Here is a 48,257-nt window from a genome sequence, read left to right as displayed (position 1 = left end):
GCGGTTTAGTCACAATCCGAGCTGCGGCGGAATCCGCAGTGCGACCGAATCAAGAACGCTCCGGTTCCTAGGGGGCGTCGTTGCACAAATCGTGCGTGCGTGTCGATGCGACAACCTGTTCGCGCATGGCCGCGGTGTCTCTATAGACCAACCGCGGCTGTGCTGCGCGCGTAGGTCGTTAGCAGGCATACTCCGTATGCCGTCTGCCACTCACACCGGGCAGCAATGGCCAACCGGCTTTCCACCGTTTTTCGAGGTGGATTGCGTCTCATCGCGCCGACGGCACACGGCGTGTGCCTGCTACGTTGGTCGGCGGGAGGCAAAACGGGACGCAGCTCTGTTGTGTTGCGCTATTTGCGCCGCGTGAGCACGGTTGCTTGAATTCGGTCGCCGTCTGAACTATCCGTCTGCCACGCGGCGACGATCGGTCCCATGCCGTTCACCGGCCCCGCGATGACCGGGTCCGATGCGGCGTCGGCAAGTTTCACCGGCGCGTCAGCGTGCGGAGGCAGCAGCATCACGGCGCCCGGCCGCCTTTCGATCCAGATGAAGTAGACGCCGCCAGGACCGCTCGCCGCCCAACCTTGCTGGCCCCGACCCAGCGGCAATTCCATTTTCCCCGGCGTGCAGGAATACAAATCGTGATCGCGACGCCAAATCGTGTGGACCGTGCCGTCGGTGTCGCACGCGATCCCGCCGCCATCCATAGGACAAGCATTGAGCGGCCACGTCCCGCGCCCCAGCTTCTTGGCGCGATCGAAACTGCGGCCGTTGTCTCCAGAGTTGGCTAGATACATGTCGCGGGCGCCGGCCAGATTGTTGCGCCACATCACATGCAGGCCGCCATCGCGATCAAAGGTCGCTTGCGGCTGGCAACATTGACAAACCGGGCCCTCCGGCGAGCGATAGATCATTTTCTCGTCGTGCCACGTTTCGCCGCCGTCGCCGGAGGCCGCCCCATACACCTGGGCGGTCTTCTCACGTAGGTCGAGCCAAACGCAGTAAAACGTCCCGTCGGGCGCGACCGTCAAATGATGTAGTCCCTCGCGCGCCGAACCGGGCACCGTGTTGATTTTCACGGGCCCCGACCAATGGTCGCCACCGCTACTGGAATGCCAAGCCAATAAATCGCCATCGCGGCCGTGCCCTTGCTCGCCGACGACCGCTGTGACGACAACAGACTTCTCGGATGCCGCGATTCGTGGGCCGCGGCGCATGCCGAGTGCCATGACGCCCGATTCGCCGATCTTTTTCGGTGGCTCAAAGCGTGTGCCGCTGGCCGACGAAGTGCAGAAGATTGAGTTTCCCGAACCGAACGCCATGTAGATCGTTCCGCCGGGACTGACCGCCAACTGTGGTTGCTGGGCGCCGGGCAAATCCTTTGCCGGTGCAATTCCAACAACATCCGCGGCGAGCGCCGCAGCAGCGCAGGAACATATAAAGACTGGGGCGCAGAAGCCCAGGCGAATCGCTTTCATCCGTCAATTCCCAACGACCGGTGACTGGAGGGGCGCAGATGCCAAAATGATGACAGGCATGGCGACCGACTTCAAGCGATTGGCGCCGGATAACGGGCCAGGCCGGATAACGGGTCAGAACTATTTGTGACGCAGTGGATCGTCGAAGTCGCTCGGCGCGCCCCATCACGCCACGATTGAGCGGCGGCGGTTTACGTAATCCCACACGACGTAGCGGTCGAGGTCTTTGCCGGCGGTGAAAAAGACGCGGCCGGTTGTCGATTCGGCCAAGCGGTAGGCGAATTGAATGTCTTCCGACGATTGGGCCCAGCTTTGCAGCAGGAAGATATTGATCGTGATCCCCTCGCGTTTGCAAAGCGCGCCTTCGCGGAGCGTGGCTCGCTCGGTTCGCGGATCGGGTGGATAGAGCAGATAGAGCTTCGAACCTTCGAAATGGGCCGTCGGCAGGCCGTCGGTTATCAAAATGATTTGCCGATTGGAGGTGTCTTGGCGGGAGAGGAATTGCCGGCCCATTTGCAGCGCGTGCTGAATGTTCGTGAAGTGGGGCGGGATTTGCATCTCGCTCACCTGCGGGTCGCTCATGTCGGCCCAGAGCTTCACGTACGAATCGAAAATCGTCACCGGCTTCGGCATCAGCGACGGAACATCGGCGGTCGCCACGGGCTTGGCGAACGAAAACATTTCGATGAATTGCAGAAAATCGCCCGGATATTCGCGGCGGATCAGTCCTTCGAGGGCAAGGCCCATTCGCTTGACGTTGATGTATTGGCCGCCGTAGCGCATCGAGCCGCTCATGTCCATCAATACGGCGGTGGCACATTTGGGCGTGTTGCGCGTGCGGTGGATTTCGATGTCTTCCGGCTTCATCCGCACCGGCAGATGCGTGCCGTCGCGGAGCATCGCATTCACCAGCGATGCGGGGATGTCCATCTGCGTGATCGAATCGCCGAATTCATACGGCTTCGTCTGCTGCAATTCAACGGCTCCGTCGCCGACGACGGGGCCATGATGCCGCCCGGAACGCGACGCCATCAGATTGCTGAAAATCTGTTCCAGCAATCGGCCCTGGAACAGGCGAAATGCTTTCGGCGTAAGTTGGTAGCCGCCGCGCTGGCCGCGCTGCAATCCTTGCCGTTCGGCCAACTCGCGGAGGTAGTTTTCCACTTGTTGTTGCAATTCGTTGAGTCGGTCCATATCGCCCGGCTCGGCGAATCGGGCCAGCGCTTCCATGTCGATCAGGCCGATCTGAGCGTTCTTTGCAGCTTCTTCGAGTTGCTTCAGGAGCCGATCGATGGTCTCCAATTCTTCCTTGATTTCGAGCGCCTCGGGCACGGTGAGCGGCGTTTGGCCGGTAAATTCGTAGTTGCCGGCCAATTCGTCGACCTGATATTTGTCGCCCAGCCGGTCGACCAATTGCACGATTTGCCGCGCCAGCGGGGAACGATCGTTGCCGACCTGATACCAGAGGCGTTCGAGGTCGCGAATCTGCTCTTCTTCGAAGGCCCGCTCGAATTGGTTTTGCAGCGGCTTCGGGGGCGAGATGCGCTCGCCCAAATCGCGATACGATTTTTTGGCGGTGTCTTGCGCCGTGTCGGATTCGTAGGTGGCGAGAATTTTTCGCTTCCGCTCCTTAAGCGCCGCCATGAGGGACTCGAGGCTCGGCCCGAGCCCGGTGATTTGGCTTGGATCGAGTTGCACGGCCCGGGCGAGTTCTTCCTCGGTCAGCTCGCGCATGTCGCCGAACATCAGCATGTGTTCGAACGCGGGGGAAAGCAGATCCGGCGGCGGCTCGGTCGGGCTGGGAAACTTTTTGGGATCGTATTTTTGATACGTGTGGATGACGCCGCCGAGCGATCGTCGATTTGGCATGGTGAAAAACCGTGGCTAAGGGGCGACGGGGCGAGCGGCACAAAAACGTGCCGCGGCGCATGCTCTTGCCATTCTATGCGTCGAGCGGCGTGGAAGAAACGCCGCGAAAGCGCCGCGATGCGATTGTGGATGGCGAACGAGTTACGCCGCCGGATCTCGCGGGGCCGCGGATTTGGCCGGCGCGCACGTTGGATCGCCGTTCGCCGCCGCTCGATCGTTGGCCGCCGGCACATTTTCCGCAGCGCCTGCGGCTTCGTCCCCGTCCCATTCGATGGCCAGTGGAGTGTGAAACACCTTTTGGAACATTTTCGAGCGGCGGCGGGCTCCCCACAGGTCGACTTCCGGGTTATCCGGCGCGACGGCCAGCAGCTCGAGCCGATCGGCGCTGCGGCGAATCTGCACATCGCGCACTGCTCCCGAATGGCTGCGGTCGAGGCCGCCGGCCAAACGGAGAATGGCCGACATTTGCCGGACCTTTTCTTGGTCTTCCGAAGGAAGCTGTGCGAAATTCGCGTGCTTCTTCTTCGGCTTGGCGCCGCGATGGTAGCGAGCCACGTTTGCGATCAACTGCAATTCGCGCGGTATAAAGCCGGGCAGGCCGCTGTGCAAAATCAGATGATAACTATGCTTGTGATGCTGATCGTAGTTGATCAGGTAGCCCACGTCTTGCAATCGGGCCGCGGCTTCCAGCAGCGATTGTTCCCCGGGGGCCAGGTTATACAGCTTCACCAACTGGGAATAAATCCGACCCGCCAAGCGGGCCACGTGCCGGCCATGCTCCGGTTCGCCGCCGCAGGCCGTCGCAAATCGCTCGATCGCCGCCTGACGGTCGTGAGGATCGTCATTCTGGGAGGTGTGGCCCTTGTCGATCATCGTGAGAATCAGGCCGTCGCGCACGCCGCGGCTATGCACCTGCAACAGGTTCACATGGAAATGCCGCATTAGCCGGTCGATCACCGTAAGCCCGGCCACGATGATATCGGCCCGATCCGGGCTCAAGCCGGGCACTCCGCGGCGAGCTTTCACCGGCATTTTCTGCAGTCGATCGAGCAGGTGGCTTAGCTCGGCATGGCTGATCGAATAGCCACGCAGCGGCAAATTATTTTGCCCCTTGGTGGCCATGATCATTTCCGCAAGGCTTGTGAACGTGCCCCCGGAACCAATCAACAGATGGGGAGCGAAATACGGCTTGGGGAGCAGCCGACGCAATTGTTGGTCGATGGCCTTCACGAGTTTTTCGTATCGGTCATCGACCGGCGAAGCGCCGTTGCCATACATCTCCGTGAGGCGCACGGCGCCGAGCGGGGTCGTGAATATCGCCTCGATGGCGTTGCCCGAGGCCAGGATCAGCTCGGTGCTGCCGCCGCCGATATCGGCCACGACGACATTTTTCCCGGCCAGATCGAATGCCCGCTCGACGCTGAAAAACGCCAGCCGGGCTTCACGCTCGGCGCTGATGACGTCGATATCGATGCCGAGTTCGGCCTTGGCGCGGAGGCAGAATTCTCGGCCGTTGGTGGCTTCACGAACCGCGCAGGTGGCGATCGTGCGCAGCTCGTCGACCTGAAATCCGTCGGCGATCTGCTTGAAGCGGCGCAGGGCCTCGAGCGTTTGTTCGACGGCTTCTGAAGGGAGCTTGCCGGTCGAGCTGAGCTCGCGGCCAAGCCGGGTCGGCTCGCGTTCTTCGTCGAGGATGCGGTAGTTCCCTCCCCGCAGCGGTTCGGCCACCATCAGCCGGACGCTATTCGAGCCGATGTCGATCGCCGCCAGCCGATGAGCGATTTCCCGCGACAAGATGATCTGCTTGGATTCCATCGGTCGATCCGCAAGGTGCGATTGTGGTATGGCGGTCGCAAACCGTCGCCGGACGACGGTGTATTAAAATAGCATAACAGCGCTACCAAGATTCAGGTATTCGGTTCGGCCACTCGGCCGCTTATGCTTCGGGCTATGCGTGGGCCCTTGTAGCCCGAAGCGTTAGCGAGGAAGGCGCGACCAAAGGGCGTATCGATTCCCCCGGCAAAGCAATGGTTGCAAGCCGCGTTCTCAGCGAACCGTTGATAGAACGGGCGCGAATCCTCATAATACGCGAACATTCCAGCGCATCTTTCCGAGGCAAAGCACACGGCATGGCGCCGCACGGCGTGAAACTGATCCGCAATCTGGCCGAGTTGGCCGACACGTTTCGCGGCGGAGCCGTGGCGATCGGCAATTTCGACGGCGTGCACCTGGGCCATGCCATGCTCGCCGAGCGACTGGTCGGCGCTGCTCGCGGCGCCGGTGGGCCGGCAGTCGTGTTTACATTCGATCCGCATCCGGTGTGGATCCTGCGGCCTGACTCGGCCCCGCCTCCGTTGACCTGGACCGATCGCAAAGCAGAGTTGCTCGGCGAGTTGGGCGTCGACGCCGTGATCGCGTATCCGACCGACACGGCCTTGCTCGAGCTTTCGGCCGAAGATTTTTTTCGCCGGATCGTCGTCGAACGGCTGGCCGCGAAGGACGTGGTCGAAGGAACGAACTTTTATTTCGGCCACGGCCGGGCCGGCACCATCGACGTGCTGCGGCGATTATGCCGGGCAGCGAAGATCGGCCTGGACGTTGTCGAACCGGTGATGATCGGCGGCGAGCCGGTTTCCAGTTCGCGCGTTCGCCGCCTTGTCGCTGCAGGCTCGGTCGACGACGCTCGGCAATTGCTTACGCAACCGTATCGTGTTCGCGGCATGGTGCGGCATGGGGCCGGGCGCGGGGCGAAATTGGGGTTTCCCACGGCCAACGTCGACGCCATCGACACGCTTTTGCCCGGGCCCGGGGTATATGCCGGTCGAGCTGCGGCGGGCGGGGCGCTGTGGCCGGCTGCGATCAATGTCGGCCCGAATCCGACGTTTGGCGAGCAGGCGATGAAGGTCGAAGTGCATTTGATCGGCTTTCAAGGTTCGCTCTACGGCGAGCCCCTGGAGGTTGACTTTCTATCCCGACTGCGAGACATTCAGCGGTTCGACAACGTGGCCGCGCTGTTGGCCCAAGTCGGGACCGACGTGGCCGAAGCCAAACGCCGCGCGGAGCGCGATTGAAGATGCGTTGGAAGCACCGGCGGCTAGCGCCTTGCCGCTAACACCCGAGCGGTCGTCGTTAGCGGCAAGGCGCTAGCCGCCGGTGCGGGCCGCTGAGTTGCGTTCCCAACCTGCCAATCCCTTCCCACCTATTGATTTGCCCCCCATGCCTATCGACTGGCCTCGCTTTGTTGAGATTGTGCGCCGCCACCAGCGGTTCGTTTTGACCAGTCACATCCGCCCCGATTGCGATGCGCTGGGCAGCGAATTGGGAATGGCCGGCGTGCTCGGGGCGATCGGAAAGGATGTGCGCATCGTCAACGGGCAATCGACGCCGCCGAACCTGCTCTTCATCGATCCGACGGGGCGCCTGGAAGCAATCGGCGTCGACGTGCAGCCGGCCGAACTTGCCGACCGGGATGTGCTGATCGTGCTCGACACAAGCGCGTGGACTCAGCTCGGGCCGATGGCCGAAGTGGTCCGCAGCACCCGCGCGAAGAAGATCGTGCTCGATCATCATGTCAGCAGCGACGATCTCGGCGCCGAGATGTTCAAAGACACGGAAGCGGAGGCGACCGGCCGGCTCGTGCTGCAAGCGGCCGATCAACTGGGCGTCGCGATCACGCCGGAAATCGCGATGCCGTTGTTCGCCGCGATCTCGACCGACACCGGTTGGTTTCGTTTCAACTCGACCACCGGCGACACGATGCGCGCCGCAGGCCGATTGCTCGACGCCGGCGCCAAGCCGGGCGAAGTGTATCGCTCGCTCTACGAGCAAGACACTTTGGCACGCCTGCATTTGATCGGGCTGGCGCTGGCCCGAGCGCGAATGGAAATGAACGGCCGAGCGATTCACACCGCGATTCTGCAGGAAGATTTTCGCACCACCGGCGCGGTCGCCAGCGATACCGAAGACATCGTCAATATGACGCTCCAGGTTGGCGGCGTGGAAGTGGCGTTGATGCTGGTCGAACTGGCGAGCGGCGGGGTAAAAGTCAGCTTCCGCAGCCGAAACCCCGCGATCGATTGCAGCACGCTGGCAGAAAAATTCCAAGGAGGCGGACACAAAGCGGCCGCCGGGGCAACGCTCTTCCAGCCAATGCCGATTGCCCAAGCCCAAGTGCTCGAAGCCGTCCGGGCGGCGATGACATACGCGGCAGTGAAATAAGCCTCGAGCGAAAAATAACTTCGGTTTTCAGACTCCTCACTCTGCCCGCTCCCGCAAAGGGAGAGGGGTCGAATCCTAAGCAGAAGCGACATAATTCGGCCGCAAATCCTGCGGATTCGCTACAGAATGCCGTTGGCGGTGGCCGATACCTTAGAAGACCGGCGACAGTTTGCGCGCCGCGAGGGCTATGGTATGGGGCAGTCGCATGTGGTGTAAAAGCTGCCGACGAGATGTGCCAGCACTGGCTGCGGGGGGCCGCCGAGCCCGATGCCCGCAATGTGGCGGCCCAGTGCGGCAGCCCGAGCCCGTCGCCGTGACCGTTCACACCGCGGGATTGGAAGTCGGCAGTGAATCGGATCTTGATTCCAATGAACCGGGCCGCTCGTTTGAGCCCGACAGCGATTTCGACGATTGGGCGCTCGACTTCGAATTGCAACGGCTGCAACGCTTGGTGGCTGCTGGAATCGCCGGCTCGCCGGTGCCGGAATCGAGTGGGCCGGTTTCTGTAGCAGGGCCATTTTCTTGGCAAACGGCCGGAGCCACCGCACCTGGCGGCGCCGCTCATGGAGCGGTCGACGCTGCACCGCCTTCCGCACCGCGGCGAAAGCGGGCCTCGATTGCCGTATGGGCACTATTGTGTGGGGGCACGATGGCGTTCGTCTGCGGCGCGGTCCTATTGGCCTGGTCGCTGATTGCCGGACGGAACGAACTTTGGACACTCGGAATGCCGGCCTGCCTTGCCGGACAACTGGGTCTACTGCTCGGTGTGGTGTTCCAACTCACCCGGATGTGGGACGAAAACCGCCAGACCGCGAATCAATTTGCCACCGTCGACGAACGACTTGCCGAATTGAAGCATGCCGCTGCAATGCTCAGCACTGGCAACGGAACTCCGGCCCAATCCTTTTACGCCCACATGGCCGGGGGAGCGAGCCCTCAAATTCTGTTGGCCGATCTCAAAAGCCAACTCGATCTGCTGACGACACAGATGGCCACAACCCGGCGGTAGAACGCCAGTCGTTCGCGGCGCCATGCCACTGGCGGCCAATGCCACTGGCAAGAGAAGTCTGCCAGTGTAGCGCCCTGCGGTAGTTCTTCACTGGCAGACTTCGCTTGCCAGCGCCACACCTCAGGGAGTTGTCGGAGTGTTGCTGGTCTTCTGCTCGACTTTTTGCGCCCCTTGGTGAAGGTCTTCTTTTGCTTTCTCGACGCCATGCTCCGCCTCTTTGCGGAGTTCGTGCGTGTCGTGCTTGATCTGGCCCTGATTGATAATGATACCGAACCAGCCGCGGAAAAAGCCAATCACAAGCAGCACAGCTACGACGAACACCAAGAACGCGAACAGTCGACGCATACCCATTCCCTTTCATGGCCTTGCTGATGGCTTGAAGAACCGACAGGCTGGTTGCGAACAGTGCAGACGGCATACCATCCCTTGCCGCACGCCAAGTCGTCCTGCATCGGTGAGCGGCAAACGAATTTTTTTGGCGCCTACACAGTATATCAAGTGGGGGGCATGAAACCGAATGCCACTGCCGTGGTGCTGTAAATTCGGATTCGCAACCGATCGGCACGATTCGTGCTGAAGAATCGGTTTCCACCAATCAACTTCCTTGGAGAAGCCACGATGAAAGCGGCCGAACTGGAACAGCGCAAGAAACAATTGCTCGCGCTACGTGACCGCCTGACGGGCACGCTGCGCCACGTCGAACAGGCGGCGCTCGAAGATGTTCAAAAAGGGGGCGAAATCTCCGGCTATCACACGCATTTGGCCGACGCCGACGAGGAAGGCCTCGATAAGGAAATCGCCATCGCCGCAAACGAGGAAGGGATTCTCGAAATGGTCGAAGACGCCCTGCAGCGAATCGAAGAAGGCACCTATGGCACCTGCGAGGAGTGCGGCCAGCCGATCCCAACGGAACGCCTCGAAGCGATTCCCTACACGCCGCACTGCGTGCAGTGTGCTCAATAAGGCTGAAGCCTACAGGCTTGAGGACGTGACGCGTCCGGCATGCTCTCGTATCTCAAGCCTGTCGCCTTCAGCCTCAAGCCTTCATTCCGGCAAAGTCGATTGGTGCGACCACCAGCGGAGCACCGCTCCCCGATCGTTGGCCGACGAAAAGCGATAGTTTTGCAGATGAAGCCGGCTGAGCGGCTCCGACTCGACTTCTTGCAGTCCGAAATCCTGCAGCCTTTGGCCGTGCCGCGTGAGCAGCGCCGCGGCAGCCATCGCGCCCACGTCGCCCGCGTTGCCCGTGTCCAATCGCTCGGTGCGTTGCACGCGTTGCGCAAGCCATGCGTCTTCGCCATGCCAAGGGTCGCGCTCGGCAATTGCGAACGCGGCCACCCAGGCCAATCGAAACGGTCGCGATTCGTCGGGCTCCATGATGCGATGGCCGTCGATCGCTTCCGTCAGCCCGCCGATCGCTTCGTGGGTGCCATGTACGGCCAGCCAAAGACACAGCAGACCATGCCGGCTCGGCGAACCGAACGAACCTAAATAATCGTCGCGCGGACCGTCGCCGACCGCTTGAAAATAGGGCCCCGCAAAGCGTGAAACCGCACCGGCATCCAACAGATCCAAGAGCGCCAGATCGTCGTCGTCCAGCGGCTGATGCTTTTCGAGCATGTGATTCAGCGTTCGCGTGCTGACTTGGACAAGGCGCACGGTATCGGTCTCATTCTCCACCAAGAACTCATAAGCCAGCCGGCGCTGGGTGGTCGGCAGATTCACGAGTTGAAAAAACGCGCCCGGCTGACGCGGATGCAGAAACGCGATCCCCACCGGATAATCGCCCGGCGAAAGCGAATTGCCGCTCACGCAATGGGCCACATGATCGTCGCAATGATCGAAGTGGCTCGGAAACTGCGCCCCCGGCGGCATGCTCGGCACTCCGACGAGCAGATGTTGGATCGCCTGGTTCGTGTGGTTGTCCCAATACTCGGCCACCATCGCCGGCCGGCTCCAATCATCGAGTTCGCGCAACCGGCTCGCCGCGGAAGAATCCAACCGTGGATCGGCCAACCGGGCCTCGAGGGCCCGCACCACGGCCGGGGCCGTGTCAGGCCTCACCAAAAGATCCAACAGCTCGCGCATCGCCGTTTCCTCGTCGAGCGAATGGCCGTCTTGCTCCGCTCTGGTCGGGTTTTCCACCATCTCGATCCAACCGGCAATTTGCTTCTCCGGCACGGGGGCAAAATTCCAACCGGCCGAATCGCTCAACAGCCACGCGCCATGGATTTTCGTCCACAAGGGGTCCAACTGTTGGCGGCTCGACGGCGAAAGGTTCGGATCCGACAATCGTGTCTTGACGCTTTCCACCAGCGAACAAATCATCGCCGGATTGCGGGCGAGCCATTTCAGCCGTTCCCCCGCGCCTGAGCGCACGGCGAACGAGTCGTCGTCGAGCAGTTCCAACAAGTGATCGATCTCGCTAGACGGCAAAGTCGGCGGCGCGGCGGCAGCGGCGGGCAAATGACGCATCAATTCGGCCAATTGCGTGCGCACTTCGAACGACGTCCGTTCGTCGCACAATAGGCGTTGAAACTGATCGGCAAGCCCTGGCGCGTATTCCGCCTCGCGGCCGAGCCGCTCCAATTCCTGGGCAGCCGCCTGCCGGACATCGAACGAAGAATCGTCCAACTGCCGAATCAATTGCGGCGCCGCCGCCGGAATAGGCGATGCGGAATGGACCTCTGCAGCCCCGGCAGATTTGCGGACCAAGGCCGCAGCCATGTCGGCGACCGAACTACCGGCCGCCGTCGCTTCGGCAGATTGTGAAGCGGAGACTGCCGCGGAGCCGGCGTTCGTGGCGGCGGTGCCGGCGGTGGCCGCGGAACCGACCCGCAGGACTGGCTCGGTGGCCTGAAGCTTGGTCGGCTCGGCGGCCTGGAGGCTGGGCGATGGCACGGCAACGGTCGCCGCAACCAACCCCAAAGCCAGCAATCCGCATAGGCCGCGCATGATCGTTTGGTCCAAGACCAAGATCGGGGGCCGATCGGACTCCCTGCTCGGCAACACCCCCGACAATCATACGCATCACCCCCGCCAATCCCAAGATCAATTTTCCCCTGCAATCGGCAACCCAGAGATCGGGGGCCGCGGATCAGAGAAAAGCGCGGCGGTTCGTGTGGCACCGGCTAGTGTTTCGTGTGCCACGGGCAAGCGCAGTCTGCCAGTGGGGTGGCTCGCGAGCGCGTTGCCCAGCGGCAGTTCATCACTGGCAGAATGCGATTGCCAGTGCACGCTGACCACGCACGCCAGTAGCATGCATCACCGATTCATCGCCGAATGGCGGTCGCGATGCCCAGCGAGGGCTCGGTGTGGGGAAAGCGGTCTTGAAGCGCTTGCACCGTCATTTCCTCTTCGCGCAGGGCTTCCATCGCCTTGACGCATGCGTCGGCCGCCGGAAGGGTGGTGATGCAGGGCACGCCATGCGTCACCGACGCCGCCCGAATCCGGCCTTCGTCGGTCCGCGCTCCTTTGCCGCGCGGCGTGTTCATGATCAATTGCACGCGGCCGTCGATCAGATGGTCGATCAGGTTCGGATGCCCCTCCTGCAATTTCTTGACGTGCTCGACCGGAATCCCGGTCGCTTCGATCACGCGCGCAGTGCCTTCGGTGGCCAGCAATTGGAAGCCCATCGCCGCCAAACGCTTCGCCAGCCCGATCATGTGTTCCTTGGCCGAGGGCGACGCGACGCTGATGAAAATTCGCCCCTCTTTGGGCAACAGAATGCCAGCCGCCAATTGGCTCTTGGCAAACGCGATCGAAAACCGCTCGCTCACGCCCATCACTTCGCCCGTCGAGCGCATCTCCGGCCCGAGCACGATGTCGACGCCGGCGAATTTCGAGAACGGAAACACGCTTTCCTTCACCGACACGAACGCCGGAATCGGATCGGAATGATACCCCTGCTCGGCCAGCGACACGCCCGCCATGACCTTCGTCGCCACGCGAGCCACGGGCATGCCCGTCGCTTTGGCCACGAACGGCACGGTGCGGCTCGCACGTGGGTTCACCTCGAGCACATACAGCACCTGCTTGCCGTCTTCTTTCTTGATGGCATATTGCACGTTCATCAAGCCGACGACGCGGAGGTGGCGCGCCATCGCCACTGTGGCTTCGCGAATTTCGGCCAAGATCGGCCCGGCAAGGCTGTAGGGCGGGATCGCGCAGGCCGAATCGCCCGAGTGAACTCCCGCTTCTTCGATGTGTTCCATGATGCCGGCCACGAGCACCTGCTGGCCGTCGCAAATCGCATCGACGTCGACTTCGATCGCCTCTTCGAGAAACCGATCGATGAGCACCGGCTGGCCTTGAGCGACGACAAACGCCTCGGCGACGAACCGCTCGAGTTGCGATTGGTCGTAGCAAATCTCCATTGCCCGGCCGCCGAGCACGAAACTGGGCCGCACCAAGTTCGGATAGCCGATTTTCGTGGCTTGGGCCCTCGCTTCGGTCATCGTGCGAGCGATGCCGTTGGCCGGTTGCCGCAGCCCGAGCCGCTGCAACAGGCGTTGGAATTTTTCGCGGTCTTCGGCGTCTTCGATCGTGTCGACGCTGGTGCCGATGATCGGCACTCCGGCCGTGGCCAGCGCTCGCGAGAGATTGAGCGGCGTTTGTCCGCCGAGCTGCACGATGACGCCGTCGGGCTGCACGCGGTCGCAGATATTCAACACGTCTTCGGTGGTCAGCGGCTCGAAGAAGAGCAGGTCGCTGGTGTCGTAGTCGGTGCTGACGGTTTCGGGATTGCTGTTGACCATGATCGATTCGATGCCCAGTTCACGCAGCGCGAAGCTGGCGTGGCAACAGCAATAGTCGAACTCGATGCCTTGCCCGATGCGATTCGGGCCGCCGCCGAGAATCATGATTCGCCGGCCGCCGCGGGGCTTGGGGGGCGTCTCGTCTTCGTCTTCGTAGGTGGAATAGTAGTACGGCGTGTAGGCCTCGAATTCGGCGGCGCACGTGTCGACGGATTTGAACGTGGCCACGATGCCGAGGCTCTTGCGGAGCGCGCGCACGTCCATTTCCGAGCAGTTCCAGATCGTCGACAGTTGCCGATCGGAAAAGCCGAACCGCTTGGCTCGCCGCAACAGTTCCTCGCTCGCATGGGCCGGCTCGTCGCAAGCCCGCAGTTCGTCTTCGACGGCCACGATTTGGGCGATTTCATCGAGAAACCAGGGATCGATTTGCGTCAGGCCGTGAATCTCCTCGACCGTCATGCCGGCTTTCATTGCGTAGCGAATGAACCACGGGCGCTCGGCATTCGGTATGGCCAACTTCGCGCGGATTTCGTCGATCGTCGGTTGCTGCGGGGTGTACCAAAGATCTTTGCCGTCGCAGCCCAATCCGAAGCTGCCGACTTCCAACCCGCGCAGCGCTTTTTGAAACGATTCCTTGAAGGTCCGCCCGATGGCCATCGTCTCGCCGACGCTTTTCATTTGCGTGGTAAGCCGCGAATCGGCCTCGGGAAACTTTTCGAACGCGAAGCGGGGGATCTTCGTCACCACATAATCGATCGTCGGCTCGAAGCAAGCCATCGTTTCGCGGGTGATGTCGTTGGGCAGTTCGTGCAGCCGATAACCGACGGCCAATTTCGCGGCAATTTTGGCAATCGGGAAACCCGTCGCCTTCGACGCCAGCGCACTCGAACGGCTGACGCGGGGATTCATTTCGATCACGATCATCCGCCCGGTTTTCGGGTTGATCGCGAATTGAATATTCGACCCGCCCGTCTCGACGCCAATCTCGCGGATCACGGCCAGTGAAGCGTCGCGCATCCGCTGGTATTCCTTGTCGCTGAGCGTTTGGGCCGGCGCGACCGTGATCGAGTCGCCCGTGTGAACGCCCATCGGGTCGAAATTCTCGATCGAGCAGATGATGACGCAATTGTCGTCGGCGTCGCGCATCACCTCCATTTCATATTCTTTCCAACCGGCGATCGATTGCTCGATGAGCACTTCGCTGATCGGCGAAGCGTCGAGGCCGCGCGACACCACAGTGTCAAATTCTTCGCGATTGTAGGCGACATTCGACCCGCTGCCGCCCATCGTGAAGCCGGGCCGGATAACGCACGGCAGCCCGATCTCCTTGAGCACTTGCCGCGCGGCCGCCAGGCTGTGCACCGTCCGCCCCTTGCACGTCTCAAGGCTGATCTTTTCCATCGCCTGTTTGAACAGCTCGCGTTCTTCCGCTTTGGCAATCACATCGGCCCGGGCCCCGATCATCTCGACGCCATATTTCTCGAGCACGCCGTTGCGGGCCAGTTCCATCGCCAGATTCAATCCGGTCTGGCCGCCGAGAGTAGGCAGTAGAGCGTCGGGCCGCTCGGCTTCGATCACCCGCGCCACCGCCTCCCAAGTGAGCGGTTCGATATATGTCCGGTCGGCCATGCCGGGGTCGGTCATGATCGTGGCGGGATTCGAGTTGACCAGCACTACTTCGAAGCCCTCTTCGCGCAGGGCCTTGCACGCTTGCGTGCCCGAATAATCGAACTCGCACGCCTGGCCGATAACGATCGGTCCGGAGCCGATGAGGAGAATTTTGTGGAGGTCGGTACGCCGCGGCACGTTGGGTTCCTTCGTTCGGTCGGGTGGAGAGCGCGTGGCAATGCTGCTTGCATCGGCCGGCTGGATGATGGCCCGATCGAAAATGCCAATTTATCGCGCGTGCTGTCTAAAATCTCCCGAGGGTACCATGGCCGACGGCGCGGCTTCAAGGGTCTAGCACACCCCCGAGGAGGCAATCCATGAATTTCGAGATTCAATCCGCCGTTTCATTGTCGGGAGGCAGGACAGTTCGGCCGGCGACGCGATCGTTGACGAACGCCTTCGGATTCGGCTGCAAATGCCACATAAATAAACACTTGTGCCGTCCTGCGACACCGCGCAAGCCGCGGCGCTCACCGCCCACCGGAACGAAACGGACAACGTGCGTGGGCAAACGCTCGCCGTGGCGTTCTGTTCTCCCGCGTTCGCGCGTTCAATAGACCGCCGCCGAAGATTGACGGAGCGGCGAAGCCCGTTTAAAGTAAAGGCTGTCAGCCAAATAAGTTCCGATCAAATTCAACACCCTTATCGAGCGCGATTGTGGCGGCAAAAGCCTGGGGTGGCGTATTCAACGAAGCGACGGATCGCCGCGTCGAGCAGTTCACCGAAAGCATCAGCTTCGATCGTCGCCTCTATGCCCACGACATCCGGGGCTCGGTGGCCCACGCCCAAATGCTTGCACGCGTCGGGCTCTTGACCGCAGACGAGTGCCGTCAGATTGAGCAGGCAATGCAACGGATCAGCCAAGAAATTGAGCAGGGCCTCTTCGAGTTCTCAACTGAGCATGAAGACATTCACCTGCACATTGAACGGGCTTTGATTGCCCGGCTCGGCGACACGGGTCGAAAAATCCATACGGCGCGCAGCCGAAACGATCAGGTGGCCACCGATCTACGGCTTTGGCAGCGCGACGCCATTGGCGAGATCGATCGCCGCATCGTGGCCTTGCAGCAGGCGTTCGTCGGCCGCGCGGATCGCGACCATGATTGCATCCTCCCCGGCTACACCCACATGCAGCGCGCCCAACCCGTGCTCGCGCCGCACTATTGGTTAGCCTATTGCGAGCGATTCGGGCGAGATCGCGGACGCCTGGCGGATTGCTTCGCTCGGACGAATGTTTTGCCGCTCGGCTCGGCGGCGCTGGCCGGCACATCGCTGCCGATCGATCGCGAATTCGTCGCTCGGCAACTCGGATTCGATGCGATCGCCGCAAACAGTCTCGATGCGACGAGCGATCGGGATTTTGTGATCGAGTTTGTCTTCGCACTTTCGCTGATCGCATTGCACCTCAGCGGCTGGGCCGAAGAGTGGATCTTGTGGTGCACGAGCGAATTCAATTTCTTGAAATTGCCGCAGGCGTTTTGCACCGGTTCGTCGATCATGCCGCAAAAGGTCAACCCGGATGTGCTGGAGTTGATCCGCGGCAAGACGGCGCGCGTGGTCGGCGATTTGCAAGCCCTGCTGATGCTGGTCAAGGGTTTGCCGCTGGCTTACAACCGCGACATGCAGGAAGACAAGCCGCGGCTTTTCGACGCGTTCGACACCGTGTCGGCCTGTTTGGAGTTAGCCGCCCCGCTGGTGACCGGTGCGGAACTGAACCGGGCGGCGATTCGGGAACGCCTCGATCGCGGACACCTCGACGCCACGACACTGATGGAAGAACTGATCCGCCGCGGCACCCCGCAGCGGACGGCCCACGAATGGGTCGGCCGACTTGTGCGAAAAGCCCTCGACCGAGGAACGACCCTGGCGGAATTGCCCGCCACCGAATTCCGGGAAATCGATCCCTCGCTCGACGGCAGCCTGCGCGACGTGCTCGGCGTCGACCGCGCGATCGCCCGCTTCCAAAGCTACGGCTCGACCGCGCCCGCGGAGGTGGCGAAGCAAGTGCAGATGTGGAAAGAAAAACTGACGGAAAACGCGGACGGATGATGGCAAGAGACCATTGAGTTAAAGGATGCAGCGCTGGGTACATCGAACGAAACGTTTTCCATTTCAAACACGGGAGAAGGTGAGCTAGCCTCGTTCACGAGGCTGAGCAAAAATACGCGAAGCGGCGCCGCGGATGCCAAAGCGCCGACACAACACAGACGAAAACGAAATATTCCGACGCCGTTACACAACGGTAGCCGAACGCACAATTCCCCCTCGCTCACTCACAACACCCTGACTCACTGATACACGACGTAATCCTTCCACCGACGAACGCAACATGACCTACTCGCGCTTCGAAAAATCCGTGCTGCTGTCCGCCGCCGCGGCGATCGCTCTCATTTTTGCCTTTGTCCGACCGGGCAACGCTCAGGATCAGGCTGCCCCGAAGGCGGCTCCGGCAAAGGCCCCTGTAAAAGCTGCCTCGCCTCAACCGGCCCCACCGCCGTCCGTCGCCCTGCCTGGGCCGACCGATACGGCCGTGCAAACGATTCTCGACGCCAAGCCCACGACGCCGGTCGAATTGATGCAAGCCGCCGTGTCGATTTTGCAACTCGGCCGCCCAGACAGGGCAAAGCCATTGCTGCAACAAATCGTCGCCGCCAAGCCCAACCCCGCCGCCGCGGCCGAATTGATCCATCGCTTTGGCAGCGCCACGTTTTTGCAATTGGCCACGAACCCGAGTTTGCAGCCCGAAGGTTTGATCCTGGCCCGGCAAGTGTTGGGGGCCGCCGCCGCCGCGCGGCGCGATCCGGCCCGATTGGCGTCGGCAGTGAAGCAACTCGGCGCGAAATCGGCCGACGCGCAAAGCGAAGCTTTGGCGACGTTGCACGACGGCGGCGGCTATTCCGTGCCCCCGCTGCTCGCGGCAATCGGCGACCCAGCCCAGGCCTCGATCCATGCATTGGCAGAAGGTGCGATCATCGGCTTGGGCACCGATGCGATTCCCCCGCTAGTGGCAGCCCTCGCCGACAAAGATCCGCGGCGGGTCGCCGAGGCGATCGCGTTGCTGGCCGCGATCGGCGACAAGCAGTCGGCCCTGTATCTTTTGGCCCCGCAATTCGCGCCTGATAGTCCGCCGGATGTGCGCCGCGCCGCCGCTCAAGCCCTCGAACAACTGCTGGGCACCACTGGGAACGAATCCGATGCCATTGCGCTATTGGCGCGCGAAGCCCGCTCGGTTCTTGAAGGCGAAAAGGTGCTTCCGCCGGACGATGGGAGCAATGTCGCGATCTGGAGTTTCGATCCGGCGACGCACCAATTCACGGTCGCCAGTTATCCGCCGACCCGTGCGGCATCGTTCGTCGCGGCGCGGTTGTCGCGCGAGCTGATGCGGCTTGAGCCCGATGCGCTCGAGGCGCGGCGGCTGTATCTCGTCAGCCTATTGGATTCGGCGGTATATCGCGTCGGGCTGGATGCCCCGCTGCCGACCGGCCCTGGCTCGGAATATGCCCGGGCGGCGAAATTCGGCACCGCTGCGATTAGCGATGCGCTCGCTCAGGCCTTGGCGATCGGCCACACCGCGGCTGCGCGGGGGGCTGCGCGCGTGTTGCAAGGCATCGGCAGCGCGGGCATTTTGACTCGCGACGGCCCGACGCCGTGCCCATTGGTCGATGCGCTGCGAAGCAACGAGCGGCGGCTCCGTTTTGCCGCGGCTGCGGCGGTGATGAGCTTCAAGCCGACGGCGCCTTTCGCCGGCTCGAGTTACGTCACCGATGCCGCGGCCGATGTGGCGACCTCGGCCGGCCATCGACGGGCAGTGATCGGCTTTCCCACAACCGGCGTCGCACAGCAGCTTGCCGGGCTTGCAGCCGCGTCTGGCTACGATCCGCAGACGGCCAACAATGGTTTCGGCGTTTTCGCTGCCGCCACGCAATCGGCCGACACCGAAATCGTGTTCATCAGCGGGCGGATCGCGCGGCCGGATGCGTTCGATCTCATTCAGCAACTTCGCGGCGACTTTCGCACGGCGGATTTGCCGGTGTGCGTGATGGGCGAATTGGCCGACTACACGATCCAATCCAAGAAATTCGCGACCGAGCCGAAAGTGTTTGTCGTCTATCGGCCGGAAAAGCCGGCGGAGATGGCAGCCGCGGTTGCCAAGGGAGTGCAACTATCGGGCGAGCATCTCATTCCGCCGCCGCTACGGCTCCAGGAAGCGGCGATCGCACTCGATTGGCTTGCGGAGATGGCCACTTCGCCGCCGGAAGTGTTCGACGTGCGGCGGTATGAAGGCGTCATCGAGCATGGACTGTACCATCCGCTCTTGGCCCCGCATGCGGCAGTGGCGATGGGTAGGCTCGGAACGCATTCGTCGCAAGCGGCGCTCGTGGATCTGGCAAGCCTTGCCGTTCAACCGCTCGAAGTGCGGCAAGCGGCAGCAGCGGCATTTGCCGAAAGCGTAAAACACTTCGGCCTGCGATTGGCGCCGTCGGAAGTGGTCCGGCAATACAATCGCTACAACGCAAGCGCACAGCTCGACAAAGCGACGCAACAATTGCTCGGCGAAATTTTGGACACGATCGAAGCGCCCACGAAACAAGGCAAACACTCGTAACGTAGCAGGCACATTCCATGGGCCGTCAGTGAACCAAAAGACACACTAACCCGAAACGTTAGCGAGGGATGCGAAACGAACCGACGCATCCTCGCTAACGCTTCGGGCTAGTATGGTCGCAACAAATATCAAACCGCAAAATACGGCAGACGGCACACGGAGTGTTCCTGCTACTCTAAGCAACCCCACTCATCGATTCATGTCCTCGCCGCTGCGACCATTCGATCCGCTCTCGCCTAGCCCGCCGATCAAAGGGATCATCGGTTCCGGTCCGGCGATGCAAGAGGTATATCGGATTACGCATCAAGTGGCCCGGTCGAATGCCAGCGTGCTGTTGCTCGGCGAGACGGGCACGGGCAAGGAACTCATCGCCAAGGCCATCCACCAGCTGAGCAATCGATCGGGCGGGCCATTCGTTCGCGTCAATTGCGGAGCGCTGAGCGAAAGTTTGCTCGAGAGCGAGCTGTTCGGCCATGTGCGCGGCTCGTTCACGGGGGCGGTGGCCAATCGCACCGGACGGTTCGAAGCCGCCCACACCGGCACGATCTTTCTCGACGAAATCAACTCCACCACGCCCAAGCTGCAAGTGAAGCTGCTGCGCGTGTTGCAAGAGCGCGAGTTCGAGCGCGTCGGCGATACGCAAACGATCCGCGTCGACACCCGGCTCATCGCCGCCAGCAATCGCGATTTGCTTGAGGAAATCGAGAAGGAGAATTTCCGCGAGGACCTTTACTACCGGCTCAATGTCGTGCCGATCCATCTGCCGCCGCTGCGGATGCGGCCGGAAGACATTCCCGAGCTGGTCAGCCATTTTCTTAACGTCTACAACGAGGAAAACGATCGCTACGTCGTGCATATCGATCGCAAGGCGCTGCAGGCCTTGCAAGAATATCATTGGCCCGGCAATGTGCGCGAATTGCAGAACTACGTCGAGCGGTCCGTCGTGATGGCGACCGGGGATGAGCTGGTGTGCGATCTCTTGCCGCCGGCCGTGCTGGGAGAAAAGCGCCCGCGCAGCGGCCGCCTGCGGGCGGCGGATATGGAAACGCTGACCTACGAACTGGTGCAACAGGGCCTCGCCACCGCCGGCCCGCAGGAGGACGCGTTGCACACGAAGATCGTCAACCGCGTCGAGCGAGAACTGATCGCCCAAGTGTTGGCGGCGTGCGACAACGTGCAAACCAAAGCTGCCAGCCGCCTCGGCATCAACCGCAACACGCTGCACAAAAAGCTAAAGGAATACGGCCTGGAAGGCAGCGAAGCTGAAACGGCGTAAGGGAGGTGCCATGCCCACGGCTTTGCGTGGGCATGTTTCGGCGAAGTGGCTCGCCGCTTCAGATGTTTGGGCAACGTAGTGAGACAACGACATACGAGTGTGCTGCACTCGATTCAGCCTCGTTCACGAGGCTTCCCGCGAAGCGGTCCTAGGCCCGCCGGTTTACGGCGGGTTAACAGGGTCAGGATCACCTCATGAGCCCCGTTTTACGGGGCTTCTCGGTGTAGAGGCTTTAGCCGGTGGAGGGCATGCACGCTAACGATGAAACAGCGAGAAGCCCTGTGAACGGGGCTGGGGCAAAGCCATGTTGGTCCATCCAATAGAACGCGTGTGAACTGGATGCAACCAACGGCCTCTCGGAAATTGGACGATCGATCTCAATCCGCCACTACCGGATCCCATGCCTGCGGCTTTGCGTGCGCACAGTTTGGTCAATGTAGCTCACCACTCCACAAGCCCGCTCAGAGCAGTGAGCACGGCACACCGCACGATTTAGGCGGACTGCTGGCGTCGCGGGGCGTCAGCAGCCGTCAATTCGAGGGCGCGGAATCGGGCGGGCCATCGGAGTCTTTCGGTCCTCGATCGCGAATTTGAGCCAGGGCCTTCTTTTTTGCCGCCAACAGCCGGCCGGTATACGTGTTTGCATCCGGCCGCTCGCCATCGATTCGCGGCGCTGCCGGCTTGCCGGCTTGCGATCCAGCAGCCGGTTCAAGTGGCCGATCGGCCTCGGGCGATGGACTTAAATCCGGCACGCTCGGCGCTTCGAATCGGGCCGCGATCCGACGTTGATCGAGCGAATCGGCCACGACTTGCTTGGTATTGCGCAAGCGGAGCATGGCGGGCGTCGAGACCGATTGCGCCGGCCGGCGACGAAACTTTTGCACCGCCGCCATGACCAGCGGGCTAATCCACGAAACATCCACTCGCACCCGGCGAACAAAAACGTCGGCCAGGAACAGCAACGCCGCCGCCAACGCGGCCAGATGCCACGCGGGGAAGACATGCGTCGCCTTCGGCAAGTCGTGACGAAACGTGTTGAAATCGAGCCATTTCTTGATCTCAGCGGCAGCCTCTGCCTCTGCCGACCGGGTGTCGGGCGAAAAATCGTCGGAGGATGGGCTGTCTTGAACCAGCATACCCGGCTTTCCGCCCGGCGGCGTCAAACTCGCCAACTCGCGGAACATTTCTTCATTGGGTTCGCGATCCAAATACTCGGCCGAGTAGGGAACATCGACGCCGCTCAAAATCGGCGGGTTGCCCGGCCCGGGCGACACCATCAGCATGTAGCTGCCGGCCTGCTTGGCGTCGAACTCGCCGAGATACCGTCCGGGGGCGATTTGTCGGATCGTTGTCTCGAGCGGCTGCATGTCGGGGCCGATCACTCGGGCGGACATATTGAGGAAATTGAGAAAATCGTTGTCTCGGTCGAGGGCGGTGACGATGAGCCGCACCCGGCCGTCTTGGAGATCGGTGGTGAGCGTGAATTTTCCGCGATCGCCGTTGGGCCGCATCGACCAGCGCACGACTTGGCTGAAGAATTTCTCGTAGCCTGGCCAATCGGTCCAAGCGGTGGCCCAGCGCTGGCCGGCATCGCTCGTGAAGGCGACCGCCTTGCCCAGGCCGTAGTTCCAACTGGCGAGCAGCGTATTGTATTTCGCGTCGGTTTCGGGCGCGGAATTGACGAGCGCCTGCTCCACCAGCGGGCTGTCTTTCAGCCGAGTTCGCACGTAACCGGTGAGCGGTGGAAATGCGTCGCCAAGGCCGCGAATCATTTCGTGTGGGAAATTCACGCGCGGCGAAAAACCCGGCTTGTGCTCGTAGACAAGCGGCCGGGCCACGACGCGTGCTTCATCTTGAAAAATGCGAGGCAGAATGCGCGGGCTTTTCGCCGCGTAGAAATGCCCGCCCCCGATTCGCGCCAGTTCATCGAGCAGCTTGAGATCGGCATCGGGGCCGACGCCGACGGTGGATACCGTAATGCCTTCCTTGCGCAACTGTTGGATCAACTCCGGATAGTTGGTTCCCTCGGTCAGGCCATCGGTGAGGATTACGATATGCCGGGTCGCCGCGTCATCGACGCGCATGAGCTGATCGTGGACCATCAAGATGCCGGGCCGCATGTTGGTGCCGCCATCGGCGTCGATCCCGTTGATCCGCGATCTGATCGAGCGCGACGCCCCTTTCTTGACGATCGGGACGATCAGGTGCGGCTCGAAATCGAACGTCGCCACGGTGATATAGTCGGTGTCGGCCAGCACTTCGCTGGCAGCGATTGCCGCCGTTTTGGCCATCGTCAGCTTTTCGCCGGTCATCGAACCCGAACGATCGATCAACAGGGCCAGTGCCCCGACCGGCATCACCTTGGCGTTCTTGATTTGAAAATCGACCGGCATCGCGGATTCGATCGCGGTGTTGGCCCACCCGCCGGCGCCGAAGCTGTTCGGGCCGCCCAGCATCACCAGGCCGGCGCCCAATTGCTCGGTGTTTCCGGCGAGCATTTTCAGCTGCTCTTCGGTGAAATCGTCGCGCGAGACATTGGCCAGCACCACCGTATCGTAGGGCTGTAGATCGGCGAGCGACGCGAACGTTTCGCGCGACGATTGCAGCGTCACTCGAAGATTCTCGTGGCGCAAACGGTCGGCCAAGAAATCGAGGTGGCCCCGGTCGTTCGGGTCTTCGATCACGAGCACTTCGCCTTGCCCACGGACATCGGTGAATGCGGTGGCGCGCTTGTTCTGCGTAATGGGGTCGAGCGCGGCATCGTCCGGGATGAACTCGGCTTGGTAGGTGTAGAAGTCGGGTGCCTCGACTTGTTCGCGACGCACGAAAACCCGTTTCCCCGCCGCGACCGTGATTGGCTCGTCTGCCAAGACGCGCTCTTCGTCGCGCGTCTTGCGGGTAATCTTGAGCCGGCCGGTTCGCGGTTTCTCGTCGGCTCCGGCCGGCGTCGTGTTGTTTAGCACGATCCGCAGGTCGAAGGGCTGCCCGCGGCGGACATCCGGCGGCACCGCGATCTTCTCGACCAACACCTGGTTCCGCCGCCGGTAGCGGATCGGCACCACGTCGATTCCGACGCCGGATGCCGACAACGCTCGGGCCTGCTCGAGCGTGTCGCCGAGATTGGCATTGCCATCCGTCAGCACGACGATGCGGCGCGCCGTGTCGCCGGGAAATGCCGCTTGCGCCAGACGAATCGCTGCCGCGATGTTGGTGTGCTCGCGGTCGACGCGGGTTTCCTGATCGTAGGCGAGCGAAATATCGTCGGCACTGGGAGGATATGCGACCGCCGCATCGCCCCCGAAGACGATTGCCCCCGCCAGATCGCGTCGAGAATCGCCGCGGTGCATGGCAATTTCTTGCCGCGCATATTCCGCCATCACCGGTTGAAGCTGCTCCGGAATGCTCAGCGAACGGTCGAAAAGAAAGATCACTGTCAGTCGATCGCCGGTCTGCTTCCACTGCAAATCGGCGATCGCGAAGATCACCAGCACCAGAACCAACGACCGGCCGGCAATCGCAACGACTCGCCGCACAGGGCCAAGCGCCGCCAGGCTTCGATAGCTGAACAAGCACACGAGCGGCACTGCACCGAGCAGCACCAGCCAGCCGGGAGCGTCAAACTCGAACGGAATCCCGACCATCGGCGGCTCGATTGAAAGACGTCCCCTGGTGCCCGTGAGATCATGATATACGAGAGCATGCCTTTCGTGCAGCGTACGGCGGATTTGAGTCGCGGCAGCGCCATTCGCGAAAAAGATTTCGATTGCGATCGGCAGCGGAGCCGTAGCGCAGCCGCGCTGGAACGGCGCCCCATGGGGCGTTGGGCCGACGGATTGCCAGGACCGGAACGTCACGATTTCTAGGCCGTTGCGGCCGAAGACGCCGTGACCGACGGCCGTGCGAACCACGAGCCTAGAAATTCTTGATGTAGGTTAGCCGGTAGATTTCGTCCCAGGGATGATAGTCGGAAACTGGAAGGTCCACACCAAGCAGGATCCAGTTGCCGGATCCCATCTTGATGCATTCAAGCTGTCCCAAATTGAATCGGACGCCCGGCGTGATGCTCACAATGGTCCGCCCGTCGTGGCTCCCATCAAGATCGGTTTGGGCGAAGGTTTCCGCGAACATGGTCAGCGCTCCAAAGAGCGGCGTGTCGGCGGCGGTAATTGTTTTGGCGACGGTCACGTCGTACTGCACGTCGCTTGTTTTCGTGCCGGCGGCGGCCGGTCCCGTGTAGCTATCGAACAAGCAGCTGTAATACAGGCCGACGCGGTTCAAGTTGAACCAGTAGGCAAGGTCTTCAAAACCGGCGATTCCGTAGCTGAGCGTCGTCTGGGTGACACCGACTTCGGGGTTAGCCGACTGTGCTTTGACATTGAGCGAATAGGAAGACGATTCGGTGTCGACCAATTGAAATCGGCCTGCGATGCCCGGTAATCCACCACCTTCTCTCGTGCCGGTTCGCGGATCGATCCACTCGTAGGCATCGGTGACCGAGATCATGAATCGGCGATTGAAACTCCAGGCGATCAAATCGTCGACATCCGTCAGATTCTTGATCTTCGGACTATTGATGTTCTCTTCTCCGAACGCGTTTACGCGGAATTCGCGTTCCATGAAATTCGTCTGAACGCGAAGCAATGCGAAGTCGGGTGTTCCGGTCTCTCGTTCCCGCTTGGCCCACGCGTCATCCCAGCCGGCCGAAAAGAAATTCCAAAGCGTAAGATCTTCAAGACAATCTTGCCGCGGACAGCAGTAATTCCCGGCGAGCGACGGTGCGGCGATTTCCATCGGATCAGGCGGGACGCTTGGCGGCGTGGCTTCATCGGCGTAAGCGGCGGTCGTCGCGCAAGCGAGCGCGACAACCGCGACGAGCGTCCAAAGAAATGAGGCTTTGATATTCAACATCGCAAGTTTCCTGAAGGTGGACCCGGCCGGGGGGCTGTCCGACTTTCCGAACCGTTGTATCTACTCTGTCCGGCAGCACGCTGAAGCGTGAACTCCAACTGCCGGAGTTCATGCTTCAACGTGCTGCGTTTCGCGGGCCATGAATTTTGCTACCCCCGAGCATTCTCATAAAACTGGGCAAACTTTAACGGCCCGATCGAGCAGGCCATCCCGCACGCCTGACATGATTCTGACAGTGGTTGCTATAGTAATGTCGGCCACCATCGGCATTTTTATTACGCTGTGCGAGTTGCGCGACAACGATATCTTTTAGCTCGGATCATCGTTGGCGATTGGCCTCGGGGTTGTGGGCCGACTTTGTCGAGGAACAATTCATGGCCGACGAACGAAACGTTCGAAATCGAGTACGGGCCCGGCGGCTCGCGCGCGGCTGGTCTCAAGAGGAGTTGGCGGCGCAGGCTGGCATTTCGCGAACCGGAATCAGCGCCATTGAAACCGGAAGACTGGTGCCTTCCGCGGTGGCCGTGCTCTCGCTGGCCCGCGCATTCGAGTGTCAGGTTGAAGAACTTTTCTCATTGGGCACCCTGGGCTCGGATGGTGGAAACTGGGCGTGGTCACCGAGAGGAGAACCGTGCCGTTGGTGGCATGCCAGCGTCGCCGGGCGGACGCTCGTTTATCCAAGCGAGACGACGTGCATGCCTCGACCGCACGACGGCGTGTTCCACGATGGGCTGTTCGAGCGCCGCAGCAATGTCGCCCCGTCCGAAGTGTTGGTCATTGCCTCTTGCGATCCGGCCTTATGCATTCTGATCAGCGAATATGAGCGACAGAGTGGTTTTCACGCGATCGCGTTGCAACGCAGCAGCGGCGAAGCGCTGTCGCTGCTGGCACGAGGGTTGATTCACGTCGCCGGCGTGCATTTGGAAGAGCGTGGCCACGACGGCTGCAATTCCGCCGCCGCGGCTCGTGCTTTGGACGATTCGTTTTGCCTTCTTCGGACCGCGTTCTGGCAAGAGGGGCTGGCCGTTGCCCCGAGCCGGCGAGTCGGGTCCGTGCAGCAAGCGATCGAAGGCCGGCTGAATTGGGTCGGCCGCGAACCGGGCTCCGCCGCCGGAGAGCTCTTGGCTAAATTGCTCGGCAACCGCGCGGCGAAGCACATCGCACGCAGTCATCGCGGGGTCGCCGAGGCCGTGTGTGGCGGCTGGGCCGACGTGGGAATTTGCGTGCGCCTCGTGAGCGACGACGCGGGGCTCGATTTCCTAGCGGTTCGCGAGGAAGCCTATGATTTGTGTTTCACGTCCGCGGCAAGCGTCGATCCTCGTCTTCGTGCCTTGGTGCAAACGGTGCGTTCCCCCGAATATCGCCGCTTGATCGAAGACCTGCCAGGCTACGATGTTTCAGAGATTGGCGCGCTGGCAACGGCCGGCCAACGGCAGCCACGCCAAATATAAAAAGTTCAGCGGCGGCACGCGTTAATCTCTTGCGGATCGGCAGCGGCGGTCGGTTGTGAGCGGCGATCGGCCGTAAGCGGCGGTCGCTCCTCCTCGCATCCGCCGGCTTTACAATCGCGAGGCGCGGGCGTTTAATAATGGTGGAGCAAGACGTTATGTCGCTGGATGGGCAATTTCTGGTCGCCTCGCGAGAATTGTTGGAACCGAATTTTGCGCGCTCGGTGGTGCTCATCATTCGGCATTCCGATGAAGGGGCGATGGGGCTGGTGCTCAATCGGCCGACGAAGACGAGCGTGTCCGAAGCGTGGAAACAGGTGAGCGAAGCCCCTTGCCCGAGCACGGGACTGATCCATCTTGGCGGGCCATGCCGCGGGCCGCTGATGGCCATCCATCGCGACCCCGCGCTCGGCGAAATCGAGCTCGTGCCGGGCGTTTATTTTTGTTCCGACCCGGAAAATCTCGAAAAGCTGATCTCGAAAGGGGAAGACCCGGCGCGGTTCTTCATCGGCTTCGCCGGCTGGGGGCCGGGGCAACTGGAATCGGAAATGCGCGAAGATTCGTGGCTCATCACCCCCGCCACGGCCGAGCAAATCTTCGAAGGCCCCTACGACATCTGGGCGCAACTGACGCGGCAAATCTACGGCCTGAAAATGCTCTCGGCCCTGCGGATCAAAAACGTGCCCGCCGATCCATCGTTGAATTGACCGGCCCGGGGTGTCATCATTGCTGGGGCCGGCAGGCGGATTCATCGCCGCCCGTATGGGCGCCCGCGACGAATTCATGCAACCTCGCCGCAGCCGCCCTGATTCGCATTTCTCTCGCCGAGTGAGATATTTCCAGTGAACAAATTGCGTTGGATCGCCGTTGCCGCGGTTCTGTTCGCGCTCGATGGCAGGGCGGCTTTCGCCGCGCCGGTCGTTCTCGGGTTGACGAACAAGCATCCGCTTTCAGAGCCGCAGGTCGGCGAATTGCTGCTCAATGAATTGCGGTGCACCGCCTGCCATGCGCGCAGCAAACAATCGCGGCTGACCGCTCGAATGGCGCCGGATCTTGCCGACGTGGGTTCGCGAATCTCGCCAGATTTTCTTGCGCGGTTCATTGCCCAGCCTTCGGAGGCCCACGTCGGCACGACGATGCCCGATCTGCTGATGGCCGAGCCGGCGGAGCAGCGCCGGGCGATCGCCTACGCCATCGTCCAGTTTCTCGTCGCCCAATCGCCGCACAAGTTCGAGTCAGGTGCCGTTCGTGGCGAGGATGCGGCTGCCGGAAAGGAATTATTTCACACCGTCGGCTGCATCGCCTGCCATTCGCCGCGCGGCGACACCGGGCACGAAACGATGCGCGAAGGCGTGGTGAACTTGGAACACGTAGCGGCGAAATATGGCCTGACATCGCTGTCCGATTTCTTGTTCCAGCCGCTGCACGTCCGCCCGTCGGGTCGGATGCCCGACATGAAGCTAACGCCCGTCGAGGCCCGCCAGATCGCCAGTTATTTGCTCGGCAGTGGGCTCGGCAGTGGGCTTGGGCTCGGCAGTGGTCTTGGGCTCGGCAGTGGCGACGCAACGGTGCCCGTCATGCCGCGGCACGACAAGCTGGCGGCCGAGGGCCAAAAATATTTCCAGCAATTCAATTGCAGCGCATGCCACAAGCTGGGCGACACGGCGGCGCGGTGGGCCAGCCCGATGGCGAGCTTGAATGCGACCCGCGGCTGCCTCGCCAAAATGCCGGGGAAAAGCCCGCGGTTCAACTTGAGCGACGAGCAAACGCGCGCCATCCGCTCCGCGCTCACGGCGCAGGCCGAACCGGCGTCGGACGAAACGCAAGTCGCCATGACGCTCACTTCCTTCAACTGCATCGCGTGCCACGTTCGCGGCGGCTACGGCGGGATCGCGGCCGAGAGAAACGCGCTGTTCCAGACGAGCGAAAGGAACCTGGGCGACGATGCCCGCATTCCGCCACCGCTGACGCTTGTGGGAGCGAAGCTGAAAACGATTTGGATCAAGAAAATTCTCTTCGACGGCGAAACCGCCCGGCCGTATATGTTCACGCGGATGCCTCAATTCGGAGAGCCGAATCTGCGGCGATTGCCCGACTTGTTCGATCGGCTTGATGCCGTCTCGCGCGTCGATCTGCCGTTGCCGAACAGTGAAAACGAACACGACCGCGATCGAGCGAAAGAGCTGCGCGTGGCCGGCCGCGAGTTGATGGGCGACAAAGGCTTGTACTGCGTCGCTTGCCACAATTTCAACGGCAAGGCGTCGCCGAACTACCAGGGCATGGACCTGCTCCTCGCCTACCAGCGGTTGAAGCCGAGTTGGTTTTATCACTTCCTGGTCAACCCGAGCGGCTATCGCCCCCGAATCGTGATGCCGCTCGGCTGGCCGGCCGAAAAAGCAGTGCAAAAGACGATTCTGGACGGCGATACGCATGCGCAAATCGATGCCATCTGGTATTTCCTTTCGCTCGGCACCTCGGCCGAGGATCCGTCGGGAATCCGCCGCGTCGACACCAAGCTCGACGTGACGGGTGCGGCGCGAACCTATCGCGGCCGCAGCGGCGTGGCCGGCTATCGCGGCATCGCCGTCGGTTTTCCCGACAAGCTGAGCTACGCCTTCAACGCCCAAAATGGAACGCTGACAGCCCTCTGGCATGGCGACTTTATCCATGTCGATCGCAGCGGCCAAGGATCGGGCTCGTTTCAACCGGCAAGCCGATTCGTTCAACTCGCGCAGGACGTTTCGTTCCTCGATTTGCCGGACGAAAAATCCGCCTGGCCGCCGCGGCCGACGACAAACCAACAACATCCGGTCGATCCCGATCCGCTCTATCCCAAGAACCACGGCTATCGGTTCAAAGGCTATTACATGGACGACGCGGCGATTCCGACATTCATGTACCGGAGCGGCGAGATCGAAATCGAAGACCGCTCGACGGCCGACACGTCGGGCAAGAACCCGCTGCTGAGCCGCACGTTTTCATTCACCGCGCCGAGCGAGCGCACGCTCTGGTTCCGCGCGCTGACCGGCCGGATCGATCGCGAATCGCCGCGGCAATATAAAACCAGCGACTTGCGGATAATGGTCCCGGCTGTTCACACCGTGCTGCGGCCGTCGTCGGCCAAGTCGAAAGAGTCGGAACTGCTGCTGCGGTTCGAAATTCCCCAAGGCAAATCCATGCAAACCATCACCTATGAATTGCTCCACTAATCTTTTCCACCGTTTTCGCCACCTCCGCCAGGTCGCAATTTATATCGTGGCCATCGCGCTGTGGCTGTCGGGCGGCAACTTGATAAGCCCGTCAATTCATCCTTCGACCGTCCAAGCGGAAGAAGTGGGCGACCGCTGGGGCACCGAGCCGCGCGAGCGGGAATACTATCCGATCGTCGATCTTCCGATCCCGAAAGACACGGTGATCGAGGCCGGCTCGTTCACCGTGCTACCGGACAAGCGGATCGCGGTCGGAACGCGCTATGGCGAGATTTGGATCGTAAGCGGCGTCGATGAAAAGAAGCCCGAGCCGACGTATCACCTCTATGCCACCGGCCTGGATGAGATTTTCGGCCTGGCTTACAAAAACGGCGCTTTTTACGTCACGCAAGGTTGCGAGCTGACACGTGTCAGCGACACCAAGCACGACGGCAAGGCAAACCGTTTCGAGACGATCTGCGACGATTGGGGTTATCAGAATTATCACGAATACGCATGGGGATCGAAGTTCGACTCGGAGGGAAATCTGTTCGTCGCCCTAACCTTGTCGTACTCGTATGAATCCTATTCGCTGTTTCGCGGCTTCGCGTTGAAAATTACGCCGGAAGGCAAACGGATCGTGGTCGCCAGCGGCTTGCGCAGCCCCGGCGGAATCGGACCGAACGAGCACGGGCAGATGATGTATATCGAAAACCAAGGGCCTTGGAATTGCGCCGACAGCCTCAAGGTTGTATCGCCTGGAGCGTTTGACGGGCATCCCGCGAGCTTGCACTGGTACAAATATGCCCCCGAGCTGGGTCCGGTGCCGGAAATGCCCAAATCGGGCTCGCGGATCGTCATCGAGAAAGAGCGCGTAAAGCAACTGGTGCCCTATGCCGTGATCTTCCCCTACATCCGCATGGGACGCTCGACGACCGGCTTCACGGTGAATCGCACCGGGGGCAAATTCGGCCCGTTTGAGAATCAGATGTTTCTCGGCGACTACACGCTGTCGATCATCATGCGGGCCACCACCGAGCAGATCAACGGCGTGTGGCAAGGGGCTTGCTATCCGTTTCGCGAGGGGCTATCGACGGGAATTCTGAACGTCGTGTTCACGCCCGAGGGAAATCTCTTGTGCGGCGGAACGAATCGCGGTTGGCCCGTGCGCGGGCCAAAGCCCTATGCCTTGGAGCGGATCGGCTGGAGCGGCAAGATGCCGTTCGAGATCAAGCAAATCACGATCACCCCTGACGGCTTCAATATCGCGTTCACCAAGCCGGTCGATTCCGCGACCGGCGGTGCGGCGGCATCGTATCGACTCTCGACATTCACGCACCCTTATCAAGCGTCTTACGGCGGACCGGAAATCGAGCAAACCACGCCGGTGGTTCGAAGCGTCCGCCTTGCCGACGATCGCATGTCGGCCCGAATCGTGGTGAACACGATGATCCGCGGGCACGTTTACGATTTCGACCTCGGCGCGGTGCGATCCGGCGATCACGAAGAACTTCTGCATCGCAAAGCCTATTACACGGTAAATGAAGTGCCGGCGGCGAAGTGAGGTTGCTTCATCCGGTCGCCGCGATGAGCTTAGCAGGACGATGCGCTCTCCACGCGGTTTCGTGGCGGGCCTCGTTCGTCGCTGGGCGTAGGGTACAATTAGTGGATATAACCAGTAGGGCTTCGGACGTTGCATGATTTCCGGCATTACGACGACTTGTTTCGCCGCCAGCTATGCGGTGGCTTTTTTGCTCGAGCTCGCGCGGCTTCTGCTGCGCCATGCCGCCCGCCGGGTGCTAACGCTCGGGTTTGCCTGTGCCGGGCTGCTGGCCCAGACGCTTTATCTGGGTTATCGGGCGTATGAAGCGCCGGCGGCTCCACTCTCGAGCGCCTTCGATTGGTATCTGGTGGCAGCGTGGCTGTTGGTGGTCGTGTATCTGTATTTGACGCTGTTTCATCCCGAAGTGGCCTATGGGATTTTTATCCTGCCGCTGGCTCTGGGGCTGATCGGGGCCGCCAAATTCGCAAACCGGGAACCGTTTGCCCAATCGCCGGCGGCACGAGTTTGGGGAACCATCCACGGCACGTTTTGGCTGTTGGGGGCCGTGGCAGTGATCGTCGGTTTCGTAGCCGGCCTGATGTACCTGCTCCAATCGCGGCGGTTGAAGCACAAATTGCAGCCCACCCCTGGGCTGCGGCTGCCGAGCCTCGAATGGCTCGAGCGCGTCAGCGGTCGGGCGATCGTCGTTTCGGTGCTCATGGCCGGCGTCGGCACGCTGTCGGGCATCGTGCTCAATCTGATCAATCACCGCCATCAGCAAGACGAATTGCCTTGGAGCGATCCAATCGTGTGGCAATCGGGCGGGATGTTTGCCTGGCTGTTGGCGGCCGCGCTTTTCAACGGCCTATATAAACCCGCTCGCCGCGGCCGCAAAGTGGCGTACCTCACGATCGCCAATTTCGTTTTCTTGGCAATATTCCTTGCCGTGCAACTACTTGGCTCGGGAGAACACACCGTCCGCGTTCGCAACAACGCATTGTCATCGGTATCGGCCTCGGAGAGATGTGTGCCACTGACAAGCGCAGTCTGCCAGTGCTACGCCCCACCCCACGCGCGCATTGGCAGACTGCGCTTGCCAGTGGCACACGCCGTAGTTTCGTACTCGCCCCTCGTCCCTCGCCCCTCGCCCCTTCCCCATGAACTTCCAACTGGTGGGCTGTAGCCACCACAACGCGACGATCGAAATGCGAGAGCGGCTGGCGTTCAACACGACGCAAGCCGCCCGGGCGCTCGATCTCTGGCGCGAGCGATTCCCGGCGGCCGAGGCTGTGCTGCTCTCGACCTGCAATCGCGTGGAAGTGTATTCGGCTTCGGAGGCGGAAACGGCCGGCCCGAATCATCAGCAGGTCGCCAAATTCCTAGTCGAGTTTCATGGCCTCGAGCCGGAATGGCTGGAGAGCGGATTCTTTCAGCAATCGGGCGAAGCGGCCGTGTGGCACCTGTTCACCGTCACCGCCAGTCTCGATAGCCTCGTGCTCGGCGAACCGCAGATTCTCGCCCAGGTGAAGCAGGCTTATCAACTCGCGCAGCAGCACCACAGCGCCGGCCCGCTGACGCACGATATGTTTCAAGCCGCGCTGCGCGTGGCGAAGCGCGTGGCCCGGGAGACATCGTTGTACGAAAAGCGCGTGAGCATTCCGAGCGTGGCGATCGGCGATTTTGCCCGGCAGATTTTCGACACCTTCGACGACAAACGCGTGCTTGTGATCGGCGCGGGGGAGATGGGGCAGGAAACGCTGCGCTACCTGCGCGACGGCGGAGCCCGCCATGTGACGATCGTCAACCGCAGTCCGGCCCGGGCCGCCGAACTGGCCGAGCAATTCGCCGGCCGGGCAGCGCCGTGGGAAGAGTTGGACCAACACCTGATCGACGCCGATTTGATCGTCAGCACGACGGGGGCCGGCGAGCCGATCGTTTCGCTCGATCGATTTCAGCGCATCGAGCCGCAGCGCTACCAGCGGCCGCTCTTGATTTTGGATCTGGCCGTGCCGCGCGACTTCGATCCGGCGATCAGCGATCGGCTGGGCGTGTATCTGTATTCGGTCGATGATCTGCAAGCCGCCGCGGCCCACAATCGCCAGCAGCGCGACGCGGAATTGCCCGCCGCCCTGGCGATCGTCGAAGAAGAAACGCGGCTGTTCATGGAGCAGATGCACCATCGGGCAACCGGGCCGATCATTCAGCGCTTGCGCGAGAATTGGCAATCGCTGCGCGAGCAAGAATTGCGGCGACTCTTCAACAAGCTGCCCAATCTGGACGCCGCGACGAAAGCCGAAATCGACCAGGCCTTCGAGCGCTACGCCAACAAACTTTTGCATCCGCCGCTACAGCAACTCCGCGACGACTCGCGTCAAGGCCACCCCCACGGCCTGATGGAAGCCCTAAAGCGGCTGTTTCATTTGAAGGATTGATTTAGCGTTGCGCAGAGAAATGGGCGATGGACGTTCGGAACAAATACCGATGATTCACGAGTTCTTCGATTCCCGTGGACGATCGATGCACGACCAGTTTCAGGCGTGGCGGGAGAATCACCAAGACGGCGTTTTGCTGGCCTTCGCAACAAAATCCCGCGCCTATTCCACGGTGCTCGATGCCCACATTTTGGCAGCGGCCCGCCGTACTTCTTGCTTGCCGAAGGGTTCGAGCCGCTGACATCTCGAGCGTTGGTGAGTCTCACACGTTGATCCCATACAGGACCTTCGACCCGTGTGCCCGAACTGCCACGCGGTCCTGCACCGGCGTGACCCACCTTACGAACTCAATGAGGTGCGCGAGTTTCTGCGAATGTCCACGAAACTCGGCGATTCTGGCGCGCCCATAGCCGGAAGCCCGGATGCGCACGACCCTGCCAATCTTCAAGGGTTCGGTTGCGTATTGGATCGCCATGCGATGTCCCATTCTGCCTCGCCAAGGCGCTGCGCCGTCAATTCCGGCAAGAATACGTTTGATTCCCGTTTTCAGAATCGGGCCGTGCCTTGACCCTCTAACCGCGGTCGATGGCGACGGTCCGGGCGGGGAAATCGATCCGGAGCCGATAATCTCGCAGCATGCCCGTGCCGATCAGGATTTCGTCGCCATCCGCGAAGGTGGCTTGCACTCGAACCGTTTGGCCGTCGAATGGAAAATCGGCAAGGAAGACTGTCCTCTTCGATTCGCTGATTTGCCGCCAGAAGCGAGGCTGCACGGCCGACGAATTGCGCGTCGACCTGTTGTCGCAGTGCCTAGGGCAGTTCGAGTTCGCCGTTGAAACCAGTGTCGATTATTGCCTGCCAGCGGCGATCATCAATCTGCATCTCGATAACCGGGACACCGTCGTCGGTAACGATGCCCTCGATCAACGACGGCCTCCCTTTCGATAATATACGTCGCGCCCCCAACTCGCACGAAAAACAGCGGAGCACCGTTGCTATCTGCGTCACGCTTGGCGACGACATCTTGGATCGAATCGCCAAACCAAATACGACCGCTGACGGGGTCAATTCCAACGGTCTGGCCAGCTTTTTCCGAAACGTCGTGCTGCTGCTGATACTCAGTCCAAATTTCGTTGGCTCGATTTGAATCGGCTGCAGTCCAGTTAGAAACGGCCATTTTTTGCTCTCGCGGGCTTGGCGACGGCGCTGCGAGCGCCCTCGAATCCATCCTAAAGAATTCGCCCGCACGAGAAAAGGAAAGACTTCGAAGCGAAACCGATGGTCCGATGAGTTTGCCCGTTCGTTGCACGAGATCCGCGAAGCCTGAACTTCGCCGAAAGCCGACGCGGACGGCACAATGGCAAGCCGCAAGGTCGCATTCTGGTTGCTAAGCCGTATTCTTCCACACGTTAGCCGAGACGCCAACGGGTTAATGTATGATGTGAGTTATCAATCAACGGAGGCTACTGGAAGTGATCTATCACGGCCATAATGAAAACGGGCTTGTGGTCCTTGATGCGCCCGGTTGCTTTGCCCGAAGGCGCTCGGGTGAGCATTGACATTCAGGCGGACCCAAGGCGGTTGACCAAGCCGGACTCGCGTGCGCTCTTTTTGGATCGCTCTCCAGCGGCGACGGGCGCTCGGCCGACAATACCCGGATTGATGACGATCTGGCCGATGCCTACGGGGCGCAACTGTTCACAGGTCGGGGTCTGGCTCACTTTTCGGCACGCTACGACGTGAATCGCGACCCAAGCCTTCGCCGAAAAATGTGCCTGACACCCTGAATCGCCGGACGACATTGCGCAACCTGTGAACGGTTGCCTACCGGGCGAACACCTGATGCCGCTCGACGCCTCCGGGCTGCTCGCGTGTTTGGATGCCTCGGAATCTCGCCACGCCAGCGCCGTTGCATGCTACGACAGCCACTGGACCCGATCGCAATTCGCGGAACGCCACGCTCGTCATTTCCCCGCCGGCTCGACCTCGATCTGGTCTTCAAGAACCTCGGTATAGGCCGGAGGCTTCCTCCCGAACTGAAGTCGGTAGACCCGTGCTCCGTTTGGGCCAAGGGGGCCGCGAAACTCGACGATTCTGGCACGCCCGTACCTCGAATCGCGAACGCGCACAATCGTGCCAATTCTCAAGGGTTCGGTTGCGTATTGGATCGTCACGCGATGTCCCTCCCGAATTTCACCAAGGCACAGCGGCAAGGATGCTAGTGAACTCTCGCTTCATTATATCCCGGATTAGGAAACCACGACGAGGCTCGATTCAGGAGCGCAGCAATCCCAACGGTCTGGCCAGCTCTTTCCGAAACGTCGTGCTGCTGCTGATACTCAGTCCAAATTTCGTTGGCTCGATTTGAATCGGCTGCAGTCCAGTTAGAAACGGCCATTTTTTGCTCTCGCGGGCTTGGCGACGGCGCTGCGAGCGAGCACCGTTCAATTAATCCTAAGCTCCACGCTCTGACGAAAAAAGCCTACTCTTCATCGCCCCAGTCTTCTTCTTCCTCTTCCTCGTCGTCGTCCCAATCGTCGTCGTCTTCATCGTCCCAGTCGTCGTCTTCCTCGTCCTCTTCATCGTCTTCGTCTTCATCCTCGACTTCTTCCCACTCCTCGTCGACGAAATCATCGTCCTCGTCTTCATCATCTTCTTCGTCGTCGTCGCCGTTCAGATCATCTTCTTCTTCATCTTCTTCGTCATCCCAATCGTCTTCCTCCTCGGCTTCGTCGGCGGCGGCAACGACCAAGGGGACAAATTCGTGGCGAGCGGCTTCGGCCAAAGTCAGGAACGACTCGTCAGCCATTTCGTCGCGGGCGAAATTACGGCGCAGTAATGTCGTCACTGGGAATTCCTCCTGCAAGACTTTCTCGTCAATGAGTCACCGGGAGCGGGGAAACAATATGGGAAGCCGGACATCATACCGACCGGGCAGCCGAGAGAATAGTTCTCGGAGAACTAGATTGCACGATTTTCGGCGGTTTGCAACGAGGTCGCCGCCGGTTGCGAAGAATTCGCGCTCGCCTCGGCCGATGGCTGCGAGGCTGCGGCCGGTTCGGCCGGCGCCGGCCGCCGCCGCAGCGTCTCGGCTTGCGGCAATTCGTCGAGATGTCGCAGCCCGAAAATCTGCAAGAACCGCCTCGTGGTGCCGTAGAGCAAAGGCCGGCCCAAATCGTCGGCGCGGCTGGTGATTCGCACCAAGTCGCGATCCATCAATTGCCGCAGAATATCGCCGCACTGCACGCCGCGGATCGCCTCCACTTCGGATCGCAACACCGGTTGACGATAGGCCACGACCGCCAACGTCTCGAGCGCCGGTGCGGTGAGCCGCGTTTCGACGGGCGTATGCAATAGCCGCCGCAGCCACGGCCCAAACATCGGCCGAGTGAGCAATTGGAAACCGCCGGCCAGTTCCTCGGCACGGAACGGACTGCCCCCGTCGTCATAGAGCCGGTTCAATTGGCGAACGGCCGTTCGGGCGGCCGTGCCGTCGCTCAGGCCGGCCAATTGTCCGATCTTTCGGCTGGTGAGCGGCTCGCGAGCCAAGAACAGCGCTGCTTCGACTCGGGCCAACCGGTCGTCGCGAGCCAGCGGGCCTTGGACAATCGGCTCCGGCCGTCTTTTTGAGCCGCCGCGTATGAAAAGCTGCCATCGGGCGAAGCCGCTCCGCCGCTTCGATGCAAATGCCGCCGGCAGCGCTGAACCCCGTTTCCGGTTAAGTCGGCTCGCACCGCGACAGTAGCCGAGTTTGGGGAGCCGTTTGTGCATGGCAATCTCTGCCGGCTGCGTAGAGTTGTGCGGTGAAACTGCGACCGACCGCGACAGCGCCTCGAACTTACGGCGGCCTCCCGGTCTCTGCAAGCCCGCAGACCAGGGCAAAGATGATCCGGCTCAGCGTTGAATGCCCGATGGACTCGAAAATTGCCCGGCACCGTCGGGGCGCCGGAATCGCTCGACGTCGTCAAGCACCCGTTGCATCGCCTTCAGCGGGTCAGTGTCGGTCGCTTGGAAGACGCGATGATGGCCCGGGTCGGAGTTGGCGGCTAGCGACACTTCGCAATAGAAGCGATAGCCGTCGCCAAAGGTTTCGAGCAGATAATAGGTGGCGCCGAGTTCTCGCAGTCGAGCTTCGACATGCCGGAATTGGGTCGTGCAGGTGTCGGCCGCCGGGGGCGCTGGCGGGGCGGAGTTGGTTGCGGCTTCGTGTTCCGAATCAACTGCTGAATCGGTCGTTTTGGCATTTTCTACCGGCGCGGCAAAGCTCGCCGGCTGCACCGCGCCTCCGGTAGCAGACATGCTTTCGCTGGCCAACGGTTGCGGGGCCGGTCCGCCGCCGGCCAGGGGCCCAGGCTGAGTGGGCGCTGATTGAACGGGCAATGGCTGGGGCGGAATCGCCGCAAGCGGGGCGGGGCGTGATTCGACTGGCGTTTCGCTTTGGCCACGCGGCAGCGGATCGGCGGCACGGTGATCGTTGGTCGGCGCCCACGGCGGCGCATCGGTTGCAATGCCTGCCAACGGGTCGGCGGTCTTCTGATGCGTGCGAGCCTTATAGGCATCGACGACCGCCTTATAAAGCTCTGGCAATTGCTTGCCGTAGATGGCCAAAAATGGCACCAGTGCCAAACAGGCCAGCATCACCAACGCCCGAAACGCAAGGCCTACGGAAGATTGCATCGCCGGCCACGGCTCCGTTGTGGTGGGAAAGAAAAGTGGAGCGGGATAATAGCGAGCGGCGCGGCTTCGGACAATGGCAGTCGCTGAGAAATCCCGCGAAAGAATGGGCGGCACGACGCGCAAAACCGCAAGCGAGCCTCACTATCCGTCGGCGGCTTGAAGCTCGCTTGCGGTTTCGCACGTCGTGCCGAGACCAACCACCAATGCATTGCGGTCGATATATTCCAGCCGTCGGCGGTTATAATTCGCGGATGCCGACCGCTGCCCACACGATTTATCTCGACCATAACTCGACCACCCCGATCCTGCCCGAAGCGCTGGCGGCGATGGTCGAATGCCAGCAGTCGGTCTACGGCAACCCGGAAAGCCAGCATCAGCTTGGCCGGCAGGCTCGGCACGTGCTGGAAGAAGCGCGGGAGGGCATCGCGGCCTTGCTGGGTGCGGCAGCCGCGGGGCGCCAGCCCGATCGCTTGATCTTCACCAGCGGCGGAACGGAAGCAAACAATTTGGCGCTGTTCGGCATGGCAGGATCAGCCGCTACGGGGACGCTCGTCGTTTCCGCGATCGAGCATCCCAGCGTTGCCCGGCCTGCCGAGGCATTGGCTCGCCGCGGCTGGCACATCGAGCGAATCGGCGTTTCTTCCGCCGGCGTCGTCGAGTTGGAACAATTCGCTGCCGCATTGGTCAAAGCGGATCCGGCCCTGAAACAATCCACGGGGCAGAGTTCGATCAGCAAGCGGCCACGGTTTGCCAGTGTCATGCTCGCCAACAATGAAACGGGCGTGCTCCAGCCGATCGAGCAATTGGCGGAATTGGGCCGGGCCGCGAAGGTTCTCCTGCACACGGACGCGGCCCAGACGGTGGGCAAAGTGCCGGTGGATTTTCGCCGGCTTGGCGTCGCGGCGTTGAGCTGTGCGGCGCACAAATTTCACGGTCCGCGCGGGATCGGCGCGCTGTTGCTGCGCGGCGACGTGCCGCTGGAGCCGCTCCACTGGGGCGGATTTCAACAATATGGCCTTCGGCCGGGCACAGAGTCTGTCGCGCTGGCGGTCGGAATGCATGTTGCCCTGGCCTGTTTTCAACGAGAACAATTGGACCGAGTCGCCCGCATCGCGCGGCTGCGCGATCGATTTGAAGGCGCGATCCGAAGCAATTGGCCAACCGCCACCATTCACGGCATCAGCGAGGATGGCAACGAGGCGACGGTCCAGCGGCTCCCGGGGACCTCGAACATTTCATTTCCCGGCTACGACCGGCAAGCGCTGCAAATGGCGTTGGACCTGGCTGGCGTGGCGTGTTCGACCGGGTCGGCCTGCGCGAGCGGCTCGCGCGAGCCTTCGCCGACGCTGACGGCGATGGGGCTGCCCGAATCCCAGGTGCAAAGCAGTCTTCGCTTCAGCCTCGGGGCAACGACGACCGAGGCCGACATCGCGCTCGCGGCCGAACGAATCCTATCCGTTTTGCGAGCGGCAAAGCCGCGAGAATGATCGTGCGGTTTGCCGCCCCGATGCTCGATTCGCAATCTTGCGATCACCCCGCGCGGCTTCGTGAAACGACCGATTCGGCCCTGTTTTCGTATCTTGCATGGCGGCAATGATTTGCGGCGACGTTTTTACTCGTGAAAATTCACCGCCGCTCCTCGCCGAGAGGGTTGCAAACCGCTATAATTCCGGCTCCGAATTTTGAACCCAAAGCGATCCGGCCGGATCGCAATTTTGCAGGACGGAGCCGCGGTGGAAGACGGCGTTTTTATAATCCCGCTTTCGGCCGATCTGGCGCCGGCTGACGTCGACGCGCCGCCAGCCGAACCGGCTCGCGAATGCGCTGCTTCGGCCAGGCGCGACCGCGCTGCATCGCCTGTTCGCAAAGCGAAATCGCCCGCCACTGCCGGTGCGGTCGCCATGTCGCTTGGCAACCGCCCGTCTGCGTCGCCAATTTCGCTCGAATTCATCGCCGGTCCGGAGAATCGCTTGGCCGCCGTGGCAATCGAGTCTCTTTTGCAAGACCGGCCCTCGAAATTCAACCCGCTGGTAATTGTCGGCCTTCCGGGCGTGGGCAAATCGCATTTGGCTCGCGGTTTGGCCGACAGATGGGCATCGCATCATCGGTTGCCGCCGGCGTCGGTGGCGTATTTCAACGCCTCGGATTTTGCCCAGGAGTTGAATGCCGTGATCGCTGCCGAATCGACGCCAGCCTTCCAGCGCCGTATTCGCAACGTATCGCTGTTGGTGATCGAAGGGCTGGCGCAACTGCAAAATCGGCGTGCTGCGCAACTCGAATTGGTCCATTCGCTCGACGCCATTGTCGACCAGGGCGGCCAAGTGGTGATTACATCGAGCACACCGCCGGAACGGATCACCGGCCTGTCGCCCGATCTCCGCGGTCGCTTGGCGGCAGGCTTGTTGCTGCCGCTAAGAGCGCCGACTTTGGCAACCCGATTGGCGATTGTCGAACGGCTCGCGCGATTGCGAGCAATCCCGATCACCGCGCCGGCGCTGCGGGCGCTTGCCGATGGCTTGAACGGCACTGTGCCGGAATTGCTCGGCGCGCTTGTGGAGTTGGACGTTCGTTCGGAGCTTACTTTGGGTTCCGAGCCACGCGACGAGGCCGTTGCAAACTCTGGCTCAGTCGCGAATGAAAACATTGCTTGCGCGATCGTCGCCAGCGAAATCGCGCCGCGCTGCGTCGATGCGAAAGCGGTTCGCCAATGGCTTGCCGATCGGCGATTGCGGCTGCAACCCACTTTGCGCACGATCTCCGTTTTGGCGGCGAAGTATTTCGGCCTGCGAGTGGCCGAATTGAGTAGCCCTTCGCGGCAGCGCACGGTCGTGCAGGCTCGGGCCATCGCGATGTATCTGGGCCGGCAACTCACGGCCAAAAGCCTGCAGCAGCTCGGACAACATTTTGGCGGTCGCGATCATACCACGGTCTTACACAACTACCGCTCGATCGAATCGCGATTGCAGTCCGATCCCGCGACGCGGCGAGCCGTGTCGGATCTGCGCCGCGCCCTGGCCCACACGTGAAATGCATAGACCATCCACGCGCCATCGCTGTGGAAAAACCGTCACTCGGCTGTCGGTAAATCGCCGCCCGGCCAACACCGTCGACAGCAGCCAATCGCCATCGAATTAATTGCCTCGCCAATCGACATCCGCCCGACACGCCATCGACACGATGCCGACAAGTTTTCCAGACCGATGCGACGCCCGTCCGAACGCGAATTGCCCGAGACATTGGTAGCGATTCGGCGTTTGGCGAGGGGGAATCGACAATCCGCGGCGCCCACCTACTAATACTGCTGAATTAATTAATTCTTTAAGAAGAAGAAACTCCCAGACCCTGGGTCCCCAAAATGGTCCCTTGATGAAAGGCCCGATCCGTCATGAAACTCACGTGTGATCGAGAACAACTTCTCGCGGCTTTTCAAACCGCCTCCTCCGTCGCCCCCACGCGCAGCCCCAAGCCGATCCTGCAAAACGTCAAGCTCGAAGCCACCCAAGAGGCCGTCCTTCTCATGGCGACCGATTTGGAAATCGGCATTCGCATCCAGGTGTCGGGCATGGAAGTGGAAACGCCGGGCACGGCCTTGCTCTCGATCAACCGTTTCGGGCCCATCCTGCGCGAGTGCAGCGGCGATGCCCGATTGTTTCTCGAAACCACGCAATCCGGCACGCTGGTGCGCGGCGAGCGGAGCGAATTCCGTTTGCCGGGCGAAAACCCGGAAGAATATCCCACCGTTGCACCGTTCAGCGAAGGCAAGCATCACGAGTTGCCGACCCGCTTGTTGCGCGAGCTGGTCCGCCGTACGCTGTTCGCCACCGACAACGAGAGCAGTCGCTACGCCTTGGGGGGCGTGCTGCTGGAAATGACCGAAAAGCGAATCACGGCCGTGGCCACCGACGGGCGGCGGCTGGCGAAAATGGAAGGGCCGGCCCACAGCGTCGGCGGGCATCAAAATGCCGACACGATGACGATCGTTCCCTCGCGGGCCATGCACCTGATGGATCGCGCCTTCTTCGAGCCCGATGCTCAAGTGCAAATCTCCGCGCGGGCCAACGATATTCTCGTCTCTACGCCGCGTGTGACGATTTATTCGCGGCTGGTTGAAGGGCGGTTTCCACGCTGGCGCGATGTGTTTCCGCAGCGGCAAGACTCGCAGAAAATCGAATTGCCGGTGGGGAGCTTGTATTCTGCCGTCCGGCAGGCCGCGATCGTCACCAACGATGAGAGCCGCGGCGTCGATTTCAAATTCGGCGACGGGATGTTGACCCTCGCCGGCGAAACAGCCGATGTCGGCAAGTCGCACGTCGAACTCCCCATCGCCTATAGCGGGCCGAACGTCGCGATCACTCTCGACCCACGCTACATGAGCGATTTCCTCAAAGTGCTTGATGCCGACAAAATGTTTACCTTGGACCTGAAAGACGCCGAAAGCGCCGCCGTTTGCACGACCGACGACGGCTACGGCTACGTGATCATGCCGCTGGCTCGCGATCGCTAGGGCCGCGCTGCTCCGATTGGTTCGTCCTCCCGCTTGCGGTTTCGCACGTTCCCCCCTGCCTCGAATCCCGGTCGTCGCTCATGGCCAAAGGCACCCCGCAGCCGATTGCCGAAGTGCTAGCACAGCTGTTGGCTCGTCGCGGCTATGCCCGCCAAACGGCTGCGTCTGGTTGTGAAGCGGCCTGGCGCGAAGCGGCTGGTCCGATGCTGGCGAAGATCAGTCGGCCGGGCAACATCCGCCGCGGGGTGTTGGAGGTGTTCGTGGCCAATTCGACGTTGGTGCAGGAAATGGGTTTTCAGAAAGTTCAAATATTGGAGCGGCTCCGCCATCGATTGGCCGACGATTCGGTCCGCGATCTGAGATTCCGCGTCGGACCGATCGAATGAGCGGCGAGGAGCAGCCGCCGGTTGGATGTTTCGCCAATCGCCCGTCGGCCGAGCAGCATGCAAACGCACGAGAAAAGCACCGGCGGTTAGCGGCTTGCCGCTCACGTTTCTTTCCGCGTGAGGGCCTTGGCTGCAGCGCTACAATGTTAATAGGCAAATCCCCTCGAATCGCCGGATAATCCGCCGACAAAACCAAGTAAAGAATCCCACACGATGACCGATCCATCGATCACCGGCGACAAGCCGGCTCATGATCCGAAAACCGCCGCCCTGAATTCCGAAATTGGCTCTGCCGCCAGTTCTCCGGCCCCTCCGCTGAATTCCGCCGCCCAGAATCCCGACATGCCCGCCACCTCGCCGAATGCCGGCGAATATGGCGTCGATCAGATGAAATATCTGACCGATTTGGAGCACGTCCGCGAACGCTCCGGCATGTACATCGGCGACACCGGCAGCCGCGGGCTGCACCATCTCGTCTACGAAGCGGTCGATAATGCGATCGACGAGGCGATGGCCGGGCATGCCCACGATATTTATGTCACCGTCAATGGCGATGGCTCGGTCGCGGTGGCCGACGATGGCCGCGGCATTCCGATCGAGGTGCATCCGGATCTCGGCATCTCGACGTTGCAAGGCGTGATGACGGTGCTCAAATTCGGCGGCAAATTCGACAAACAGGCTTATAAAACCTCCGGCGGCTTGCACGGCATCGGCGTGAAAGTGGTCAACTTTCTTTCCGAATGGTGCGAAGTCGAAGTGCGCCGCGACGGGCATCTCTACCAGCAGGAATATCAGCGCGGCGTCCCGACCGGCGACGTGCGCCGCGTCGGCCGCGCCATCGGCACCGGCACCCGAGTGACGTTCAAGCCCGACACGCAAGTGTTCGGCAACACGAAATTCGAATACAACATCCTCCACCGCCGTTTGCAAGAACTTGCCTTCCTCAATCGCGGCACCCGCATCACGCTCAAAGACGAGCGCACCGGCGACGGCGAAAAGTTTCACTACGAGCGCGGACTATTGCAGTTCGTCGAATTTCTCAATCGGGCCAGCGAGCCGGCCCATGCCGATATCATCTACATCGCGCGCGAACTCGACGGCGTCGGCATCGAAGTGGCCATGCAGTACACGTCCGAATTCACGGAGAATGTTCACACGTATGTGAACAACATTCACACGGTCGATGGCGGCACGCATCTCTCCGGCTTCCGCACTGCCCTGACGCGCACTCTGAACAACTACGGCAAGAAGGCGAACCTCTTCAAAGACCTTGCTCCCTCGGGCGAGGATTTTCGCGAAGGGCTCACGGCCGTGATCAGTGTGCGCGTGCCGGAGCCGAAATTCGAATCGCAAACCAAGGTCAAGCTGAACAACATCGAAGTGGAAGGCTTGGTGAATTCGGCCGTCGGCGATTTTCTCACCAATTATCTCGAAGAGAATCCCAAAATCGCCCGCACGATCGCCCAAAAAGCGATGCTTGCCGCCGAGGCCCGCGAAGCCGCTCGCAAGGCGAAAGCCCTGTTGCGCGAACGAAAGGGCGCGTTGAGCGGCGGCGGCTTGCCGGGCAAGCTCCGCGATTGCACCAGCCGCAATGTCGATCTTTGCGAGTTGTATCTGGTCGAGGGTGATTCCGCCGGCGGAAGCGCCGAAGGAGGCCGCCTGCGCGAGTATCAGGCCATCCTCCCCTTGCGCGGCAAGATCATCAACGCCTATAAATCGCGCGAAGATAAAGTGCTCGCCAACGAGGAAGTGCGCAGCATGATCTCGGCCATCGGTTCCGGCATCGGCGACGAAGCCGACCTCACGAAGCGGCGCTACAACAAAATCGTCATCATGACCGATGCCGACGTCGACGGCTCGCACATCCGCACGCTTTTGCTCACGTTCTTTTATCGCCAAATGTACAAGCTCGTCGAGAAGGGGCATGTGTACGTCGCTCAGCCGCCGCTCTTCCGCGTGCGGACCAAGAAGCAAACCTACTACGTGCAAACCGAAGAGCAGATGAAGAACCAACTGCTCGAACAGGGCCTCGGCGAAGGCGTGTTCGAGCCCGGCGATGGCCGCACGATCCAAGGCGCCGACATGGCGAAGCTCTGCCGCACGCTGGCCGCGCTCGAAGAATCGCTGATCGCGCTGGAGCGCCGCGGCATCGGCCTCCGCACCCACGCCACGCGGCAAGACAAGTCCACGGGCAAGCTCCCCATCTACCACGTTTTTCTCGGCAACGAAGAGCACTGGTTCACTCGCCGCGACGAGCTCGACACGTTTGTCGCCCAGCAAGAGCAAGCGGCCGGCGCCGAACTGACGGTCGAGGATTCGACCGAAAAACCGAGTATCGAGGCCGACGCCGGAAAGCCCGCCGCCACCGACGGCGCCGCTGCCGCTCCGTCGGCCAACGGCGATTCGCTCCGCGCCAGCCGGCTGCACATCGTCGAGTTGCACGAAGTGCGCTCGATCAACACGCTGCTGGGCGACTTGAAGAACATGGGTTTCGACATTCAATCGCTGATCCCCCAGCAGCGTACCGGCAGCGAGCAGCCGCGATACACCTTGCGCCGCGGAGAGAGCGCGATCGGCTTGTCCGACCTGCGCGGCCTGCTGGCGGCCGTCCGCAGCGCCGGCGAAAAGGGCCTCACGATCACGCGCTTCAAAGGCCTCGGCGAAATGAATGCCGAAGAGCTCCGCGACACGACGCTCGATCCCAACAACCGCACGCTCCTGCAGGTGACGATGCTCGAAGCCAGCGCCGCCGACGACCTTTTCCGCGTGTTGATGGGCGACAAAGTCGAACCCCGCCGCGAATTCATCGAAAAACACGCCCTGGAAGTGCGGAATTTGGATGTGTAACGGTTTCCGATGAGCTTCCATGCATTGTCGCGTTTCGATTACCCTCTCATCACGCATGCTAACACTCGTTGAAGCCCTGAATTTTCGCTGCCTGCGATACGTCAGGCAAAAGGTTGGTCGATTCCACGTTCTCGTTGGACCGAATGCGAGCGGCAAGACAACGTTCCTCGACGTAATAGCCTTCTTAGGCGATTTGGTTGCGGAAGGGCTTGAGCAGGCCGTGTATAAGCGTACTCGTAACTTTAGCGATTTGCTTTGGCAGCACTCCGGGAATCGCTTCGAACTTGCCGTGGAGGCGTCCATTCCGCCGGAGAAGCGCAGATTGTTAGCGGTTCAGACTTATGACACCGTTCGATACGAAGTTGCAATTGGGATCGACCCGGAGAGCAAAGAAATAGTAATTGCCGAGGAACGAGGATGGCTGCAAGTCCGAGGGCATGAAAGCTCAACGCAAAAAGGCTTATTTCCTGAGCCGCCGCCTCCTCCAAACACGATTGTCAGCGCGGGAAAGTCAAGTGGGAAGCGACGATCCCTATTCAGCAAGACGCCTGGGGGAAACGACAACTATTACGCGGACGCACATCAGAAAGAGGGTCGGTGGGCACCGGCCTTCAAACTGGGTGCCCGGAAATCGACGCTGGGCAATTTACCGGAGGATGAAGAAAATTTTCCTGTCAGTGCTTGGTTCAAGCAGCTACTGACGAACGGCATCGAGAAAATGATCTTGAACAGCCTTCTGGTGCGGCAGGCCAGCCCTCCGGGGCAGGCGAGAGGGTTCAAGTCCGACGGCTCGAACCTTCCATGGGTTATTGCCGGCTTGGAGGAACGCGACTCCGCGCGCCTAAAACACTGGGTGGCACATCTCCGCACGGCTTTACCGGATCTAGCAGACGTGCGCACAATCGAGCGTGCCGACGATAGGCATCGATATCTCCAGCTTGAGTACGACGGGGGGCTCGAGGTTCCATCGTGGATGGCATCTGACGGGACCTTGCGGCTGATGGCCCTGACTCTTCCCGCTTACCTCGACGACTTCGGGGGAATCTACCTGATTGAAGAGCCGGAGAACGGGATTCATCCGCGCGCAATCGAGACGATGTACCAATCGCTTTCGTCTGTATACGGCGCTCAAATCCTCCTTGCAACGCATTCGCCGGTAATTCTGAGCGTCGTCGATCCAGATTCAGTGCTGTGCTTCGCGAAGAACTCCGATGGCGCGACGGACATCGTCGCCGGGCGAGAGCATCCAGCGTTGCGAGAATGGCAAGGGGCTGAAAACCTCGGGGCGCTCTTTGCCGGTGGGGTAAGCGTTCACGGATTTTTGGGTAAATCGGTATTCGAGGTTTTGTAGGTGATCGGGTAAGTTGGCGGCGCTATGACGCAGCCCGCCGACAAGCCGTGCCCGAATTGCGAAGTCCTTCAGCGACGCGTTGAAGGCCTGGA

At 61.3% G+C, this 48,257-nt stretch carries 31 protein-coding genes; 19 read left to right on the top strand and 12 right to left on the bottom strand.

Annotated elements, in window-relative coordinates; translation table 11 throughout:
• Positions 1-350 precede the first annotated feature (350 nt).
• The 3 genes from VHX65_08925 to VHX65_08915 form a co-directional block, all read right to left on the bottom strand.
• On the bottom strand, positions 351-1,478 hold the full coding sequence (locus tag VHX65_08925; GenBank protein HEX3998656.1) for a sialidase family protein: 1,128 nt from the start codon (positions 1,476-1,478) through the stop codon (positions 351-353).
• Between the two features lie 165 nt (positions 1,479-1,643).
• Positions 1,644-3,347: a hypothetical protein gene (locus VHX65_08920; protein HEX3998655.1), complete on the bottom strand. Its 1,704-nt coding sequence runs from the start codon at positions 3,345-3,347 to the stop codon at positions 1,644-1,646.
• A 141-nt stretch (positions 3,348-3,488) separates the two neighbouring features.
• A complete protein-coding gene (locus VHX65_08915; protein HEX3998654.1) occupies positions 3,489-5,162 on the bottom strand; it encodes a Ppx/GppA phosphatase family protein in 1,674 nt (557 codons plus the stop codon).
• Positions 5,163-5,476: 314 nt separating this feature from the next.
• Between VHX65_08915 and VHX65_08910 the strand changes: the two genes are divergently transcribed.
• The 3 genes from VHX65_08910 to VHX65_08900 all read left to right on the top strand — a co-directional run bounded on the left by VHX65_08910 (position 5,477) and on the right by VHX65_08900 (position 8,574).
• On the top strand, positions 5,477-6,418 hold the full coding sequence (locus VHX65_08910; protein ID HEX3998653.1) for a bifunctional riboflavin kinase/FAD synthetase: 942 nt from the start codon (positions 5,477-5,479) through the stop codon (positions 6,416-6,418).
• Between the two features lie 145 nt (positions 6,419-6,563).
• Positions 6,564-7,565: a bifunctional oligoribonuclease/PAP phosphatase NrnA gene (locus VHX65_08905; GenBank protein HEX3998652.1), complete on the top strand. Its 1,002-nt coding sequence runs from the start codon at positions 6,564-6,566 to the stop codon at positions 7,563-7,565.
• Positions 7,566-7,878: 313 nt separating this feature from the next.
• Positions 7,879-8,574, top strand: a complete 696-nt coding sequence (locus VHX65_08900) for a hypothetical protein (GenBank protein HEX3998651.1) — start codon at positions 7,879-7,881, stop codon at positions 8,572-8,574.
• A 120-nt stretch (positions 8,575-8,694) separates the two neighbouring features.
• Here VHX65_08900 and VHX65_08895 read toward each other — a convergent pair whose 3' ends face one another.
• On the bottom strand, positions 8,695-8,919 hold the full coding sequence (locus VHX65_08895; protein HEX3998650.1) for a hypothetical protein: 225 nt from the start codon (positions 8,917-8,919) through the stop codon (positions 8,695-8,697).
• 273 nt (positions 8,920-9,192) lie between these two features.
• Here VHX65_08895 and VHX65_08890 point away from each other — a divergent pair, with 273 nt between their 5' ends.
• Positions 9,193-9,537 (top strand): TraR/DksA C4-type zinc finger protein, encoded by a 345-nt coding sequence (locus tag VHX65_08890; GenBank protein ID HEX3998649.1) that lies wholly within the window; start codon positions 9,193-9,195, stop codon positions 9,535-9,537.
• A gap of 81 nt (positions 9,538-9,618) precedes the next feature.
• Here VHX65_08890 and VHX65_08885 read toward each other — a convergent pair whose 3' ends face one another.
• Positions 9,619-11,544 (bottom strand): hypothetical protein, encoded by a 1,926-nt coding sequence (locus tag VHX65_08885; GenBank protein ID HEX3998648.1) that lies wholly within the window; start codon positions 11,542-11,544, stop codon positions 9,619-9,621.
• A gap of 302 nt (positions 11,545-11,846) precedes the next feature.
• Positions 11,847-15,137 (bottom strand): carbamoyl-phosphate synthase large subunit, encoded by a 3,291-nt coding sequence (carB, locus tag VHX65_08880; GenBank protein HEX3998647.1) that lies wholly within the window; start codon positions 15,135-15,137, stop codon positions 11,847-11,849.
• A gap of 519 nt (positions 15,138-15,656) precedes the next feature.
• On the opposite strand from carB, the gene argH reads away from it, so the two are divergent.
• The 3 genes from argH (at position 15,657) to VHX65_08865 (ending at position 20,881) form a co-directional block, all read left to right on the top strand.
• On the top strand, positions 15,657-17,048 hold the full coding sequence (gene argH, locus VHX65_08875; GenBank protein HEX3998646.1) for an argininosuccinate lyase: 1,392 nt from the start codon (positions 15,657-15,659) through the stop codon (positions 17,046-17,048).
• Between the two features lie 280 nt (positions 17,049-17,328).
• Positions 17,329-19,605 (top strand): HEAT repeat domain-containing protein, encoded by a 2,277-nt coding sequence (locus tag VHX65_08870; protein HEX3998645.1) that lies wholly within the window; start codon positions 17,329-17,331, stop codon positions 19,603-19,605.
• Positions 19,606-19,804: 199 nt separating this feature from the next.
• The gene (locus VHX65_08865; protein ID HEX3998644.1) at positions 19,805-20,881 is read left to right on the top strand and encodes a sigma-54 dependent transcriptional regulator; all 1,077 of its coding nucleotides are present in this window, start codon (positions 19,805-19,807) and stop codon (positions 20,879-20,881) included.
• Between the two features lie 530 nt (positions 20,882-21,411).
• Here VHX65_08865 and VHX65_08860 read toward each other — a convergent pair.
• Both VHX65_08860 and VHX65_08855 read right to left on the bottom strand, forming a co-directional pair.
• Positions 21,412-24,522 (bottom strand): VWA domain-containing protein, encoded by a 3,111-nt coding sequence (locus tag VHX65_08860; protein ID HEX3998643.1) that lies wholly within the window; start codon positions 24,520-24,522, stop codon positions 21,412-21,414.
• 271 nt (positions 24,523-24,793) lie between these two features.
• The gene (locus VHX65_08855; protein HEX3998642.1) at positions 24,794-25,789 is read right to left on the bottom strand and encodes a hypothetical protein; all 996 of its coding nucleotides are present in this window, start codon (positions 25,787-25,789) and stop codon (positions 24,794-24,796) included.
• 695 nt (positions 25,790-26,484) lie between these two features.
• Here VHX65_08855 and VHX65_08850 point away from each other — a divergent pair.
• The 6 genes from VHX65_08850 to hemA all read left to right on the top strand — a co-directional run bounded on the left by VHX65_08850 (position 26,485) and on the right by hemA (position 34,400).
• A complete protein-coding gene (locus VHX65_08850; GenBank protein HEX3998641.1) occupies positions 26,485-27,240 on the top strand; it encodes a substrate-binding domain-containing protein in 756 nt (251 codons plus the stop codon).
• Between the two features lie 155 nt (positions 27,241-27,395).
• Complete coding sequence (locus VHX65_08845; protein ID HEX3998640.1) at positions 27,396-27,944, top strand: YqgE/AlgH family protein; 549 nt, start codon at positions 27,396-27,398, stop codon at positions 27,942-27,944.
• A gap of 135 nt (positions 27,945-28,079) precedes the next feature.
• Complete coding sequence (locus VHX65_08840) at positions 28,080-30,446, top strand: c-type cytochrome (protein HEX3998639.1); 2,367 nt, start codon at positions 28,080-28,082, stop codon at positions 30,444-30,446.
• A complete protein-coding gene (locus tag VHX65_08835; GenBank protein ID HEX3998638.1) occupies positions 30,430-31,989 on the top strand; it encodes a hypothetical protein in 1,560 nt (519 codons plus the stop codon). The genes VHX65_08840 and VHX65_08835 overlap by 17 nt, the downstream gene beginning before the upstream one ends.
• Before the next feature lie 133 nt (positions 31,990-32,122).
• Positions 32,123-33,151, top strand: coding sequence for a cytochrome c biogenesis protein CcsA (gene ccsA / locus VHX65_08830; GenBank protein HEX3998637.1), 1,029 nt, complete (start codon positions 32,123-32,125; stop codon positions 33,149-33,151).
• Positions 33,126-34,400: a glutamyl-tRNA reductase gene (hemA, locus tag VHX65_08825; GenBank protein ID HEX3998636.1), complete on the top strand. Its 1,275-nt coding sequence runs from the start codon at positions 33,126-33,128 to the stop codon at positions 34,398-34,400. Before ccsA ends, hemA begins: the two co-directional genes overlap by 26 nt.
• Before the next feature lie 572 nt (positions 34,401-34,972).
• Here hemA and VHX65_08820 read toward each other — a convergent pair.
• From VHX65_08820 to VHX65_08805, 4 genes are all read right to left on the bottom strand, one after another.
• A complete protein-coding gene (locus VHX65_08820) occupies positions 34,973-35,173 on the bottom strand; it encodes a hypothetical protein (GenBank protein ID HEX3998635.1) in 201 nt (66 codons plus the stop codon).
• A gap of 1,709 nt (positions 35,174-36,882) precedes the next feature.
• Positions 36,883-37,248: a hypothetical protein gene (locus VHX65_08815; protein HEX3998634.1), complete on the bottom strand. Its 366-nt coding sequence runs from the start codon at positions 37,246-37,248 to the stop codon at positions 36,883-36,885.
• Between the two features lie 113 nt (positions 37,249-37,361).
• Positions 37,362-38,171: an SMC-Scp complex subunit ScpB gene (gene scpB / locus VHX65_08810; protein ID HEX3998633.1), complete on the bottom strand. Its 810-nt coding sequence runs from the start codon at positions 38,169-38,171 to the stop codon at positions 37,362-37,364.
• Between the two features lie 123 nt (positions 38,172-38,294).
• Positions 38,295-39,077 carry a hypothetical protein gene (locus tag VHX65_08805; GenBank protein HEX3998632.1) on the bottom strand — a complete coding sequence of 261 codons (783 nt, stop codon included), beginning with the start codon at positions 39,075-39,077 and terminating at the stop codon, positions 38,295-38,297.
• Between the two features lie 251 nt (positions 39,078-39,328).
• Between VHX65_08805 and VHX65_08800 the strand changes: the two genes are divergently transcribed.
• From VHX65_08800 to VHX65_08775, 6 genes are all read left to right on the top strand, one after another.
• Positions 39,329-40,564: a cysteine desulfurase family protein gene (locus VHX65_08800; GenBank protein ID HEX3998631.1), complete on the top strand. Its 1,236-nt coding sequence runs from the start codon at positions 39,329-39,331 to the stop codon at positions 40,562-40,564.
• Positions 40,565-40,810: 246 nt separating this feature from the next.
• The gene (locus tag VHX65_08795) at positions 40,811-42,103 is read left to right on the top strand and encodes a DnaA/Hda family protein (GenBank protein HEX3998630.1); all 1,293 of its coding nucleotides are present in this window, start codon (positions 40,811-40,813) and stop codon (positions 42,101-42,103) included.
• 359 nt (positions 42,104-42,462) lie between these two features.
• Complete coding sequence (gene dnaN, locus VHX65_08790; GenBank protein HEX3998629.1) at positions 42,463-43,581, top strand: DNA polymerase III subunit beta; 1,119 nt, start codon at positions 42,463-42,465, stop codon at positions 43,579-43,581.
• Positions 43,582-43,661: 80 nt separating this feature from the next.
• Positions 43,662-43,967, top strand: coding sequence for a DUF721 domain-containing protein (locus VHX65_08785; GenBank protein HEX3998628.1), 306 nt, complete (start codon positions 43,662-43,664; stop codon positions 43,965-43,967).
• A 342-nt stretch (positions 43,968-44,309) separates the two neighbouring features.
• Positions 44,310-46,814, top strand: a complete 2,505-nt coding sequence (locus VHX65_08780; protein HEX3998627.1) for a DNA gyrase subunit B — start codon at positions 44,310-44,312, stop codon at positions 46,812-46,814.
• Between the two features lie 55 nt (positions 46,815-46,869).
• Positions 46,870-48,165, top strand: a complete 1,296-nt coding sequence (locus tag VHX65_08775) for an ATP-binding protein (GenBank protein HEX3998626.1) — start codon at positions 46,870-46,872, stop codon at positions 48,163-48,165.
• The last annotated feature ends 92 nt before the right edge of the window (positions 48,166-48,257 follow it).

Source organism: Pirellulales bacterium, assembly GCA_036267355.1.
GTDB lineage: Bacteria > Planctomycetota > Planctomycetia > Pirellulales > DATAWG01 > DATAWG01.
This window is presented reverse-complemented; position numbering and strand designations above follow the sequence as displayed.

Bases quoted from the DNA above. Each gene is read 5' to 3' on its own strand.
- VHX65_08910 (HEX3998653.1), top strand. From the start codon at position 5,477: ATGGCGCCGCACGGCGTGAAACTGATCCGCAATCTGGCCGAGTTGGCC.
- VHX65_08800 (HEX3998631.1), top strand. From the start codon at position 39,329: ATGCCGACCGCTGCCCACACGATTTATCTCGACCATAACTCGACCACC.
- VHX65_08805 (HEX3998632.1), bottom strand. From the start codon at position 39,077: ATGCAATCTTCCGTAGGCCTTGCGTTTCGGGCGTTGGTGATGCTGGCC.
- VHX65_08775 (HEX3998626.1), top strand. From the start codon at position 46,870: ATGCTAACACTCGTTGAAGCCCTGAATTTTCGCTGCCTGCGATACGTC.
- VHX65_08845 (HEX3998640.1), top strand. From the start codon at position 27,396: ATGTCGCTGGATGGGCAATTTCTGGTCGCCTCGCGAGAATTGTTGGAA.
- VHX65_08785 (HEX3998628.1), top strand. From the start codon at position 43,662: ATGGCCAAAGGCACCCCGCAGCCGATTGCCGAAGTGCTAGCACAGCTG.
- VHX65_08925 (HEX3998656.1), bottom strand. From the start codon at position 1,478: ATGAAAGCGATTCGCCTGGGCTTCTGCGCCCCAGTCTTTATATGTTCC.
- VHX65_08890 (HEX3998649.1), top strand. From the start codon at position 9,193: ATGAAAGCGGCCGAACTGGAACAGCGCAAGAAACAATTGCTCGCGCTA.
- VHX65_08855 (HEX3998642.1), bottom strand. From the start codon at position 25,789: ATGTTGAATATCAAAGCCTCATTTCTTTGGACGCTCGTCGCGGTTGTC.
- VHX65_08865 (HEX3998644.1), top strand. From the start codon at position 19,805: ATGTCCTCGCCGCTGCGACCATTCGATCCGCTCTCGCCTAGCCCGCCG.
- VHX65_08920 (HEX3998655.1), bottom strand. From the start codon at position 3,347: ATGCCAAATCGACGATCGCTCGGCGGCGTCATCCACACGTATCAAAAA.
- VHX65_08915 (HEX3998654.1), bottom strand. From the start codon at position 5,162: ATGGAATCCAAGCAGATCATCTTGTCGCGGGAAATCGCTCATCGGCTG.
- VHX65_08895 (HEX3998650.1), bottom strand. From the start codon at position 8,919: ATGCGTCGACTGTTCGCGTTCTTGGTGTTCGTCGTAGCTGTGCTGCTT.
- dnaN (HEX3998629.1), top strand. From the start codon at position 42,463: ATGAAACTCACGTGTGATCGAGAACAACTTCTCGCGGCTTTTCAAACC.
- VHX65_08905 (HEX3998652.1), top strand. From the start codon at position 6,564: ATGCCTATCGACTGGCCTCGCTTTGTTGAGATTGTGCGCCGCCACCAG.
- ccsA (HEX3998637.1), top strand. From the start codon at position 32,123: ATGATTTCCGGCATTACGACGACTTGTTTCGCCGCCAGCTATGCGGTG.
- VHX65_08870 (HEX3998645.1), top strand. From the start codon at position 17,329: ATGACCTACTCGCGCTTCGAAAAATCCGTGCTGCTGTCCGCCGCCGCG.
- scpB (HEX3998633.1), bottom strand. From the start codon at position 38,171: ATGCACAAACGGCTCCCCAAACTCGGCTACTGTCGCGGTGCGAGCCGA.
- hemA (HEX3998636.1), top strand. From the start codon at position 33,126: ATGAACTTCCAACTGGTGGGCTGTAGCCACCACAACGCGACGATCGAA.
- VHX65_08780 (HEX3998627.1), top strand. From the start codon at position 44,310: ATGCCCGCCACCTCGCCGAATGCCGGCGAATATGGCGTCGATCAGATG.
- VHX65_08850 (HEX3998641.1), top strand. From the start codon at position 26,485: ATGCCTCGACCGCACGACGGCGTGTTCCACGATGGGCTGTTCGAGCGC.
- VHX65_08835 (HEX3998638.1), top strand. From the start codon at position 30,430: ATGAATTGCTCCACTAATCTTTTCCACCGTTTTCGCCACCTCCGCCAG.
- VHX65_08860 (HEX3998643.1), bottom strand. From the start codon at position 24,522: ATGGTCGGGATTCCGTTCGAGTTTGACGCTCCCGGCTGGCTGGTGCTG.